Genomic DNA, 56700 nt, shown 5'->3' on the forward strand with positions numbered 1-56700 from the left:
TTCGGCCTGCCGATCTCCCGGGTCCAGGACGTGTTCATGCCCGAGCGCGTCACCCGCGTGCCCTTGTCCTCGCGCGAGATCGCGGGCGTGCTCAATCTGCGCGGCCGCATCGTCACCGTGGTCGACATGCGCGCCCGTCTCGGCCTGCCGCAGCCCGAGGACGGCAAGGTGCCGATGGCGGTCGGCGTCGATTTGCGCGGTGAATCCTATGGCCTCCTGATCGACCAGATCGGCGAGGTGCTGCGCCTGCCCGAAGCCGGCATGGAAGAAAATCCCGTCAACCTCGATCCCCGCATGGCCAAGCTCGCCGGCGGCGTCCACCGCCTCGACGGCCAGCTCATGGTCGTCCTCGACGTCGATCGCGTCCTCGAGCTCGAAACCAAAGTGCAAATGGCTGCGTGAGCCAACCGAAACATCGAAGCCGGAGAACCAAAATGAAAACGTGTTTGGTGGTCGATGATTCCAGCGTGGTGCGCAAGATCGCGCGCCGGATTCTGGAGGGCCTGGAATTCGAAGTCACTGAAGCCGAGGACGGCTCGAAGGCACTCGAAATCTGCCAGCGGCAGCTGCCCGATGCCGTGCTGCTCGACTGGAACATGCCCGTGATGGACGGCTTCGAGTTCATGGGCCACATGCGCCGCCTGCCCGGCGGTGAGCAGCCCAAGGTGGTGTTCTGCACCACCGAGAACAACGTGGCGCACATTGCTCAGGCGCTCAGCGGCGGCGCCAACGAGTACATCATGAAGCCATTCGACAAAGACATCATCGCCGACAAGTTCGCTGAAGTTGGTTTGATCCCGGTCGGACAAGCCATGGTCTGAGTGTGTCTGGCCTGAATATTCCGGCCAGAGTGTTCCAGTACAGCTTCGAAGAGGCTATCCGTGACCCCGACCGAGTATGAGTATCTGCGTAAGTTCCTAAAGGACAATTCCGGTCTCGATCTTTCCGCAGACAAGCAATATCTGATCGAAAGCCGCCTGCTGCCGCTGGCCCGCAAGGCCGGGCTCTCCGGCATCGGCGAGCTCGTGCAGAAGCTGCAAGGCGGCTCGCGCACGGTGATCACCGACGTGGTCGAAGCCATGACCACCAACGAGACCTTCTTTTTCCGCGACAAGGTCCCGTTCGATCATTTCCGCGACACCATCATGCCCGAGATCATCAAGGCGCGCGCCGGCCGCCGCAGCATCCGGATCTGGTGCGCCGCCGGCTCGACCGGGCAGGAGCCCTATTCGCTGGCGATGTGCCTGAAGGAGATGGGCGGGGCCCTCACCGGCTGGCGCATCGAGATCATCGCGACCGATCTGTCGCAGGAGGTGCTGGAGAAGGCCAAGGCCGGAATCTACAGCCAGTTCGAGGTGCAGCGCGGCCTGCCGATCCAGATGCTGATGAAATATTTCAAGCAGACCGGCGAGACCTGGCAGGTCAATCCCGAATTGCGGGCGATGATCCAGCATCGGCAGCTCAACCTGCTGCACGATTTCGCGCAGCTCGGCACCTTCGACGTCATCTTCTGCCGCAACGTGCTGATCTATTTCGACCAGGACACCAAGATCAACATCTTCAACCGGCTGGCGCGCCAGATCGAGCCCGACGGATTCCTGGTGCTGGGCGCGGCCGAAACCGTGGTTGGCCTGACCGATACGTTCCGGCCGATTCCGGAGCGGCGCGGCCTCTACAAGCCGAACGATCCGCGTGCCGCAGCCGCCAAGCCGGTTCTCGCCGGCGCGGCGCCGCGCCTCGCGGTCATGGCAGGACGGTAGACATGGCCGAGGATGGCAAGGGTACGGAACGCGTGACCTTCAGTCGCGGCTACGATGTCTGCATCATGGCCATCGACGGCACCTGGCGCCGCGACTGCAAGCTCAACGCGATCTCCGATACCGACGCCATCCTCACGGTGGAAGGCTCGATCCAGGGGTTGAACCTGAAAGAGTTCTTCCTGCTGTTGTCGTCCACGGGACTCGCCTATCGCCGCTGCGAGCTGGTCCGCGTCAACGGCGCCGAGATGGACATCCAGTTCCTGCGCGGCAAGAACCGGAAGAAGCGCGGCGCAGCCGGCGGTCGTGACGAAGCGGCGTGATCAAGCCCGCATCCGTCGCCGTCCTTTCCGGTCCGTTGCTTCAAATTTTCTGAAAACATCCGAATGAATTCGCGACAGGAACTTTACGTGGCCTAAGCGCGAGCCGTGTATCCATTGATGGTCCCAATCTCAGGATACTGAAATGCCCAGAAGTTCTCTTTCCCCCATCCCCTCAAACCTGCCCGACGGCACCGAGCGGCGTGCGCTTCAGCTCCTGGTGGTCGATGACGACGCCACGCAGCGCAGCCTGATCACGGTCGCCGCCAAACAGGCCGGCCACGAAGTCACAGTGGCGCCGTCAGTGGCGGATGCGATCGAGAAGCTCCGCGCCGCGCGCTTCGACTGCGTGACGCTCGATCTCGTGCTGGAGGATGGCGACGGCATCGACGTGCTGCGCGAGATGGCGGCGGCGAAGTTCGGTGGCGCCGTGATCGTCATCAGCGGCATGGACGGCAAGCGCCGCAGCGCCGCCCGCAGCTTCGCCCGGTCCGTCGGGATCGAGCTCCAGAGCCTGCCGAAGCCGCTCGACCTCGCGGCCCTGCGCATCAGCCTCGCCAATCTCGGCAAGACCGCGATGGGCCTTCCGGCGATCCATACCTGGGGTGGTGTCGCCACCGACGCGATCGTGGAACGGCACCGCGCCTAGGCTGCGGAGCTGCCATGCGATGGCATGCGGCCGTTGCGCCGCGCTGATCGCGATCTATGCCGGGCTGCCGGATTCCGACAGGCATTGCAGGGCGTGGCCAAGGCCCGCCCGGCAGGCGTTGAGGGCGGCGCTCGCCGTCGCATAGCGCGGCGTGACGTCGTCGAGCACGAAAATGTCGGTGGAACCGGCCGGATCGCCCTTATCGTCGTGCGCCAGGCCGATTTCCAACGGGCCAGCTTCCATCATGGCTGCGTCGATCAGGCGCATGCTGCTCTCGATCCGTGTAATCAGGGAGCGAAGATCGGCAGCGATCAACTGACGGCTGTCGGTTTCGGGCATCGCGACGAGCGGGGGTGTGCCAGCGAAATTTAGCATGGATATTCTCCGTACCCCGCAATTAGGCACCCTGCCGCTACTTGTGCGTTAAGTCCATGTCCCGTACAAATACGGGTGGGCCGAATCCGCGCCGAACGCCATAACGGTTGGCGCGGACGCGAGTCCTTCATGCCAACCGGATGTGGCACATGGCCGAACAAAGCTCTCGCGGTGAAATCTTCGTGGTCGACGACGACCCTGCCGTTCGCGACACCCTGTCGATGGTGTTGAAGGCGGCGGGCTATGAGGTGATCTGTTTTGCGGACGGCGCAGCACTGCTCTCCGTCGCGCGAAACCGCACACCGGCTGCGATCCTGCTCGACGTGCACATTCCCGGAAAGTCCGGCCTCGACATTCTGAAGGAGCTGCAGGGCGAGGACTATCCGGCACCGATCTTCATGATCTCCGGACAGGGCGACATCGCGATGGCGGTGGGCGCGATCAAGAGCGGCGCGCTCGACTTCATCGAGAAGCCGTTCCGCGGCAGCGAGATCGTCGGCCGGCTCGACGAGGCGATCGGCGCCTATGCGCGCAGGCAGGCGGAGAACGCTTCGCCGAAATTCGGCTCGCTGCATTTCCCTGGACGCGAGCCGCTGACGCGCAGGGAGCGCGAGGTGCTCGAGCAGTTCGCCTCCGGTGCGTCCAACAAGGAAGCCGGCCGCACCCTCGGCATCAGCCCGCGCACCATCGAGGATCACCGCGCCAACATCATGAAGAAGCTCGGCGCGCGCAACGCCGCCGATCTGATCCGCATCGTGATGACCGCGGCCCAGCGCGCATCGTAGGCGACTGGCTATCCTGTCTCGCGCCCCGGACGCAGCGCATCATGCAATGATGCGCTGCTGAGCCGGGGCCCATCTCTCAAATTTCACCGCTGACAGTTCTGGGTCCCGGCTCTGCGTCGCAGTGTTGCGCGCTGCGCCTTGTTCGGGACACGAGATCGCGTCTCAAGCGCTCAACGCCTTCCGGATGATCCGCGCGAGATCCGATTTGCGATAGGGCTTGGCCAGCAGCAGAACGCCGGAATCCAGCCGGCCGTGATGGATGATCGCATTCTCGGTATAGCCTGACGTATAGACCACCCTGAGATCGGGGCGTGTCTTCATCAGTTCGTCGGCGAGCTGCCGTCCATTCATCTTGCCGGGCATGATGACGTCGGTGAACAGCAGGTCGAACGGCTCGCCGGCGGCAACGATCGCGAGCGCCTCCGCGGCATTCGCGGCCTGCAGGGTGACGTAACCCAGCGCATGCAGCTGCGCCAGCACGTAGTCGCGCACCAGCCGGTCGTCCTCGACCACCAGGATCGTCTCGTGTCCGCCCTCGATCGTCGCAGGCGTCACGCCCTCGCCGATGGCTGTCGGCGTCTTGCCGGGCGGCAGGTACATCTTGATCGTGGTGCCGTGGCCTTCCTCGCTGTAGATCTTGATGTGGCCTGCGGACTGCTTGATGAAGCCGTAGACCATCGACAGCCCGAGCCCGGTGCCCTTGCCCGGTCCCTTCGAGGTGAAGAAGGGATCGAACACCCTCGTCAATATGTTCGCCGGGATCCCGGTGCCGGTGTCGCTGACGGCGATCAGCACGTAATGGCCGGGGCGGATGTCGTTGTCGCTGGCATAGACCTCGTCGAGATAGGCGGCGCCGGTCTCGACGATCAGCTTGCCGCCGCCGGGCATGGCGTCGCGGGCATTGAGCGCGAGATTGAGGATCGCGGTGGTGAGCTGGTTGGGATCGACGATCGCGACGCAATTCTCGTCCTCGAACACCGATTCGATCTGGATATGCTCGCCCAGCGTCGGTCGCAACAGCTTCGCGGTGTCGACGACCAGCGAGTTGATGTCGATCTCGCGCGGCTGGAGCGGCTGCTTGCGCGCGAAGGCGAGCAGGTGCTGGGTCAGATCAGCGCCGCGCGCGGCGGCCTCGTCGATCATCTTCGTGATGGCCGCAAGCTGCGGCTCCTTCTCGACGGCCTCCGCGAGGATCTCGATCGTGCCGGTGATGACGGTGAGGATGTTGTTGAAATCGTGCGCCACGCCGCCCGTGAGCTGGCCGATCGCCTCCATCTTCTCGACATGCCGGATGCGCTCCTCGGCCGCGATCTTGTCGGTGAGATCGCGGTAGAACACGTTGAACAGCAGGCCCTCGCGGCGGTTCAGCGCGGTCACGCTGACCTCGGCCCTGAATTCCTTGCCGTCGCGGCGGCGGCACATCAGCTCACGGCGGCGGTTCAGCGTCCTGCCGCCTTCGTTCTCGAGGAATTGCTTCAGGCCAGCCCTGACCCTCTCGCGCTCGCTCTCGGCGACGATCAGGTCGATCGTGCTCTTGCCGAGCACCTCGTCGCGGCGCCAGCCGAACAGCTGCTCGGCTTGCGAGTTCCAGTTCAGGATGCTGCTGGTCTCGTCGGTCTGGATGAAGGCGTCGAGCGAGGTCTCGACGATGTTGCGGGCGAGCCGCTCGCTCTCGCGCAGCGATTCCTGCGCGAGCCGCGCTTCCGTCATGTCGCGTCCGACGAAGAAGAAGCGCTGCGCCTGCTCGGACCAGTTGCCGAGCCAGGACAGCCAGACCTCGTGTCCGCTCTTGTGAAAGCAGCGGGTGTCGCCGAGTTTGGGGCGCTCGCCGCGCCGCAGCGCGCGCATGTCCTCGCGCGATTGCGCCAGATGGTCGGGGTGAATGAAGTCGGCGCCGCTGCGGCCGATCATCTCGTCCGGCCGGTAGCCGAGAATGGTCTCGCTGCTCGGGCTGATCTGCGCGACATGGCCCCGCGGGTCCATGACCATGATCAGATCCTGCGAGGTGTCGAAGATCTGCCGACGCTCCTCGAGCTGCTGCTGCAGCTGTCGCTCGGCCCGCCGCGCCTCGGTGAGGCTGTGCGCGGTGCCGGAGACGCCGATGATCTCACCGGACGGCCCCCTGATCGGCGAGAGGCTGAGAGAGATCTCGACCGGCGTGCCGTCCTTGCGCAGGCGCACCGTCTCGAACCGCTCGATCGACTCGCCCCGCGCGATCCGCGCCAGATAGCCCCTGCCATGCTCGCGGCGGTCGGGCGGCACGATGATCGCGGTGGATTTCCCGATCGCCTCACTCGCCGAATAGCCATAGAGCCGTTCGGCGGCCGGATTCCAGCCCGTGATGACGGCGTCGAGCGTTTGCATCACGATCGCATCGTCGGACGATTCGACGGCGGCACTGAACAACTGCTCGCGTGCCGCGTGATGGCTTCGTGCGGCCTCGGTGCGGCGATGCTCCCGGACCTCGCGCTCGAGAGCGGCTGTCTTCGCCCGCGTCTCCTCGACCATCTGGGCGAAAGCCCGCGCCAGCACGCCCGTCTCGCCGCTGGCATCGACTGGGATGTCCACTTGCCGTCCGCGGCCGATCGCCTCCACGGCCGCGGTCAGGCGGCCGATCGGGCGGGTCAATGAGCGCGCCAGCAGCACCGCGAGCGAAGCCGCGGCAAGGACGGCGAGCACGCCGACCAGCACGGACGTCTTTTGAATGGCGGCCGGCACCCGGCCGAAGACGGACGGGGGAATGGTCACGATGATTGCGGTCCATTCCTTGCCCGCCAGAAGCGCCGGCGCGATCGCCGCGCCGGTCGGCCGGCCCGACCCGTCGGTCATGAGCCGCGTGGATACGTCCGACGTGCTGGGCATGGCCGAGAAGAATGGAAAATCATCGCGCCAGTTGGTGGGGTGGCCGTGCAATGAGCCGAATTCTCGCGCGCGATCGGGATGAACGAGATAATCGCCGTGCGAATTCACGACGTAGATCTCGCCACCCGAGTTCGTCGTCGCGCGGATGCGGTCGAGGGCCGGACGCATGTCGACATTGGCGATGATGATGCCGAACGGCTTGCCATCCGGCGTGAACAGCGGCGTCGCGACCCGCAGCGTCGGAGTGTGCAAGACCGTGGTGCCCCCCTGGCGGGTCGCGAGATCGATCGGCGACACGTAAAGCTCGCCCGGCGCCAGCCTTATCGTGTCCTGAAAGTAGGCTCGGTCGCCCTTGCGCTCCAGCTCGCTGTTGGGGACGATCCGCGCCGCTCCATTCGGTCCGGAGCGGTCGACGCGGACCAGCTCGCGCTGGTCGTCGTCAAGTCCGATGATTCGAAACTGCGCGTAGCTGGGCTTGGCCTCGATCTCTGCTGCGAGCCGCGTCGCGATGCGCTCGCGCCAGGTCTGCTCTGTAACGCCGTCAAGGGGGTCAACTCCTCCACCGACATGGGCGCGGATCAGGCCGTTGATGGCCGCGGCAGAGCGATAGCCGATCAAATCGCCGCGGACTCCGGCAACATAGGATTCCAGATTGGCCGCGAGCAGGCGTGACTGGGCCTCGACCCGCTCCAGGACGCGCGGAATGACCGCTTGCGTGGTGTTGCGAAAGCCGAGCCATCCGACTGCGGCGACGGTGACCGCCACCAGCAGGATCATCGCGATCGCCAGCCGCGTTGCGAGGGTCAAGCGGATGTTCGCAGGGCTTCCCGGATGACCGCGCCTGGTCTGGCCTGGAGCAGCGGCGTCCCCGTCACCGGTGGCCGGAGCTGACATCGGACCCCTCCGGCTCGCCTGCTTTCAGGCAGCCATCGACCGCGGCGAGCAGGGCGTCGGGCCGGAACGGCTTTTGCAAGCTTGCCACCGCGCCGAGCTTGGTCGCCATCTTCAGGAAGTCCGGTTCCGCATAGGCATCCGGCGTGATCGAACGGCCGGAAATGACGATGATCGGAATGGCCGGAGCCAGCACCCGGATGTGACGCATTGTCTCCAGCCCGTCCATGCCGGGCATGAAGATGTCGAGAAACAGGAGGTCGAACCGGCTGGCCTCGAACAGCGCAAGTCCCTTGCGGCCATCGCCGGCGACGGTGACGTGATGACCGGCCCTCTCCAGGAGCAGCCGGATCGTGATCTGAACGGCCGGGTCGTCATCCACGATCAGGATGTTGGCCACGTCTGAATTCCTCCGGGCCGGATGGGACGTCCCCACCGGCCGCAAATCAAACCATCAAAGACGAAATTGTTGCGCGGATTCCGCCCGGCCTGCAAGCACTTCGCGAACGTCCGGTGAATGCTCGCCTAAGCCGAAAGCCTGCTTATGCACGGTTTCGTGCATAAGGGTTTCGTCGGGCTGGTGGTCGGTCTAATCGGTCAGATATTCCGGATAGTGGCTCCGGATCTTGTCGAGCTCACTCAGCGTGCCCGACAAATGCTTGCGCAGATGCTGTCGCGCGGCGTCGGCGTCGCCGGCCTCGATCGCGCGCGTGATCAGCCGGTGGTGACGGACGATGTTCTGGGCCTTGCCGGGCGAGGGCAAATGCAGCCGGCGCAGCCGGTCGATATGTCCGCTGCGGCTGCGCACCAGCGTCCAGAGCTCCTGCTTGCCGGCCGCGGCATAAAGCTGGGCGTGAAAATCATTGTCGGCGGCGATGAAGCTCTCGAAGTCTCCGGCTTTCGCGAATTGCTGCTGCAGCGCGATCACATGATCGAGGCGGAGGACCAGGGCCTGGTCATGTTGCTCCGCGAGCAGCCGGACGATTTCGAGCTCGAGCGCCTGACGCAGGAAATGCGCCTGCTCGGCGCGGCCGACATCGACCCGGCTGACCACGGTCGCGTGCTGCGGAAACACGTCCACGAGCCCTTCTTCCTCGAGCCGCATCAGCGCGTCGCGGATCGGCGTCGAGCTGACGCCGAATTGGGCGGCGAGATCGGTGCGTGACAGCGGCGATCCCGGCGGCAGCTCAAGCGCGAGAATGGCGTTGCGCAGCCGCTCGAACACCTGCGGCGCGGCCTGCCGGGCCCGGTCGAGCCGTGCGCCGGGGCGGGCCGCGCGGGGCGCGGGATGGGCGGTTTCCATGGAAAAGCTCCGGCGGACTTGCCTTTGATGCACTAATGCATTAGTGCATCAGCAGGGCCGCTCGTCAATGGCGGCCGGAGGAAACGAACAACAATGATCAAGCCATTCCAGCGTGGCGTTGCCGCCATCGCCCTGATCGCCGCAACCGTGCTGGCGGCTTCGCCGGCGCGTGCGCAGCAGAAATCCGAGATCGCGCTGTCGCGCCAGCCCGGCATCTTCTACATGCCGAGCCACATCATGGAAAAGCAGAAGCTGATCGAGAAGCACGCAGCTTCGCTCGGCGTCGCAGGCGTCACCACCAAATGGATCACCTTCTCCGGCGGCGGGGCGCAGACCGATGCGCTGCTCGCGGGCGGCGTCGACATCCTCAACACCGGCACCGGCAACCTGCTGCTGCTGTGGGACCGCACCCGCGGCGGCGTGAAGGGTATCGTCGCGACCTCGGCGCAGCCGATGACGCTGATCAGCCGCGATGCCAACATCAAGTCGATCAGGGATTTCGGCCCCTCCGACAAGATCGCGGTGCCGACCGTCAAGGTCTCGACCCAGGCGATCGTGCTTCAGATCGCGGCCGCCGAGGCGTTTGGCGCCGACCAATGGTCGAAGCTCGATGCCAACACCGTGCAGCTCGGCCATCCCGACGCCTATGCGGCGCTGTCCAATTCCAAGCACGAGGTGCACAACCACTTCTCGATTCCGCCGTTCACCTTCCTGGAGCTGAAGAACGTGCCGGGCGCGCACATCGTGCTGTCGTCGCCGGACGTGATGGGCGGGCCGCTCAGCCAGGCCCAGTTCTTCACCACCACCAAATTCGCCGACGCCAATCCAAAGATCATCCAGGCCGTGCGCGACGCGACCAAGGAAGCGCAGGACCTGATCCGCAGCGACACCAAACAGGCGGTCGAGATCTACAAGGAGATCACCGGCGACAAGACCTCGGTCGAGGAGCTGCTCGATCTTCTCAAGGAGCCCGGCATGATGGAGTGGAATCTCGAGCCGCAGGGCACGATGAAGTTCGCTGCGCACCTGTTCAAGACCGGCACGCTGAAGAGCCAGCCCAAGGCCTGGACGGATTATTATCTCCCCGTCGCGCACGATCTGAAGGGCAACTGATGGCGCTGCTCGACGTCAGCTCCGTGACGCTGCGCTACAAGACCTCCAGCGCAGTCGTCACCGCCACGGAGAGGGTGAGTTTCACAGTCGACAAGTCCGACCGCTTCGTGCTGCTCGGTCCGTCCGGCTGCGGCAAGTCGACCCTGCTCAAGGCCGTCGGCGGCTACATGACCCCGAGCGAGGGCCGCATGACCATCGGCGACCGCGAGATCCATGGTCCCGGCGCCGACCGCATGATGATCTTCCAGGAGTTCGACCAGCTGCTGCCCTGGAAGAGCGTGCTCGCCAACGTGATGTTTCCGCTGCTGACCGCGCGAAAACTGTCGCGCAGGGACGCCGAGGCCAAGGCGAGGGCCTATATCGAGAAGGTCGGCCTCACCCGCGTCGTCGACGCCTATCCGCACACGCTCTCCGGCGGCATGAAGCAGCGCGTTGCGATCGCACGCGGCATGGCGATGGAGCCTGACATCCTCTTGATGGACGAGCCGTTCGCCGCTCTGGACGCCCTGACGCGCCGGACCTGCCAGGACGAGCTGCTCCAGCTCTGGAGCGAGACCAAGTTCACCGTGCTGTTCGTGACCCATTCGATCGCGGAAGCGATCCGCATCGGCAACCGCATCCTGCTGCTGTCGCCGCATCCCGGCCGGGTCAAGGCCGAGGTGATCGACGTCGACAAGGTCTCGAACGAAGACGGCAGCGCCGGCCGGCTGGAAAAGGAGATCCACGATCTCCTGTTCGCCGGCGAAGCCACCGCGCATTGAGGAGCCTCTGATGGGCGAAGCCAGGATATTGCTGCGGGCCGAACCGGTTGCTGCCATCGGCGCAGGCGAGGTCGAGCGCAAGCTGAGCGTGCTTGAGCTGTTGTGGAACGACGGCTTCGTCCGCAAGTCGGTGATCATCCTGTTCCTGGCGGCGGTCTGGGAAGCCTACGGCGTCGCCCTCGACAATCCGCTGTTGTTCCCGACGCTGCATGATACCGCCATCACGCTGTTCGATCGGGTCAAGGACGGCACGATTCCGATGCGGGCCTGGGCGTCGCTGAAAGTCCTGTTCATGGGCTATTCGGCCGGCATCGCGCTCGCCGCGATCTTCACGGTGCTTGCCATCTCCACTCGCATCGGCACCGATTTCCTCGAGACTGTCACGGCGATGTTCAACCCGTTGCCGGCGATCGCGCTGCTGCCGCTCGCCTTGATCTGGTTCGGTCTCGGCAATGGCAGCCTCGTCTTCGTGCTGATCCATTCGGTGCTGTGGCCGGTCGCGCTCAACACCCATTCCGGCTTCAAGAGCGTGTCCAACACGCTGCGCATGGTCGGCCGCAATTACGGCCTGAGCGGCTTGCCCTACGTCGCCAAAATCCTGATCCCGGCCGCCTTCGGCTCGATCCTCACCGGCCTCAAGATCGGCTGGGCTTTTGCCTGGCGCACGCTGATCGCGGCCGAGCTGGTGTTCGGCGTGTCCTCGGGGCAGGGCGGGCTCGGCTGGTTCATCTTCGAGAACCGCAATTTGCTCGACATACCCGCCGTGTTCGCGGGCCTCTTGACGGTGATCATCATCGGGCTCTTTGTCGAGAACCTGATCTTCCGCGCCATCGAGCGGAACACCGTGCAGAAATGGGGCACCCAATCATGACCAAGAAGAAAATAACGCCCGACCAGCTCCGCAGCGCGCGCTGGTTCGCGCCCGACGATCTCCGCTCATTCGGCCACCGCTCCCGCACCATGCAGATGGGCTATGCGCCGGAGGAGTGGAAGGACCGCCCGATCATCGCGATCCTCAACACCTGGTCGGACGCGCAGCCCTGCCACATGCATTTCAAGTCGCGCGTCGACGACGTCAAGCGCGGCATCCTGATGGCCGGCGGCCTGCCGCTGGAATTGCCGGCGCTGTCGCTGTCGGAATCGCTGCTGAAGCCGACCACGATGCTCTATCGCAATCTGCTGGCGATGGACGCGGAAGAGCTGCTGCGCAGCCATCCGGTCGACGGCGTCGTGCTGATGGGCGGCTGCGACAAGACCACGCCGGCGCTGCTCTTGGGCGCGACCTCGATGAACATCCCGGCGATCTATCTGCCGGCCGGCCCGATGCTGCGCGGCAACTGGAAGGGCAAGACGCTCGGCTCCGGCTCCGACGGCTGGAAATATTGGGACGAGCGGCGTGCGGGGAAGATCTCCGACAAGGACTGGCTCGACATCGAGGCCGGCATTGCCCGTAGCTACGGCACCTGCATGACCATGGGCACGGCCTCGACCATGACGGCCATTGCCGAAGCGATCGGCATGACGCTGCCCGGCGCCTCCTCGATTCCCGCCGCCGACGCCAACCACATCCGCATGGCATCCGAATGCGGCCGCCGCATCGTCGAGATGGTGTGGGAGGATTTGACGCCGAAGGTGATCCAGACCCGAAAAGCCTTCGAGAACGCGATTGCGGTCGCGATGGCAATGGGCTGCTCGACCAATGCCATCATCCATCTGATCGCACAGGCCCGCCGCGCCGGCCAGGACATCGGCCTCGACGATTTCGAAATCGCCAGCCGCAAGGTGCCTGTGATCTCCAACGTGCGGCCAAGCGGCGATGCCTATCTCATGGAAGACTTCTTTTATGCCGGCGGCCTGCCGGCGCTGATGGGCCAGATCAAGCCGCATCTGCATCTCGACTGCATCACCGTTACCGGAAAGTCGCTAGGCGAGAATATCGAGGGTGCCGGAGTTCACAACGACGACGTGATCCGCGGAATCGACAATCCCATCTACAAGGAGGGCGCGCTTGCGGTGCTCAAGGGCAACCTCGCGCCGGACGGCTGCGTCATCAAGCCCTCCGCCTGCGCGCCGCGTTTCCTCAAGCATACGGGACCTGCGCTGGTGTTCGACGACTATCCCGCGATGAAGAAGGCGGTCGACGATCCCAATCTCGATGTTACCGAAGACCACATTCTCATCCTGCGTAATGCGGGGCCGCAAGGTGGCCCGGGCATGCCGGAATGGGGCATGCTGCCGATCCCGACAAAGCTCGTGAAGCAGGGCGTGCGCGACATGGTGCGCATCTCGGATGCGCGCATGAGCGGCACCAGCTATGGCGCCTGCATCCTGCACGTCTCGCCGGAATCCTACATCGGCGGCCCGCTGGCTTTAGTGCAGAACGGCGATCGCATCACGCTCGACGTTGCCGCCCGCACCATCAATCTCGATGTGAGCGAAGCCGAGTTGGAAAAGCGCCGCACCGCCTGGAAGCAGCCGGAGCGCCGCTTCGAGCGCGGCTATGGCTGGATGTTCACGAAACACATCAAGCAGGCCAATGACGGCTGCGACTTCGACTTCCTCGAGACCGATTTCGGCGCGCCGATCGGCGAGCCGTCGATTTATTGACTGTCGTTCCGGGGCGCGCGGAGCGCGAACCCGGAACCCATTTCACCGCGGTGTATGCGGCCCGATGGATTCCGGGCTCGCCGCTGCGCGGCGCCCCGGAATGACAAGAGGATAGACCATGCCCAAACTCAGCGAAGCCACCCGCAACAAGCTCAAATCCGTCTCCACGGCCACAGTGGCCACGGCCTTGTTCAAGCGCGGCCTGCGCATCCAGATGATCCAGGACGTGCATCCTCTCGGCGCGGATCAGCCAACCATGGTCGGCGAAGCCTTCACGCTGCGCTACATGCCGGCGCGCGAGGATCTCAACACCATCGACGTGTTCAAGGATCGCTCGCATCCGCAGCGCAAGGCGGTCGAGGACTGCCCGGCGGGGAGCGTTCTGGTGATGGACAGCCGCAAGGACGCGCGCGCGGCCTCGGCCGGCGCGATCCTGGTGACGCGCTTGATGAAGCGCGGTGTCGCCGGTGTCGTCACCGACGGCGGCTTTCGCGATTCCGCGGAGATCGCCAAGCTCGGCATCCCCGCCTATCACCACCGCCCGTCGGCACCGACCAATCTCACGCTGCACCAGGCGATCGAGATCAACGTGCCCATCGGCTGCGGCGACGCGCCGGTGTTTCCCGGCGACGTCATCCTCGGCGATGCCGACGGCGTCATCGTGATCCCCGCCCATCTCGCGGACGAGATCGCCAACGAAACCTTCGAGATGACCGCGTTCGAGGATTTCGTCACCGAGGAAGTCGGCAAGGGCCGCGGCATTTTCGGCCTCTATCCCGCCACCGATCCGCAGACGCTCACCGACTTCGCGGAGTGGCGGAAGAAGAACGGCCGCTAAGCCAAAGCGAACTCACGTCAAGAAACGAGCCGGCGCAGCAAGCGCCGGCCTTTTATCAAGCAGGGAGGATTTCAATGAATTTCACGCGACGTAACCTCATGGCCGCCGCCGGCGCAGCGGCAGCAACGACGCTTCTCGCCCGCGCCGCCGGCGCCCAGTCGTTTCCGTTCACGCCCAACCAGCGCTATCCCGACCCCGCTGTCCAGATCCTCGATCCCAGTTTTGCAAAATACCGGCTCTATTCCTCGACGCTCGAGCAGGTCGCATCAGGCATGCGCTGGGCCGAAGGCCCGGCCTATTTCCCCGAGGGCGGCTATCTCCTGTTCTCGGACATTCCCAACAATCGGATCATGAAGTTCGACGAGAAGACCGGGCAGACCAGCGTGTTCCGCGCCAACGCCAATTACGCCAATGGCAATGCGCGCGACCGCCAGGGCCGTCTCGTCACCTGCGAGCACTCCGTGACCCGCCGCATCACCCGCACCGAGACGGACGGCAAGATCACCGTGCTCGCCGACAAGTTCGAGGGCAAGCGGCTGAACGCGCCGAACGACATCGTGGTGAAATCGGACGACAGCATCTGGTTCACCGATCCGCTGTTCGGCATCAACGGCGAGTGGGAGGGCAAGAAGGAAAAGGCCGAGCAGGCCACCACCAACGTCTACCGCATCGCCAAGGACGGCAAGATCAGCGCCGTCCTCACCGACCTCGTCAATCCGAACGGCCTTGCCTTCTCGCCGGACGAGAAGAAGCTCTATGTCGTCGAATGGAAGGGCACGCCCAACCGCAGCATCTGGAGCTACAATGTCGGCGACGACGGCAGCCTCAGCGGCAAGACCAAGCTGATCGACGCCGCCGACCAGGGCTCGCTCGACGGTTTCCGCGTCGACCGCGACGGCAATCTCTGGTGCGGCTGGGGCTCCAACGGCGCGCTGCAGGGCGAGCCGACCGAAATCGGTGGCCGCAAGGTGTTTCAGCTCAAGGCCAAGCCGGAAGATCTCGACGGCGTCATGGTGTTCAACGCGGACGGCAAGCCGCTCGCCTTCATCAGGCTCCCCGAGCGCTGCGCCAATCTCTGCTTCGGCGGCCCGAAGAACAACCGGCTGTACATGGCCAGCAGCCATTCGGTCTACGCGCTGTATGTCGAGGCGCACGGGGCGGTGTGAGTCTTGCTTGTGGGGCGATAGCGCGCCCAGAATCTCAGCTGTCGTCCCTGCGAACGCAGGGACCCATAACCCCAGGGAGAAGTTTGACGAAGACTAGCAGTTAAGAAGTCTTCGCCGGTACCGCTCCTGCCTTTCACCGATAAATCACGCGGTATGGGTCCCCGCGTTCGCGGGGACGACAGCGGAAGGTGTTGTGCGGCGGACGCTATCGCTACACCCCCGCCTCCGCCATCCCCGCTGCCCACAGCGCGAACGCATAGACGATCGCGACCTCATCGAGCCGGTCGAACCGCCCCGACGCGCCGCCGTGGCCGGCGCCCATGTTGGTGCGGAGCAGGACCGGACCGCCGCCGCTCATGGTGGCGCGCAGGCGTGCGATCCATTTGGCGGGCTCCCAGTAGGTAACCCGGGGATCAGTAAGCCCGCCCATCGCCAGGATCGCCGGATAGTCCTTTGCCGCGACATTGTCGTAGGGCGAGTAGGACAGGATGGTGCGAAAATCCTTCTCGCTCTCGATCGGGTTGCCCCACTCGGGCCATTCCGGCGGCGTCAGCGGCAGGGTGTCGTCGAGCATGGTGTTGAGCACGTCGACGAACGGCACCTCGGCGACGATGCCGGCAAACAGCTCGCCGGCACGGTTGGCGACCGCGCCCATCAGCATGCCGCCGGCCGAGCCGCCATGGCCGACGATGCGTTTTGCGCTGGTGTACTTTGCGGCGATCAGCCCCTGCGCGCTTGCGGCGAAGTCGTCGAACGAATTCGTTTTCTTCTCGCGCTTGCCGTCGAGATACCAGCCCCAGCCCTTGTCCGCGCCGCCGCGAATATGCGCGATGGCGTACACAAAACCGCGATCGACCAGCGACAGACGGTTGGCGTTGAACGAGGCCGGCATCGCCATGCCGTAGGAGCCGTAGCCGTAAAGCAGCAGCGGCGCCGAGCCGTCGAGCTTCAGGCCGCGGCGGTAGAGGATCGACACCGGCACCTCGGCGCCGTCATGCGCCTTCGCCGTGATGCGCGTGGTGACGTAGTCGGCGGCGTTATGGCCGGACGGGATTTCCTGGCGCTTGCGCAAGGTGCGCGTGCGCTTGGCCATGTCGTAGTCGTAGACTTCCGACGGCGTCGTCATCGACGAATAGGCGAAGCGCAAATTCGTCGTCTCGAATTCGTAGGAGCCCATCGTGTCCAGCGAATAGGCGGCTTCGTCGAAGGCGATGGCGTGCTCCTCGTTCGAGGCGAGATCGCGGATCACGATCGCCGGCAGCGCATTGGCGCGCTCCAGCCGCACCAGGTGGCCGGCATAGAGATCGAGGTCGATGATGTAGATGCCCGGGCGATAGGGGATCAGATCGTGCCAGTTCTTGCGCTCGGGTTGGCCAAGCGGCGCCGTGACGATCTTGAAGTCGATGGCGTCGTCGGCATTGGTGAGGATGAAGAGCTGGTCGCCGCGATCGGCCAGCGAATATTGCACGCCTTCCTCGCGCGCCGCGACCAGGCGCGGCGGCGCTTCGGGGTTGGCGAGATCGATCAGCCTCTGCTCGCTTGTCTCGTGGTCGCCGCCGGCGATCACGCAGAAGCGGCCGCTGGTGCTCTCGTGCAGATGGGTGAACCAGCCGGAATCCTGCTCCTCATAGACCAGCGTATCGTCAGCCTGTTTAGTGCCGAGCCTGTGTCGCCACACCTGCATCGGGCGATGGTTGTCGTCGAGCTTCACATAGAAGAAGCTCTTGCAATCCGCGGCCCAGACCACGCCGCCGTCGGTCTCCTCGACGAGATCGTCGAGATCCTTGCCCGTCGCCCAGTCGCGCACGCGGATCGAAAAATATTCCGAGCCCTTGGTGTCGGCGCTCCAGGCCTGCAGCTTGTGATCATACGAGTGCCGGCTGCCGCCGAACCTGAAATATTTGTGGTCTTTGGCGAGCGCGTCGCCGTCGAGCACGATCTCGCCGTCGCCGCCGTCGCGCGGCATGCGGCCGAACAGCTCGTGCTGCCCGCCCTCGCGAAACCTGCGGAAATAGGCAAACGGGCCGTCCGGCGACGGTACGCTGGAATCGTCCTCCTTGATCCGTCCGCGCATCTCGCGCACCAGCGTCTTCTGCAGGCCGGCGGTGTGGCCAAGCAGGCTGTCGGTGTAGACGTTCTCCTCATCGAGATATTTGCGGATATCGGGATCCAGCACTTTGGGATCGCGCAGCACCTCCTGCCATTTCTCGTCCTTCAGCCAGGCATAGTCGTCGGTCACGGTGATCCCGTGCCGCGTGAAGGAATGCGGCCGGCGCGGGGCGACGGGGGGCTGGGAAGGGGTTTTGGCCTGGGTCACTCGGTCCTCATCTCAATACATCGTCGCGGTGTCGCCGTTCTTCACCTCTCCCCCGCTTGCCTGGAGGGGAGAAGGCGCGTTCCCCCTTATATCGTCCCGCTTCCACGAATTGCCAGCGCAGCCAAAGACAGGAACGTGCCAGGCCGCCGGGTTGTTGATGGGGCGCTTGTATGCTTTACGGACCAATATCCCCGCCGCCGGTCCAGCCTGATGCTGTTCAATTCCTACCCGTTCATCCTGTTGTTCCTGCCGGCCGTGCTGGCCGGATACTTCTGGCTCGGGCGGCGCAGCAATCTCACGCCGGTGATCTGGCTGGCGCTGGCCTCGCTCGCCTTCTACGCCATCGGCAACTGGCAGTTCGTGGCGCTGTTGCTGCTGTCGATCGCCTTCAATTACGGCGTCGGCCATCTCCTCATCGTGGCGGAGCTCACTCCGTCACAGCGAAAGGTGGCGCTCGCGCTTGGTATCACCGCCGATCTGCTCGTGCTCGGCATCTTCAAATATGCCGGCTTCCTCACCGAGAACCTCAACGCCCTGTTCGGCACGCATGCCGCGATTCACATCCTGCTGCCGGTCGGCATCTCCTTCTACACCTTCACCCAGATCGCGTTCCTGGTCGACGCCTATCGCGGCCAGGTCGCCGCTTACGCGCTGCCGCATTATGCGCTGTTTGTGACCTATTTCCCGCATCTGATCGCGGGGCCGATCCTCCACCACAAGGACATGATCCCGCAATTCGAGCGGGAGGAGACCAAGCGCCCGGACGGGCATCTCATGTTGTGCGGTGTCATCATCTTCGCCATCGGCCTGTTCAAGAAGACGTGCCTTGCCGACGGCATCCAGCCGCTGGTCGCGCTTGCCTTCGAGGCGCGCTCGCCGAGCTTCGATCAGGCCTGGCTTGGCGCGCTCGCCTACACGTTCCAGCTCTATTTCGATTTCTCCGGCTATTCCGACATGGCGATCGGGATATCGCTGATGTTCGGCATCTTCCTACCCGTCAACTTCAACTCGCCCTACAAGGCAACGAGCATCGTCGATTTCTGGCGCCGCTGGCACATGACCCTGTCGCAATTCCTGCGCGACTATCTCTACATCCCGCTCGGCGGCAACCGCCACGGCCGCGTGCTGCGCTATGTCAATCTCTTGATCACGATGCTGCTCGGCGGGCTCTGGCACGGCGCGGCCTGGACTTTTGTCATTTGGGGCGCACTGCACGGGGCCTATCTCTGCGTCAATCACGCCTTCAATGCGTTGGTGCCGAACATCCCATCTGTTCTCATGCGCCCGGCCCGCATCGCCGGCGCGGTGCTGACGTTCCTCGCCGTCGTCGTCGCCTGGGTGTTCTTCCGCGCCGAGAGCGTTGCATGGGCACTGCGTGTGCTCCACGCCATGGCCGATCCCTCGAATATCGTCTTCGGCCGTGAGGAGATCTCCGCGCTGGTGCTGGTTGCGATCTACGCCGCGCTGGTGTGGCTGGCGCCGAACACGCAAGGCATCTTGGGATACGATCACGCGAACCGCCGGGTCGGCGAGAACTTGCGGGCAGGGCGCATGCGGCCGCTGTTTCTCTATGCCGCATCGCTGGTGCTTGCGTTCGGCATCTTGGGCATCCAGAGCCACAGCGAATTCATCTATTTCCGGTTCTGATGCGCAGGCCGTTCACCAGTCTCAAGCGTCTTCTGCTCGCGAGCATCGCGTTCGTGCTCGGTGCTATCGTGCTCACCTACGTCGTCGATCCCCTGCAACTGTTTCGCCCCTCGCGCACCGCCTTCTATTCCGACGACACGCGCGTGCAGAATGCCGGGCTGATCCGCAGCCAGACGTTCGACACCGTTTTCATGGGCACCTCGCTCGCGATCCATTTCCGCCAGAGCGACATCGACCGGGTGCTCGGCGTGCATTCGCTCAAGCTGGCGATGACCGGCTCCAACTCGCGCCAGCAGGGTTTTGTGCTGGAGCAGGCGATCGACCGCGGCGCAAGGCGCGTGATCTGGGCGATGGACGATTTCATCTTCGTCGATGCGGCCGATATCGAGGCCGATCCCTATCTGTCCGTCGATCTCTATCGCGGGACGGCCAAGGGCATCGCGTCCTATCTGCTCAGCGCTGCGATGGCGAAAGAGTCGCTGTTCGCACTGCTGCGCTCGGTCCCGCCGCTGCAAGGGCCGCTGACCCGTGCGGCGCCGTTTCTTCCCGTCAAGTTCGCGCTGGCTGATGTCGACGACATCTACGCGCTGCCGCGGGATTTCGACGTCGCGCGCGAGTACAATGCGAAGAAGACGCTCGCCGCCTTCGCCTACATCACAAGCCCTGTGCGCAGCCGCTTTCTCGGCGAAGGCTACGGCTATCAGGCCATGGCCCGGCATTTCGAGCGCGATGCCGTCGGCCTGATCACGCGCCACCCCGACGTGACCTTCGACATCTACTTCCCGCCCTATTCGATCCTGCAATTCGTCGCGATGCGCGACGCCTCACCCGAGACGCTGAAGATCGTCACCGATCTGACGGCACTCATGGCGCAGCGCCTGACGCAGCTGCCCAACGTGCGCCTCTACGATTTCCGCGCGATCAAGGCGGTGACGCACGATCTCGGCAATTACGGCGACGTCATCCACCATTCGCCGGTGGTGGACGCGATGGTGCTGCAGTGGCTGGCGAGTGGGAAGCATCGGGTGGATCCGAAGCAGCCGACGGCGTCGCTGGATGAACTGAAGGCTCAGGTCGAAGCGTATCGCGTGCCGAAGTGATTGCCGCAAACTCACCTGTCGTCCCGGACAAGCGCGCCTCAAGCGCGCGCAGATCCGGGACCCAGAACCACAGGGAGAAGTTTGGCGAAGATTCGTGGTGAAGATGCCTTCGGTATTGCGACCGCGCCCCATCGGTAGATCACGCGGTATGGGTCCCTGCGTTCGCAGGGACGACATCTGCGCCTACACCGCCACCTCGTCGCCGAGATAGGCCACCGCGGCTTCCAGTCCGCCCTTGCCGTGCGGGATCTTCAGCGCGTTCAGGCCGATCTCGATCACCCCTAACGTGCCGAGCAGCATCGGCGCGTTGACGTGGCCCATATGGGCGATGCGGAAGGCCTGACCCGAGAGGTCGCCGATGCCGGTGCCGAGCACGACGCCGCACTTGTCCTTGCAATAGCGTTGCAGCACCGCGGGATCGTGGCCGTTGCTCATGGTCACCGTGGTCACGGTGTTGGAGCGCTCGCTGGCCTCTGCCACGTTGAAGCCGAGCACTTGGCCTTCCGACCATGCGCCAACGGCGCGACGCGCGGCCTCGCCGAGCAGGCTGTGGCGGCGGAAGGCGTTCTCCAGCCCTTCCTCGTGCAAGAGGTCGATCGCCTGGCGCAGCGCGAACAGCAGGTGCACCGGTGCGGTGCCGGCATATTTGCGATAATTCTCGGTGCCCTCGCGCTCGCTCCAGCTCCAATAGGGCGTCGACATATTCGCCTTCTTGTGCACCTCGAGCGCACGCGCATTGGCGGCGACGAAGCCGAGGCCGGGCGGCGTCATCAGGCCCTTCTGCGAGCCGGACATCGCAACGTCGATGCCCCATTTGTCCATCTCGAACGGCATGCAGCCGAGCGAAGCCACGGTGTCGACCATGTACAGCGCTGGATGGCCGCTGGCCTTGATCGCCTTGCCGATCGCCTCGATGTCGTTCTGCACGCCCGAGGCCGTGTCGACCTGGACCACGACGACGGCCTTGATGGTGTGCTCCTTGTCGCGGCGCAGGCGCTCCTCGACCTCGTGCGGCCGCACCGCGCGGCGCCAATCGCCCTTGAGCACCTCGACCTCGGCGCCCATCAGCGCCGCCGCATTGCCCCAGCCGATCGCGAAGCGGCCGCTCTCCAGCACCAGCACCTTGTCGCCGCGCGACAGCACGTTGCTCAGCGCCGCTTCCCAGGCGCCGTGGCCGTTGGCGATGTAGATGTAGGACTTGCCCTTGGTCGCAAACAGCTTCGAGATATCACGGAGCAGGCTCTCGGTCAGATCGAGCATCTCTTTGGAGTAGATGTCGATCGCCGGACGATGCATCGCCCGCAGCACCTCGTCGGGCATGGTGGTGGGCCCGGGGATGGCCAGAAATTCCCGGCCCGCGCGAACGGTCATTGCTGTTGGTCCTTGTTGCTTGAGAACGGACAGGTGGGTTGTTGAATCACGTTTTACGCGCCGTGACCCGCCAAGAAAAGCACGCAAAACGCAGGTCTGGGGCTCTCATCTCTTGGTCTCGCGGCAGCCGGCGGCTTCCGCCTCTTCGACCGAGCAGAACCAGCGGGTGCCCTTGCTGATCTTCATCTTGATCTGGGTGTACCAGCGGCTGGTCGGCTGGTGAAAGATGCATTCGCCGGCGCTGTTGACGTTGCCCTTGATGGTGCAATCCGGGGAGGGCGCCACCGGTCCCGAGGCCGAGGCGAGCAGCACCGCATGCGCCCCGTCGGGCGGCTTGGTGGCGCCGAGGATGACGGTCTTCTTGTTGCGCTCACGCCAGTCCCAGGGCGCGATGAAGGCGCCCTGCCACATTCCGGCTTTTGCCTCACGCGCGGCGGCCTCGTCGGGCTCGTAGTCCTTGGAGATGCGGGTGTAGGCCAGCGCCCAGCCGCTGCGCACCAGCCATTTCTGGATGTCCTCGCCGCCGACCTCGCAGCGCGCCACGGTGCGGCCGCGCCGGTCGATCGAGCGGGTATGGCAGACCCAGCTCTTGCCCTCGGCGTATTTGGCGAGCTCGTCGCGCGCCGCGACGCCGCAGGTCCAGCGCTCGCTTTTGGTGTTGAGGCAGAGCTGGTCGACCGCGGGCGCATCGATGCCACCGAGCCGGATCCGCGTGTTGCCGATCACCACGGCATCGCCGGCGCGCACCTTTGCCGTGCCGGTGATGTCAGCGGCTTGGGCGAGCGAGGGAAGAGCGAGCAAGGACAGCGCAATCAGGATCTTTCGCAACATGCCGGTCCGCGTGTGATGAAATGTCGACAGAGCGCGCGATTGTGGTCGGCTTTTGGCCATCGGGCCAGCTTATGCTCAACAGATAGGCTTTCAACTTCCCGTCATTGCGGGAGGCCTCTCGGCTCGTGTCCCGGACGCGGTGCGGCGTGTAACGCCGCTTCGCAGAGCCGGGACCCAGAAATTCACAGACACATCTCGCGGAGGCATGGGTCCCGGCTCTGCAGCGCACCGCACCGGACGATGCTTCGCATCGCCGGGGGCGCTGCGCTGCGTCCGGGGCACGGATACGGTGCGCCCTCACCCCCGCGCCATCGCCCGCTTGGCCACCGCGAGCCCCATCAGCACGAACGCCGACGTCACCTCCGGCCCGCCCACCAAAATCCGCGTCGGCGTCTTCATCTTGTTCCACTCATAGGCGCGGAACGGACCGCGGCGGCCGCCCTCGCCGAGACCGGCGATGATCACGTTCAGCGCCGGCGCGAAGGCGCGCGGGTCGGCGCCGAGATGGCCGAGCGCGATCAGCGCCAGCGCCGCGTCGAACACGTTCATCTCGGCGGCCATCAGCTCGCCCTTGACGTAGGACAGCACGCGATGCCGGATGAAGTCGAAATCGCCGGCGGGATCGATCGCGGCCTGCGCCGCCAGCGGCAGCGCCAGGAAGGCCGCATAGCAGCGGCCGAAATAGGCGCTGTAGAGTTCCGGCAAATAATAGATGTGCGAGCGTGGATTGGCGAAGGCGCCGCTCGCCGCCAGCCGCTTCTGGAAACCGATGATGCGGTGCACGGTCGCGAGCCGCGCCGGCGTCTCCAGAACCTTCCAGCGCGCGAGGTTGCGAAAGCTCACCTCGAGAATGTCGAGATTGAGCGTCGGATCGAGATCGTTGCCGTAGGGACGCTCGCCCTTGACGTTGTCGATCCAGGTCGCGACGCCGCCCTCATAGTCGATATTGTCGTTGAGCGGCACGGTCACGCGCGGTTCGTTGACGCCGGCGCGCACCTGGTAGCCGGCGTAGAAATCCAGCAGCGGCTGATCGATGATCTCGTCAAGGCAGCCGGCCTGCGTCGCGGCCGAGATCGAGCAGGCCGTGGTGTCGCAATCCGGCACGTAAACGCCGAAGCCGAGATCCTGCTTGATCTGCGCGAAGTAGCGCGAGAAGCGCGGATGCGGCGCGGGCGCCAGCGCGGTGACGACGTCAAAGCGCGCGCCGCCCGTGCCTTCGACCTCCTCGCGGCTGATGTTGACGCAGAAATCCACCATGTCGGCGATGGCGCGCTCGGCCGCAATCTTGTCGGCCGGCGAGGCGAGCCCGGTTTCGCCATAGCTCAGCAGCGCCTCGATGAAGAACGCATCGTAATAGGCCGAGCGGTGACGGATCTGCACCGGTTCCCACATCGGCTCCGCGATCCCTCGCCAGGGCGGATTGACGACGGCCCGGGTCGGCGAGCGCGCGATGAAGACGCGGGCGAGGTTGAACAGCAGCGAGGAGTTCTTGTAGCCGCGGGCGTTGAGGCCCGTGAGCGCCATGATCAGCTCGCGTCCACGAAAGTCAGGGTCGCCGATCAAATTGAAGGCGGCATAGGTCGGCAGAAAGCCGTTCTTGCGGTACGAGCCGAGCAGATGCTGCGCGCAGTCGCGGATCACGCCGTCGATCTGCGCCTCTGGCGGCGCGGAGCCGGTGAACATCGCCGGCGGCGGCTTGGGATGGTCGAGCGCGATGCTGTCGACGAGATCGGCGACCGGCTGGCCGACCGCGGCCCAGTCGGGCTCGGCCTCGTCGCGGGCGCGCGCCAGCGCCGCGCGCAGCGCCGCCAGCCGGGCCTCATCGCGCAGCTCGGGCAGTCCGGCCCGCCGCAGCAGCACCCGCAGCGCGGGGTTGCCGAGCGCGGTCTTGTAGAATTTGGCCAGATGCGGATCGCCCCTGGCCGCAGCAGACAAGACGGGATCGCACACGTCGTAAAGCGAGGGCCCATCCTTCCGCGCGGTCAGCGCCCGGCAGGCGGCGCCGGCAAAATAATGAAAGCTCATGAAATACCTGGTCGCGGGGCCTTTGGCGGGGTTTTGGCCGGGGGCCGGCCAGCGCGCTTCCAGCCACGCGCCACCCCCTGCAAGTCGTTGAAAAGGCTATCCGGATTCGCAGGAAATACAAATGTGATGAAAGTCACGGAAAAAGCCGGCACGAAGGCTGCATGATCGAGGCTCGGAAAGGCTGTCGGGGAGCAAGGACCAACAAATCTGCGTAGGAGAATTAACGAACGTCGTCAGTGGTTTAGCTCAAATTTTGGGCAATCTATTGCCGGGCACCCTATATCCGGTTAAAGGTTTGTTTGGTGCGGCGCCGCAAATTGCGCGCAATTCGGGGGCACATCCCCGGCCAATCCCTCAAACCTAAAGACGCTATCGCGCTACTCAAACAGTGTGCGCGCGCTTGGCTGGTCTTTGGCACAGGAAACGAACCGAGATGAATGTAAAGCAGCTCGACCTTTCCCGACGCACCATCGCGTTGGCTGCTGCCGTCATCGGCACGGTCTCGCTGGTGATCGGCGCCCATGCTGCTCTCAACATGCGCGCGATCGATGCTGCCAAGGCCGTCTCCACCGACCAGATCACCGGCTCGATCGGCCAGACCTCGCGCCTCGCGCTGGTCATCGGCAATGGACATTATCCCGACGCCAGCGCGCCGCTGACGCAGTCGATCAACGACGCCCGCGCGCTGTCCTCGTCGCTGCGCAAGAACGGTTTTGACGTCGACATGGTGGAAGACGCGACCAAGGACGACATGGTCCGCGCCGTGGGCCGCCTGAAGTCCCGGATCAAGCGCGACACCGTCGTCATGCTGTTCTTCGGCGGCTACGGCGTGCAGGCGGGACGCGAGAGCTACATGCTGCCGGTCGATGCCGTGATCTGGAAGGAAAGCGACGTCCGCCGCCAGGGCGTCTCGATCGACGGCGTGATCGACATGATGAAGGAGCAGGGCGCCAAGGCCAAGCTCGTCGTCGTCGACGCCTCCCGCCGTAACCCTTACGAGCGCCGCTTCCGCTCCTACAGCCACGGTCTCGCGCCGATCAGCGCGTCCGACAACGCGCTGATCCTGTCCTCGGCTTCGCCCGGCAAGGTCGTCGACGACGGCAAGGGCGAGCACAGCGTGCTGGTCAGCGAGTTCCTCAACAACCTCAGTGCGAAGGGCAGCGCCGAAAGCGTCTTCAACAAGACCCGCGTCGCCATCTCCCGCGCCAGCGAAGGCGATCAGGTCCCGACCGTCTCCTCCTCGCTGCTCGAAGACGTCCATTTCGGCGAAGCCGGCGGCTAGTTTTTATCAAATTTACGATCTCTCGTGCCCCGGACGCGGCGCATCATGCAATGATGCGACGCAGAGCCGGGGCCCAGTTTTTTTGACCGTCGCTGTGTGACGAGATGGGTCCCGGCTCTGCGCAGCAGCGTTACAGGCTGCAGCGCGTCCGGGACACGAGGAAGCCTACTTCGCCGCTTCCGCGGCCATCACCGGGCGCACCGGATCGCCTTCACGCAGCAGCGCACCGGCGCGGGCGACGACGACATCGCCGTCGTTGAGGCCGTCGCGGACCTCGATATTGCCGCCCGACATCAATCCGACCTCGACACGCTTGGTCTCGACGCGGTTGCGGCGGATCACCTGCACCACGGTGCCGGCGGATGAATATTGCACTGCTGTCAGCGGCACCGCGACATTGCAGCTCTGCCCGGTCTTGATCAGCGCGCGTCCGCTCGCCTTCAGCAGCAGCCGCTTCTGCGAGGAGATGCCGATATAGACCATGCCCTGCTGGATGTTCGGCTCGACGGTCGGGCCGATGCGGCGCACCTTGCCGTCGATGTCGCCGGCGCCCGCGATCCGCACGGTTGCCGGCTGGTTGACTGCGAGCTTGCGCATATCGGTGGTCGCCACCAGACCGACGAGATCATATTCGCTGCGCGCCACGATCGTGAACAGGGCCTCGCCCTTGGCCGAGGCGAAATTGCCGATCTGGGCGGTCGACGTCGCGATCACGCCTGCCACGGGCGCGGTGACCTGCAGCGTGCCGCCCTCGGGGAGCGCCAGCCGCGCCAGCACCTGGCCGGCGGTGGTGGTGTCGCCGGCTTCCGCCAGCACGTCCGTGACCTTCAGGCCCGGACGTTCGGGCCGCACCGAGGTTTCCTCCCGCGCGATGATCGTGCCGGTGGCCTCGACGATGTCGGAGAAGCAGGATTTTGCGACCTTCAGCACCGTGACCGCCGGCCCCCTGGGCGCGTCGTCGTCGGCGGCTCCGGCCGGATAGGGACCGAGGAAGAGCATACCGGCGACGGCTGCGGGACACAGGCTTCGAACGACGGCACGGGGCAAATGACGCATCGGAAATTCCACGGGGGCTATGCCTCCAATCGATAGCAGATGGCAGGGCTGCGGACTACGGCAGCGTTGTCCCAAAAAGGGAGGCCACGCCGCCGCGGGCCGTCGCAGCAAGTCTTTGATTAGTCGCAGGATTGGAGAACAGGTTCGCTTTTCCCGGGCGGGGCGCCGGGGTCGGCCCTACTCCCAAAGTGCCGCCGGTCACGGTCTTCTCATCTGCCGGGGGCGCCTGTAAGGAACTAGAATCAGGATGACGCGGCAGGGCGGCCGCACAGCTCATGGTCGAGGCGGGATGCAACGGTTCGTTTGCGAGCAGAATATCGTTCATTTCGAGCGGCTGCTCAATGAAACGGCCGACCCGACGGTCCAGAACACCGTGCGCGCGCTGCTGGCATCGGCGAAGCGTCAGTTGGCGCTGCTGAACTCGGCGGTATCAGGGGCCGATACGACGCCGTTCGAACAGCGCCGGCGGCAGCACGGCGAGACCGACACGATCCGGCAGCAATTCCAGCCCGAATTCGATGCCTCACCGCATCCCTATATGCTGCTGGACCCGGGGCCGGGCCTGCTGATCGTCGACATCAACGATGCCTATGCAGCTGCGACTTTGACCGGCCGGGCCGAAATCGTCGGCCGCTCGCTGTTCGAGATATTTCCCGATAATCCCAACGATCCGCTCGCCGACGGCGTCAGCAATCTCTACGGCAGCTTGAGGATCGTCGGTGAAACCGGGCGGGCGCATGCCATGGCGGTCCAGCGCTACGACATCCGGGATCCGGACGGAGTCTTCGTCGAGCGTCATTGGCAGCCGATCAACTCGCCGATCCACGACACGGCGGGCCATCTGGTCTACCTGCTGCACCACGTCGAAGACGTCACGGCGCAGGTCACCGGGCAGCCATAAACGGCCTGTCAGCCGCGGCGGTCGCCCAGCAGCTTGCCGCTGGCCCGATCGATCAAATGCAGGCGCGTGCAGGCCGGACAGGACACCGACACATGCGTTCGGTCGGCCGGCTCGTCGCCGAGCCGATGCTGCACGTTCATGCCGGTCTGCGGGCATTTGAAGACGATATGACGGTCCATGACCCTGATATGACGGCAAGGCGCGCCTTCCGAAATTACGGATGATTACGTAGGTCGGTGGTGGCGCCCCCCTTATGGCAGGGTCAGGAACTCCACCCAGTTCGGCTTCTTGCCGGTGGGATAGGATTTCAGCTTGGCCAGTGCGCCGCTGCCCTGGTCGATCGCATAGACCGTCATGCTGTCGGAGAGCTCGCCGACCGCGGCGAGGTAGCGGCTGGAGGGATCGATGTGGAAGCCGCGCGGCTGCTTCTCGGTCGGCACGCTGCCGATCGTGGTCAGCTTGCCGCTGGTGGCGTCGACCTTGTAGGCGGTGAGCGTGTTGGTGGTGCGCTCGGAGGCGTAGAGGAAGCGGCCGTCCGAGGTGATGTGGATGTCGGCGGCCCAAGGTTTCTTGCCAGACTCTTTGCCATTGAAGCCTTCCGGCAGCGCGGTGGTGCGCTGGATTTCGTCCCAGGCGCCGCTCCTGGCCTCATAGGTGAACGCCGCGACGTCGCCGTTCAGCTCATGGACGAGATAGACGAACTTGCCGTTGGGGTGGAATACGAAGTGCCGCGGTCCGGATTTCTCCGGCACCTTGTGGGCCGGCGGATCGTTCGGCGTCAGCGTGCCGGCCGTGGCATCGAACGCGAAGCCCAGCACCTGGTCGGAGCCGAGATTGGTCGCGAACACGAAGCGGTTGTCGGGCGAGGGCAGGAAGGCGTGCGCGTTCAGCCCGGTCGGGATCACCTGCTTCGGCTCGCCGGCGACGCCGTTTGCAAGAAGCGGATTCAGCGCGACCTTGTTGCCGCCATAGGAGGCGCTGAACAGGAACTTGCCGCTGCGGTCGACGGCGATATTCGCCATGCTGTCGGCGAGCGGTCCGTTGCCGATAGGACTGAGCTGGCCCGTCTTGGGATCGATCGCAAAGCTGATCGTCTGGAATGGCTGCGAGCGGATGCCGGCAATCAGCACGCGGTGGTCGGGCGTGATCGCGAGCGGCGTCGAAGAGCCGGGCTTGTCGACGCCCTTGAAGGCGGCCGTCTGCACCGGAATCATCTCGCCGCTCTCGGTCATCTTGAATACGCTGATGTCGTTGCTGTCGGCGTTGCCGACATAGGCGAAGGTCTCGGCCATGCCGGCGCGGACTCCAGAAACGAGGGCGAGGAAGGTGAGGGTGGTGGCGATCGCAGCGCGTGGCGCTTTGGATGTGATGCGTCGGGTCGGTCTCAACATTGGGCTCCTCCTCGCGGGCCGGTCGCGGCCTTGTCGTTTTGCCAGCGAGGATAGCGGGCGGCGCGCCGCCGCACCAAATTCCAATTGGGATCGATCGATGCCGAAATTGTATCGGTCGCCGGAGAGGCTACCGCACCGCCGCCGTGCGCGAGGGCAGCTGCGCCCGGGAGGAGTGGCCGGGCGGCCCGAGCACGGTCCACACGCCGACCGCAACCAGCGCGGATGTCAGGATGGTCCAGGTGATGAGCCGTTTTCGCATCAGGTCGAATTCGTCATGAAGGTCCCGGGCGCTCGATCGTGCACCGCAAACCGCGGCAATCCTATGAACTCGTTCACAGCCGAAATCGGCCGGCGCCGTGCGAACCAAAGCCGCGCGAGCGCATTGAACCCGCATGCCCCGCGCAAACGATCTTGAAGGCAAGCCCGACATGGGTGGCAAGCATGGTGGTCAGGCCGGCCTCCCGAAGTCGCCGCCACGACCGCACCAAGGCGAACACGATGAGGACGTCGTGGCAAAGCGCCACACCGGCCAAACCGATCACACCTCGCCGCCGACCAAATCAAAATAGCGCCGTGCCGCGCGGTCCTGCCGCGCCTCGTGTTGGGAACCGCGGCATCGCTTTGCCGTTACCTGTTCCCGCAGGCGTGAGAGATGGAAAACGGAGGCTGGCTCGTGTTTTGGATTTATTGGAACACCGCCTGGTCGCTGATCATCAGCGGCATCATGGTCGCCACCATCGTCAGCCACCCCGATTCCGAGTTTGTCGAAGTGCAGGCTGCCAGACGGCAGATGTGAGCCATCGCATCTGTTGAAGCCCGCTCGATCGTGGCTTCGCCTCAACGGGGAAGTCCGCCGGCCGAGGTCGGTCCGGATTCGCCTCCGTAGCCGGGCCTCGTCCGGCTCGACCGCACCGCATCACGGGTTTGACCTAGATCATGTAGAGCCGGCCCGTTTCATGGAGACTTCGCGCAATCTGTGAGGTTGAAGTGTCCATCGATCATTCGCGAATCTCGGCGCCGGCGTTCCGTTCGAAAATCATGTCCGCTGACGAGGCCGCGACGCTGGTGCCACACGGCGCGAATGTCGGCATGAGCGGCTTCACCGGATCCGGACATCCGAAGGCCGTTCCGATGGCGCTGGCGCGCCGGATCGAACAGGCGCATGCGCGCGGCGACCAGCTTCGGATCGGCGTGTGGACCGGCGCCTCGACCGCGCCCGAGCTGGATGGCGCGCTCGCCAAGGTCGACGGCATCGAGTTGCGCTTGCCCTATCAGTCCGATCCCGTCACGCGTGAGCGCATCAATGCCGGTGCGATGGACTACATCGACCTCCATCTCAGCCATGTCGCGCAGTTCGCCTGGTTCGGCTTTCTCGGGCATCTGGACGTCGCGCTGATCGAGGTCACCGCCATCCTGCCGGACGGCAGTCTGGTGCCCTCGGCCTCCGTCGGCAACAACAAGACCTGGCTGGACCAGGCCGACCACATCATCCTCGAGGTCAATTCCGGCGTCAGCACAGCCCTGCACGGCATGCACGACATCTACTATGGCACGAGGCTGCCGCCGCATCGCAAGCCCATCCCGATCGTCTCGCCCGGCGACAGGATCGGAGAGACCGCGTTTCGCTGCGATCCGAACAAAGTCATTGCCGTGGTCGAGACCAATGCTCCGGACCGCGACACGACCTTCACCGCGCCCGACGCCACATCAAAGGCGATCGCCGGCCATATTCTCGATTTTCTCGGCCATGAGGTTCGCCGCGGCCGGCTGCCGCCGGAATTGCTGCCGATCCAGTCCGGGGTCGGCAATGTCGCCAATGCCGTGATGGCGGGCCTCGATGCCGGTCCTTTCGGCCGGCTGACGGCTTACACCGAGGTGCTGCAGGACGGCATGCTGAACCTGCTGCGCTCGGACCGCATGATGCTCGCGTCCGCCACCGCGCTGTCGCTCAGCGCAGAAGCGACCAGGCAATTCAACAGCGAGATCGACAGGCTGAAGAACAAGATCGTGCTGCGCACGCAAGAGATATCAAACCATCCGGAGGTCATCCGGCGGCTCGGCGTCATTGCCATGAACGGGATGATCGAGGCCGACATCTACGGCAACGTCAACTCGACCCATATTCGTGGCAGCGCCATCATGAACGGCATCGGCGGCTCCGGCGATTTCTCCCGCAACGCCTATCTCTCGATCTTCATGACGCCGTCGACCGCGAAGGGCGGATCGATCTCGGCCATCGTGCCGATGGTCACCCACGTCGATCACACCGAGCATGACGTGCAGATCATCGTGACCGAGCAGGGCCTCGCCGATCTGCGCGGCCTGTCGCCCAAGCAGCGCGCGGCAAGCATCATCGGCAATGCGGCGCATCCGTCATTCCGGCCGGCGCTCCAGGACTATTTCGATCGCGCCTGCATTCTGTCGTCCGGAAAGCACACGCCGCATCTGCTCGACGAAGCCTTCCGCATGATCAAGGCGACGGGCTGAAGAGCGCACGTCAAGCCGCCGCCTGCACCGACAAGAGCTGTCTCAGCTTCGCCGCCGGCACGGCGGGGCTGAACAGCCAGCCCTGCATCTGGCTGCATCCGAGCTGGCGCAGCACCTCGCGCTGGGCTTCGGTCTCGACGCCTTCGGCGGTCGTCGCCATGTGGCGCGCGGCCGCCATGTGCACCACGGCCTGCACGATCGGGGAGGAATCCTCGGATTGACCGATGTCGCTGATGAAGCTGCGGTCGATCTTGATCTTGTCGAACGGGAAGCGGTGCAGATAGCTCAGCGACGAATAGCCGGTGCCGAAATCGTCGAGCGCGATGCGCACGCCGAGCTCGCGCAGCTGCTGCAGGATCGTCAGCGCCTCCTCGTCGTCGCGGATCAGCACGGTCTCGGTGATCTCGAGCTCGAGCCGGCCGGGCGCAAGTCCTGATTCCGCGAGCGCCGCTGCGACCTTCAGCGCCAGCGTCCGCGAGCGGAACTGCACTGGCGAGACGTTGACGGCAATGTGAATCTGGCCGGGCCAGGACGCGGCCTCATGGCAGGCCTGCTTCAGCACCCATTCGCCGATCTCGCCGATCAGTCCGGTGTCTTCGGCGACGGGAATGAAGTCCGCCGGCGAGACCATGCCGCGCTCGGGATGGCGCCAGCGCAGCAGCGCTTCGCAGCCGGTCACGACGTCGGCCGCGAGGTCGACCAGCGGCTGGTAGTGCACCTCGAACTCGCCGCGAGCCAGCGCCTGGCGCAGGTCGAGCTCGAGCTGACGGCGCAGCCTCGCCTTGGCGTCGTATTCCGGCGTGAAGACGCGGTAGGTGCGGCGTCCCTCCGACTTCGCCGCGTACATCGCAAGATCGGCGCGCTTGAGCAGATCGTCGAGATTGTCGCCGTGGTCGGGCGCGATCGCGATGCCGATGCTGGCATCGGTCGGAATGTCCTGGCCCTTGCAATCCACCGGAGCACGCAACGCCTTGAGGATATCCTCCGCCAGCGCCGACAGCTCGGCCGGATCGCAGGTCGCGGCCTTGACGATGGCAAACTCGTCGCCGCCCAGCCGCGCGACGAGGTCGTTGCCGCTGACGCAGGCGCGCAGGCGCACCGCCACCTGCCGCAGCAATTCGTCGCCGACCTCGTGTCCCAGCGAATCGTTGACGCCCTTGAACTCGTCGACGTCGATATAGAGGATGGCGAACGGCTTGCCTTGGGCAAGCTCCGCCACGCGCCGCTCCAGATGACCGCGCAGCAGCACGCGGTTGGGCAAGTCGGTCAGCGCGTCGTAATGCGCCATATGCGCGATGCGCTCGTCGGCACGGATGCGCGCGGTGACGTCGTCAAGGGTCGCGAGCCAGCCGCCGGCAGCGCCGGGCTGGTTCTTGATCTCGATCAGGCGGCCGTCCGCGGTCTCCACGATGGTGCTCTGGGTGCGCCCGACATGGCTCAAAATGTCGTCGCAATAGGCCCCGACGTCGCCGTGGAACGAGCCGGTGTCATGGCGGTGCCGGATCACGTCGCGGAAAGTGGCGCCGGGCTTCACCACGTCGGCGGACAGGCCGTACATCTCGATGTAGCGCCGGTTGCAGACGATCAGCCGCTCGTCCTGATCAAACATCAGGAGCCCTTGCGTCATCGTGTTCATCGCGGTGTCGAGCCGCTGCTTTTCGAGCGAGAGCCGGTTCGTCACCTGGCGGAAGATCAGGAACAGCGTGAGCACCAGCAGGCCGATCGACAGCACGGCGACGGTGACGAAGAATTTCGTCTGCGTGCGCCAGGTCGCAAGCGTCGCATCCAGCGATTTGGTCGCGACCACGACCAGCGGCTCGCCGGCGAGGAGGCGCGAGGCGACGATGCGGTCCTTGCCGTCGATCGGGCTGGCGAGCTGCATGGTGACGAAGGTGCGGTCGAACACTGCCACCTGCTCCGGCGTGCCCTTGCGAAAGTTCTGCCCGATCATCGCATCGACACGCGGAACGCGCGCCAGCAATTGGCCGTTCTGGTGGTGCATCGCGATCGAGGAGTCCTCGCCGAGCCCGGTCGAGGCGAAGAAGGATTCGAGCTGCTCGGGCACGATCGCGCGCGAGACCAGCCCGAGGAATTCTCCATGCGGGCCGGACACGCGCCGCGCGAACACGATCGCCGGCCCGCTGCCGAGCCGGCCGTTCACCACCTCCACGTCTTCCTGCGCGGTCGGATCGTTCTTGAGGCGGTTGAAGTAGCCGCGGTCCGCGACCGAGACGTCGGCGACCGGCCAGCGCCGCGACGAGTTGATCAGCATGCCCCTGGAATCGAACAGATTGGCGCCGGCGACGTCGGTCCAGCCGCTGGCTTTCGCACGCAGCACCTCGTGCATGGCCAGCGTGCCCATCTCGCTGCGGAAGATGTCGGCGGATTCGATGCCGCGGCTCTCGAGCTCGGTGATGATGCTCTTCTGGAGCACCGCGAAATCCTCGAACTCGCGGTCGAAATGCCGGGCCAGCAGGCGCACGGAATTTTCAAGGCTGTCGCGGCCGCTCTCGATCGCATTCTGCCGGAAGCGGTCGACGGTGAGCGCGGTGCCGATTGCGGTCGCGGCCATCAGCACGAAGCCGCCGACGATCAGCCATGTCAGTGGCGCTCCCCGCCAGCGACGCAGCAGCGCGCGCATGCGCGCGGTCCATCGGATCGATCTGCCCATCCAGCCCTCCCGTGGGATGCAAGATGCAGCAAAACCGACAAGACCCCGTTACCAGCGAGGGTTAGGAAACTATGAATCGGAACGAAATCAGAGGGTTGGTTCCAGCGCTCGCGGCGATTGCGTTGCACTCACCGCTTGATCTCCCATTCAAGCGCTTCCGCATTGCCCTTGGCGAACATCGCCGGGACATCGAACTTGCCGGTCTTGAGGTCATAGCGGCATTTCCAGTCGGCGAGCCCCTTCACGGCGACGTTCTTCGGATGCTTGTCCATTTCGCCTGACAGCGAGATCAGCAGGTAGCGGTTGTTGGGCCAGTCGACGCCGAGCCAGCGATACCCATCCTCCGTGCCTTTCATGAGATTGGCCGAGATGTGGTAGTCGAGCTTCATCTTCTTCGTGTCGGACCGGCTGTGGAAATAGTCCCAAGCGAGATCGCCGAGCGACTTCTTCGTTGCGCTTACGAACTTCCCGTTCTCGACATGGTAGAGAAAGAGGTCCTGCGAGCCCGAGCCAGTCTTCTGCATGCGCACCAGCCATTGCGAGTCGCTGGTGAAGCGGAAGCCGGCGCCATAGCCCTGCTCGGGCTTCAGCTCCGTCATCTGATCCCCGCGCCGCGCCCAGACCTGCCATTTGACGCCGAAAAGGTCTTCACTGTCCTTCATGTACTGCTCGAGCTTGGTGGCGCCGTCGGGCGAGGTGAAGGCGAACTCGGGCCTCTCGGAGAGGACGAAGCCTGGCGGCGGGCCGGAGGCCGCGAGTGCGGGGGCGGCAGCGAGCATCAGGGCAAGCGCCAGCCCGAGGGCCAGACTTGGGGCGGAACGGCGAAATGCGGTCACGGGAAAATTCCTCAAAAAATGCCGCGATGCGGCCTCGCGTGGTTTGACGCCGGCGGGGTGGCGCCGGTTCATCCCTGGGCGCCGGGACGGAGTCTCATCCCATCGAACGTCTTGCTGCCGCAGCCAATTCGGCGCACCCTGCCTCCCTCGGTTGATTTGCCACCCAAGGTTCTTTTCCGATGATGACCGCATCCAAGGCCTTCATTGCTCTTTGCCTGCTTGCACTGGTCGGCACGGTGCTGGTGATCGGCCCGACCGAGCTGCGCCGCCTGCTGCCGGACGGGACCAAGACCGCCGTCGCCGCCAAACCCGAGTCCAAGGTCGAACCAAAGGTCGAGGCCAAGGTCGACCTCAAGCCCGAGCCGAAACCGGAACAGCCCAAACCGGAACAGCCCAAACCGGACCAGCCAAAGCTTGCCGCCATCGCGCCGCCTGCGCCCGCGGCGGCCCCGGCTCCCGAGCCGAAGGTGGCCGCGCTGGGCGAGACCCAGAAGCAGGTCACGGCACTGCCCGATCTCGCACCGGTCAAGCCGCCGCCGGCGGTCGCCGACACCGGCCCCCGTTTCGACGTCGCCCGCGTCGACGATCACGGCGAGGCGGCGGTGATTGCGGGCCAGGCCGCGCCGGGTGCCAAGGTCGAGCTGCTGCGCGACGGCAAGCCGCTCGATACGGTGGTCGCCGACGCCTCCGGCCAGTTCGTGATGACCCCGCCGCAGCTTCCCGCCGGCTCCTATGAACTGACGCTCCGCGCCAGGGCGCCGGACGGCACGGTCACGCAGTCCGGCCGGACCATGCCGGTGACCATCACCGAGACGGCGCCGCCGCCCGCGCGTCCGGCGCCGGTCGCGAGGCAAGACGTGCGGCAAGACGCCAAGCAGGCCGAGAAGCCGGACGACAAATCGGATGTCGTGGCGTCCCTGCCGTCGACCTCGCCGCATCTGGCCTCGGCATCCGACAGGCAGGCGGCCCGGCCGAGGCTGGTCGGTGCGCCGAAACCCCGGGTCATGGCGCGGGCGCCGGCGGCGACGACCGTTGCATCGGCCTCGCCGGCGGACGTCCTCAGCGCCGCGCCGGCAGAGACAGGCAGCCGGGTGATCTCCCGCGGCGACAGCCTGTGGGCGCTCAGCCGGCTCGCCTATGGCGACGGCGCCCGCTACGCCGTGATCTTCAAGGCCAACCGCGACAAGATCCACAATCCCAATCTGATCTATCCCGGCCAGACGTTTGTGATGCCGCAAAAGGCGGAGTGAGGGCGCTGTCTTTCTCCTCCTTCTCCCGCGAGCGGAATGACGTCAGCCGCCGCCCGCGACGCTTTGCCCTGTATCCCCCCGGGGAACAATTGGTTCCCTCGCGCGTCATCTCGATGCGCCGCAGTGCGCGCGGGCAGCCGGGAGGAGGCCGAATTGGTCAAGCCAGCGGTCGTGTCAGGACGCATGGGACTGGCGCTGGCGGGCGCGACCATCCTGATTGCGGCAGTGCTGCTGCCTGGTAAGGCCGAAGCGCAGTTCGGATTGCGCGGCGGTCCGCTTGGCGTCGCACGCTTCGCCGTCGGCCACGTGATCGGCATGTCGCGCTTGCGTCATTCCCGCATGGCGGTACGGGGTGGCCGATATCGCTCCGCCGCGTTGAGATCGCAGGATCCTCGTCAAGATTCGCGCGGGGCCGAGCGCGGCCAACCTTCCAATCCTTACGTCCTGCGTGCCGCGCTCACGGCGCAAGCGGCGTTGTCGGGCTGGCAGGGCGGTCGCCGCCCACAAGGCTGGTGGCGCCATCCCGACGGCAGTTACGGCTGGGTCGGCCCGGTGTTCTGGCCGTTCGCGCATGACGACCTCACCAATGCCGTCATCTTCGGCGATGCAACCAGCCTCTCGCTCTACGGCTATGGCGATATCTATGCCGCGATCTTCGCGCCCTATGCGGCGACCGAGCTCGCGGCCTACACCGCATCGCAAGGCCGGCGCGGACGACGAGTCCCGACCGCGGAGACCCTGTGCGAGGCCAGCGACACCGGCGGCCTGCCGGTCGACCGCATCGCCAGCGCCCTGCAGCCGAACGAATTGCAGCGCGTGGCGCTCGACGAGCTCGCGACCGCCTGGACCAATGCGCGCGACACCATCCGCGCCGCCTGCCTGGCGCAGGCGCCCGCCAGCGCATTGGAGCGGCTGGGGCTGATGCAGGCGCGCCTCGAGGCCATGATCAAGGCAACCGACGCCATCGAGGCGCCGCTGTCGAAGTTCACAGGTTTGCTCGACGACGGCCAGAAGGCAAAGCTCGAGGCGCTCTCCAAGGACCGTCGTGCCGCGCTTGCGGCCATGCAGCGCAAAGATACGAGCAAGGATGCGCAGGCCTCGAGCGCCTGCGACCCCAACAGCGATCCCCGCTATGACGAAAAGCTGCAGCGTCAGTACGAGCAGCTCGTGCAGCAGCAATGGCCGGCAGGCGACATCGCATCGACGCTCCGCCTCGACGACACCGCCCGCGCCCGCCTCGAGGTGCTCCAGGACACCACCTTGCGCACCATGGAAACGCTCAGCGCCTGCCCGTCACAGACGCCGGAGACACCACAGGCCCGCCTCACCGCCGTGAAAGCGCGGCTGCAGACGATGTTGCAAGCGGTGAACGGCGTCACCGATGCGCTCGACGATTTCGAGGCCGATCTGAGCGACGAGCAGAAGGCCGGCTTCGAGGCGATCGGGCCGAAGCGCGGCGCGTGAGGCCGACGGCGAGACGCCTCCCCGTGAAATCGGTTAGCTAATCTCCCGCCTGACCTTCGCGGCCGCATCGCACATGGCCTTCAGCTTCCCGAACGCGGTCGCGCGCGGCATGTATTTCATGCCGCAATCGGGCGCGGGGATCAGACGATCGGGCGACACGTGCTTGAGCCCGTTGCGGATGCGATCGGCGACGGTATCGACGCTCTCGATCGCGGGATCCGCAAGGTCGAGCACGCCGAGCATGATCTTCTTCGACGACAAATCCTTGAGCACGCCGAGGTCGAGCTTCGGCTGCGCCGCCTCGATCGAGATCTGGTCGGCGATGGTGTCGTCGAGCTCGGCCAGGAAGGAATAGCCGGCCGGCTTGTTCGAGCCGGGCACGACGGCCGCATAGCCGAAGCAGAGATGCACCACGGTCGGCACCGTGATCCCTTGCAGGGCGCGGTTGATCGCCTTGACGGCATAGCGCTTGGCGAGGTCTGGATTGTTGCGCACCCAGGGCTCGTCGAGCTGGATCACGTCGGCGCCGGCCTTTTGCAGATCGAGCGCCTCGGCATTGACGGCTTCGGCGAGCGCCATCGCCAGCTCTTCCTCGTCCTTGTAGAACTCGTTCTTGGCCTGCTGGCTCATCGTGAACGGGCCGGGAAGGGTGATCTTCGCCGCACGCTCGGTGTTTTTGCGCAGGAACTGCATGTCATGCAGCTCGACCGGGCCTTCGCGCCTGATCGGGCCGACGACGCGCGGCACCGGCGTCTTTGTGTTGCCGGTGCGCGCCACGATCATCGCGGGGTTGTCCCCGTCGATGCCGTCGAGCGCGGTGGCGAAACGATTGGAGTAGCTCTCGCGGCGGATCTCGCCGTCGGTCACGATATCGATGCCGGCACGCTCCATGTCGCGGATCGCGACGATGGTGGCATCGTCCTGCGCTTCCTCCAGATGCTCCGCCGGCAGCCGCCACATGTCGTGCAGGCGGGTGCGCGGCACCACCTTCGACAGCATGGCGCGATTCACCAGCCATTCCGGCTGCGGATAGGAGCCGACCACGGTGGTCGGCAGGATGTGCGTCGGCATGGGCATGGGGTTCTCCTTCTTGTTGTTATTGAACGCGATTGGTCAGGCCGCGCGCGTTGCCGCGGCCGCACCCTCGTCCTTGACGGGATTGCGCAGGATGCCGATGCCCGAGATTTCGATCTCGACGACGTCGCCGCCCTTCATCCACAGCGGCGGCGTGCGATAGGCCCCGACGCCGCCGGTCGTGCCTGTCACGATCACGTCGCCGGGCACCAGCTCGGTGAAGGTCGAGCAATAGGCGATCAGGGCCGGCACGTCGAAGACGAGGTCGGAGATCGGTGCCTTCTGCACCTCGACGCCGTTGAGCCGTGTGATCAGCGTCTGCGCGGCGACATCGGTCAGCTCGTCGGTCGTGACCATCCACGGCCCGAAGCCGCCGGTGCCGGCAAAATTCTTGCCCGGCGCGAATTGCGAGGTGTGGCGCTGCCAATCGCGGATGCTGCCGTCATTGTAGCAGGCATAACCGGCGACATGGCCGAGCGCAGCTTCACGCGCGATGCGGCGGCCGGCCTTGCCGATGATGACGGCCATTTCGCCCTCATAGTCGAACCGCTCGGATTCCAGCGGCCGGATCATCGGCTGGCCATGGCCGACCTGGCTGTTGGCGAAGCGGGTGAAGATCATCGGATGCGCCGGCGTCGGGTGGCCGCTCTCGGCCAAATGCGTGGCGTAGTTGACGCCGATGCAGAAGATCTTGTCGGGATCGGGGACCGTCGGCAGCAGCGCGACGTCCTGCAATGCGTAGTCGGGCTTCTCGGCGATGAGCTTCTTCAACTCGTCGAGCGAGCCCTTCGCCAGCAGCGCCTTCAGCGTCGGATAGGCCTTGAGGCGCTTGCCGGCATCGATGACACCCTTGTCGGTGACGATGCCATAGCTCGCGGTGCCCGCGATGGTGAAGCTTGCGACTTTCATGGGTCAAACACTCTCTTCGATGGAGGAAACATAGTCGTTGATCGGAAGCGCGATCTCGCCGCCCCGGATCGGAACGCATGTCGGCGTGAAATCCTGGCGGAAGCGGGCGCCGGCCGCATCGGCGCGGTCGAGAAAGCGTTCCAGATGCGCCATCGCGCCGGTCGGCAGATCGTGCAGCACCATGAGCGTCCAGGGCTGCCGGCTGCATTGCTCGAGCGCGCGCTCGGTCCAGCCATCGGGGTCGTCCCAGTCGCGCGGGATGGCATTCCAGAGCACGCAGCTGTGCTTCTTGTGCGTGAGATAGTCGACGACGGACGGCTTGAGCAGCCGCGTGTCCAGATTGCCACCACCGCCGAACGGCCGGAACCAGCGCTGCGGATGCGCGAGATCGCCAATCGCGTCTTGCGTGCGGCCGATCTCGTTCTCCGCAGTATCGCGCCCGGATTGCTCGCCAAGCGGAATGCTGTGCGTGAAGGTGTGGTTGCCGATCCAGTGCCCCTCGCGGTGCGCGCGCTCCGCAAGGCCGCGCCGCTCGGGGTCGGCGAGCTTCTCGCCAATGACGAAGAAGGTGGTCTTGATCCCGCGCGCGGCCAGAATGTCGAGCACGCGCGGCGTCACATCGGGATCGGGGCCGTTGTCGAATGTCAGGGTCAGGTCGTACACGCAGCTACCTCAGGTCGCCGGCTGCATCGCGCCCGTCGCGATGTCGTCGTTGGCCTGGCCGGCGCGGGTGCCGGTCTGCCAGATCGCCGCCTTGCGCTCGATCCACCGGATCACGGCGTTGAAGCCGATCGCGAGGAACAGCACGAGCAGCACGCCCGCGAACACGTGCGGGCTGTCGAGGATGGTGCGGTAGCGCGAGATCAAATAGCCGATGCCAGCCGAGGAGATCAGCATCTCCGAGACCACCACGCCGACGATCACCAGCGCGCCGCCGACACGCAGGCCGGACAGCACGGTCGGGATCGCCGCAGGGATGATGACGCGGACCAGCCGCTGGCTCAGCGTCGCGCCCATGCTGCGCGCCGCGAGCAGGAGCTGCGGATCGATGGTCTGGATGCCGGCGGCGGTCGCGAGCATGGTCGGCAGGAAGCCGTAGATCGAGGCGAACGCGATCTTGGATTCCGAGCCGATGCCCAGCCACACGGTGAAGACGGGATAGAGGATCACCAGCGGCACCGCGTAGAGGCTCGACACCATCGGCATGATCAGCACGCGCGGGCGCGGCAGGCTGCCGACGACGGCGCCGAGCACGATGCCGCCGCCGCAGGCGAACGCCATGGAGACCACGACCTCGTAGAGCGTGACCGCGAGCGCATGACCGTATTCACCCGCGTCGGTCCATCCGGCGATCAGCGTGGACGACAGCGAGGGCAGGAACAGCTCGGGAATGAGCCCCGTGCGCGGCAGCAGCTCCCACAAGCCGATCAGGCCGATCACGATCAGATATCGCAACGTCTTTGCACTTACTCTCGCACTGATCCTGGCGCTCATGATCGTCTCACGCCGATTTGCGGATGTGCCGCCAGATGCGGTCGCGCAGGCTGCCGAACGCATCGCCGCTGAGCATCTCGTAGGTGCGGGGCCGCGGCAGCTGGACCTGAAGATGGTCCACGATCCGGCCGGGCCGCGCCGACATCACGATCACCTCGTCGGCGAGATAGACGGCTTCGGTGAGGCTGTGCGTGACGAACACGACCGTCTTGCCGGTCGCAGCCCAGATGCGCAGCAGCTCGTCGCCCATGGTCATGCGCGTCTGCTCGTCGAGCGCCGCGAACGGCTCGTCCATCAGCAGCACCGGCGGATCCTGCACCAGCCCGCGCGCGATCGAGACGCGCTGCTTCATGCCGCCCGAGAGCTCGTGCGGATGGCGCCTGCCGAAACCGTCGAGCCCGACCAGCTTGAGCGCATCCTGCGCCTTGGCGCGGCGCTCGGCCTTGGGCACGCCGCGCAGCGCCAGCGGAAACTCGACATTGTCCTCGGCCGTCAGCCAGGGAAACAGGCTCGCCTCCTGGAACACCACGCCGACCCTGTCGGGGTCTGGCTGCAGGATCGGCGCGCCGTTGATGGTGATGGTGCCCGCGGTCTGCTGGCGCAGCCCCGCCATCATCATCAGAAGAGTCGACTTGCCGCAGCCGCTGGGGCCGACCAGCACGACGAAGCGGCCGGGCTTGATGTCGAGCGAGACGTCCTCCAGCGCGACGACGTCCTGCGACCTTGTCTTGAACACCTGGCCGACATTCTTCACCTCGATCGCGCCGGCGCGCGCGGCGGGCTTCAATTGGGTCACGTTCGCCAATGGCTGCATCGCGTTTCCACCCATCTGACAAGTTCATTGAAGGTCATGGCGATCGCGGCGACCATCACGACGCCGGCGAGGAGCTGCTTCATCTGGAAGTTCTCGCCCCAGGTCGCGATCTGGTGGCCGATGCCGTCGCGCGAGGCGTACATCTCGGCGAGGATCACGCCGGTGAGGTTGAAGATCATGGAGATCCGCAACGCCTCCAGCAGCACCGGCAGCATGCTCGGCAGATAGACGCGGAACGCGGTCTGAATCCGCGTGGCGCCATAGGAGCGCGCCACCGTCAGATGCTCGACCTTGACCGACTCGACCGCCGTCGTGGTCGACATGATCACGATGAAGATCGTCGAGAAGAAGCCGAAGCCGACCTTCTGGGCAAAGCCGACGCCGAACACCAGGATGAACATCGGCAGGAAGATCGATTTCGGGATGCTGAAGGCGAAGAACAGCAGCGGCTTGGCGACATCGGCAAAGTAGCGGTTCTCCGCGACGAGGAAGCCGATCAACGCGCCGAAGGGCACCGCCAGCGCGAACGCCGTCAACACCTCGGTCGCGGTGACCATCAAATCCTTCTGCACCGCCGCGCGGCGCAGAAGATCACCGAGCGTCACGAACGTGTCGGACGCCGACGGCAGCAGCCGCGGATTGACGATGCCGGTGCGCGACAGCACCTCCCACAGCGCCAGGACCGCGACGATGATCGCGATCCGCGCGAGGTTGATGACGAGCGTGCCCTGCATCGCTGCTACTTGGTCGGGACGGGCTTGAACTTGGTCGAGATCACGTCCTCGACCGGCACGATGTCCTTGAGCCCGCCGAGCTTGGCGAGATCGAGCGAGAGCTGCACGGCGGCGCTGACATTGGCCGCGCCCATGTCGCCGCTGGTCTCCAGCTTCATGATGGTGTTGTCGTATTCGAGGCCGGCGATCTCCGGCGGCATTTCGTAGAGCTCGGCGATCAGCTTGACGGTGACGTCGCGGTTGGCCCGCATGAACGCGACCGCGCCATAGAGGGCGTTCACCGCTTTCTGCACCAGCTGAGGCTTGGCCTCGGCGAGCTTGTCGAGCACGATCCAGCCCGCGGTGAGGTTCGGCGGAACCGCGGTCGCGTAGTCGAGAATGGTCTTGGCTTCGCCGGATTTCGAGATCTGGAAGCTCAGCGGCGAATAGACCACGGCGGCCTCGACATTGCCGGCCAGGAGGTTCGGCACCAGGCCGCCGCCGCCGACGGGCACGCGCGTGAAATCGATCTTCTTGTCCTGGATGGTCCACAGCGCCAGCAGGTCGGAGCCCGAGCCGGCCGCGGTGATCGCCACCTTCTTGCCGTTGAGGTCCTTGACCTCGAGCGTCGATTTGGTCGGCACCATCAACTGCCAGCCGAAATTGCCCATCGCGGCGTTGGCGACGATGCGCGACATCACGCCCTTCTTGCGCCCGGCGGAGACCAGCGACGGCGGATCGAGGATGATGTCGGCCGCGCCTGCGGCCATGCCCTCGAAGGTCTCGGCGCCGCTGCGGTAGATGGTCAGCTCGGCCTGGATGCCTTCCTTCTCGAACAGCTTTTGCCGCACCGCCGTCTCGGCGATCGTCGTCGGCCAGTAGGTTTTCGTGGGCAGGCCGACGCGGATGGTGTCGGCGGCGCTCGCAGGGCCGGCGAGGATTGCGGCGGCGGCGAGCGATAGGAGCGCATGACGGCGATTGATCTTCATTGTTTCCTCCCGGTCTGTCTTTTTTTGTGCCGAATTTTTGGGGATCGTCAGGTCGTGCGGCTCACCTCCGCGATGCGCGAGGCGGCGAGCTCGACGAACTCCTTGGTGGTGCCGAAATGCTTCGACAAGGCGCGAACTGCCGCATCCGCGTCGCGCTTCGTCACGGCAGCGACGATCGCCGCGTGCTCGGCCGCGACGTCGCGCGGCTTGACGCCGGGCTCGCGACGGATCGACAGACGCCGATAGCGCTCGCTTTGCTCGTGCAACACGTCGCGGAAGCCGAGCAGCCATGGCGAGCCGCAGGCGTTGACCAGCGCACGGTGGAAAATGCGGTGACGGATCACCCATTCCTCGTAATGCACCGTGGGATCATCGGGATAGTGATAGGGGACGGCTTTCAGATCCGCCCAGGTCGACTTCACCGATGCGAGCCAGGCATCGTCGCCCCGCTCGATCGAGCGTCGCAGCGCAAGCCCCTCGATGTCGATCCGGGTCTGCGTCACGTCGGCGAGATCGGCGAGCGACACCGGGCTGACGCGGAAGCCGCGCTGGTCCGAGGCCTGCACCAGGCCGTCGGCGACGAGGCGCGACAGTGCCTCGCGGACGGCGGCAAGGCTCACCGAAAACTGCTTGGCGAGGCCGGCGATGTGCAGCTTCTGGGCCGGCAGCAGCCGCGCTGCCAGGATATCGGCGCGCAACCGCTCGTGCAGCGCCGACGTCAGGCTGCGCGGACCATCCCCGGGGTTTCCGGACATATCGAATTGAAGCGGACCCATCGGGGCGATGATTGCAAGGCGGCGCCCCGCGGTCAACAGAAAATCGAAAATCGATTTTTTCGCTGGTTGAGCGTCGGCGGCAGCCGCACGCTCGCCGCCATCACCCGCACGCCCAGTCGAACTTCATCTCCTTGAAGTCGAGCTGCGCGTTGCCGCCGCCGAAATTGGTGCCGCCGAAATATTCCTCGAACTCGATGTAGAACGGGCTCATCTCGGGCACCGCCTGGCACGGCCGCATGGTGCCGCCGAGATGGTTGTGGGCGTAGTCCTTGCTCCACTCGTGCAGGCGGAAATTGTCGCGGCCCGGTTTGCCGCCGACATAGTAGTAATAGGGCTGGTAGCCGGTCGGCGGGTTGCTGCGAACGTGCTCGTCCTGCGGGCCCTTGCCGGCGTTGGGATCATCGGCGCGCGCCGTCATGCCAATCGCGCGGGTCTCGCCGAGATCGGTGCGTGGCGGGGTGGCAAACATCTTCTTGGCGAAAGTCGGAGCAGCCTCGAAGAACGCGCTGGCGCCGCCGACATCGAGCCATCGCGGCCGCTCGGCCGTCGCCAGCGCCAGCGGCGCGGGCGGCGTCGCGAACGGGCCTTCGTATTCGGCGCGCGTCAGCAGCAGCGCGGCATATTCGTAATCGAGGATATCGGTCATGCGCGAAAGCCGCGGATGCGATGGCCGCGCCATCACCGCGTTGCGCACTTCGGGATCATCGGGCGCGCCGCCGTCATTGTGATCGGGCGCGGTGGCAAAGAACGACAATGCGACGATGTCCTCGCCATGCACGCGATAATCCTCAGGCAGCAGCAGCGTGAAACCGTGCATCAGCGGATAGCCGGTGACGGGATCGAGCGGCCATTGCGCGCTCGCAATGCCCGGCGGCAGGCCGTAGACCCAGCCCTGGTCGCGCGCACGGTCGACCGGACGGTCCAGCATCTGCAGATCATAAGCACGCGAAGGCAAGGCAAACGCCACGGGCCGCTCCCAACAAAGTCGCCTCGCCGTTGAGGCGAGGGTTAGTCGCAGGGAGGAGGGATGTGGTTCGGGGGCAGGGGATTGTTGGCAACGGCGTCGCCTCATTCTCCCCTGTCGTCCCCGGGAACGCCGGGACCCATAACCACAGGAAGAAGTTTGGCGAAGATGAGGTGTTCGATCTCAGGCATCCCGCAGCCGGTAGATCGCGCGGTAGGGGTGTGACGACCGGTGAGGGCACGCTGAGGCGGTTCTACCCCTATCTGATCTGTCCGCTTGGAAGCTCTTACGGAAAGGCTTATTCCTACGCTCTGCGAGAAGGAAACGATTGATGTCCTCTTCGCCGCCCTCCAGCACGGCGTCTTCTCCGGGCAGCTTTGACCATGCAGTTCGAGTTTGATTGGGACCCGATCAAGGCGGAGAGCAATCGGCGCAAGCATGGGGGCGCCTTCGAGGCGGCGAGGGGCGTTTTCAGCGATCCGCTGGCCCTGTCGTTACTCGACAATGAGTCTGGCGAAAGGGGAGGAGCGATGGGTTACCATGGGCCGGAGCCCGGCTGGTAACCTGCTTCTGGTCGTTCATACCTATGTCGAGCTGACAGCGGACCGGGCCGCGATCCGCATCATCTCGGGGCGCTACCCGAGCCGCCGCGAGATCGGGTCTTATGAAGGTTGATCGGTGATCCGATGAAGGACGAATACGATTTCTCGACCGCCGCGCGCGGCAAGTTCTTCCGCAAAGGCGCTCGCCTCGTGCCGCCGGTCCACCTGGAGCCCGAGGTTCTAACCTACCTCTCGGACCTCGCAGAGACCCAGGGCACTTCGCTGAACGACCTCGTGAACACCCTCCTCAGGGAAGACATCGAGCGCCTCGACGCAGAGAAGCAGCACTCGCCCCGACCATAGGTCTGCTCCCAGCGGAGGCCGCGATGAAGGTTTCAAATGGGATGACGATCTGGCTGTGGCTCTTCCCCCGAAGCTGATCGACCAGCTTGCGCTCAGGGAGGGTGACGAAATCGTCGTCACCGGTGGAAGCGCGACCACTGTCGAGACTCTGGACCAGGGGCGGGCTGCGCGAAAACCCGCCGCGTTGAATTGTCGCTTCCGACCGCCTCCGTAACCCATTGATCTGTCAGCCACCGTCCACTGTGCATGGGGTTGTTTTCATATTTCAAGCAGGGTTTGATGCCCGCGTTTGTATTCGGACAATCAAAAATTCACTTTACCCGAACCGCGACACACCCTATGATCCCTCCCAACTCATCCCCCGGTAAGGGACGGATCGCGATCGTCAGGGTTCGTGGGGTGAGGGGCGGTGGACGCGGGCGGTGTTGGTGCCAGATGCGGTCGCAGGGCGGGTAGTCCCCGTGAGCGATCAGCGGGCGCGTGTACGACGGTGCTGCCTCGCGTACGGCAAAATCGTGTGGTCGCGACGCCCGAATATCCGGCGTCAAGTCTTGCAGCGGTGCGTGGGTCCGACCGGACCTGCGCATCCCTCGAAAGCTGCAAGGCGACGGTGGCAAAGGGATCGTCTCACCGGCGAGAGCGCGACATAAGCCGTTTCAACCACTGCGCAGGGAAGGCCGGGCATCCGGTCGCACCTGTTTCTCCCCTGTGAGCGACTATCACGCACTCATGCACAGGGGTCTTGCGGGTGCCAGCCGGTGCCCGGTCTTCCCTGCGCCCTTCCATTTCGAAGGGTGCCGTGGCCTACGCAAAACCCGGGCGCTATGTGCCGCGGGATCGCGATAGGCTGTCTGTGAGGGATAGAAGGGCCCGTAGCCCGGATGGAGCGGAGCGCAATCCGGGACCGCCATCGCTTGTGGCACGACCCCGGATTGCGCTTCGCTCCATCCGGGCTACGGCACCGTCGAGGAGCCTAGCCCCTTCGACGCGCGACTGACGCATCCACCACGTTCTCCACTTCCTCGCGCCAGTTCAGAATCTCCATCGCCAGCACGGGATGATTGAAACCCTTGAGCTGGAGGTCGTCGAGCGCGCGGGCTTCAACCCAGGGCTCGACGATGCCGTAGACGCGGCGGCTCACCACGATCTGGTTGGGCTTGGCCTCGCCGCACAGGCGGGAGGCGAGGTTGGTGACGCTGCCGATCGCGGCATATTCCAGTCGCTGCTCGAAGCCGACCTGGCCGAGCGTGGCATAGCCGACCGCGATGCCGATGCCGAAGCCGAGGCTGTGGCCGCGGTTGCGCCAGCGCTCGGTCAGCGGGCCGATCGTGTCGCGCATCTCCACCGCCATCTTCACGGCGCGCTTGGTGTGGTCCTCGAACTGGATCGGCGCGTTGAACAGGATCATCACGCCGTCGCCGGCGTATTTGTCGAGCGTGCCCTCGTATTTGAAGATCAGCTTGCCGAGCGCGGCGTGATATTCGCGCAGCACGTTCATCGCCTCTTCCGGCTCGGTCGCTTCCGTGAACGCGGTGAAGCCGCGCAGATCGCAGAACACCACGGTCACCTCGCGGCGCTGGCTGGTGAGCAAGCCTTCGGGGCTGTCGGAGGAGGCGATCAGCTGCGCCACCTGCGGCGCCAGGAAGCGCTCGAGCTTGCGGATGCGCTCGATCTCGCCGAGCTGGGTCTTGACGCGCTCCTCCAGCGACTTGTTCCAGTTCTTCAATTGCTCGGTCTGCTCGCGCAGCTTGTCGGCCTGGGCGCGCACGGTCTCGTTCGCCGTCTCCAAAGCGTGGCTCTTGTGGTCGACCTCGGTGAACAGCCGCGCATTGCGCATCGCCAGCACGGCCTGGTTGGCGAAGGTGCGCATCAGGCCGATGATGCTGGCGGCGAACTCGCCGCTCGCGCGGCGCAGCACCACCAGCGAGCCGAGCGTGCCCTGCTGGTCGACCAGCGGCACCACCAGCACCGAATGGAAGCCGGCCGCGATGGCGACCTCGCGCAGCGGCTGCTCGGCGGCGGCGCCGAGCTCGGCAATCGCGATCGGCTCGCCGCTTTCGGCGGCATCGCTCAGGATGTTCTCGCCTTCGTCGATGGTGACATGGGCGCCGTCAGCGGATTTGTCGATGCCGTTGGCCTCGACCAGATTGAAGCGGCGCGTCTCGGCATCGAAGCCGTAGATCAGCACCGCATCGGCATGCGTGATCTCGATCGCGCGCGCGGCGATCGTCGGCAGCACGGCGTTGAGATCGAGCGAGGCGGCGACGGCGCGGCCGACCTCTTCCAGCACCTTCAGCTCGTTGATCGACTGCGCCAGATCGCGCGTGCGCTCCTCGACCTTGGTCTCCAGGTCCGAATAGGTCTCCTGGATCTGGCCGGCCATGCGGTTGAACTGACCGGCGAGATCTTCCAGCTCGTCCGAGGTACGTACTTCGATGCGGTGACTGAAATCGCCCTCGCCGAGCCTGTAGGCGCCGTCGCGCAGCGCCGTGATCGGAATGATCATGCGGCGGGCGAGCAGCGTGCCGGCGAGGATCGCGACCATCAGGCCCATGCCGATCAGAAGCGCGATGCGCACCAGCTGGTCGCGGATCGGCATCAGGGCCTGCGTGGTCGGCTGCTCGAACAGCACGCTCCAGCCGAGCTTCGGCACCGTGCTCGCGGCGCTCATCACCGCATGGCCGTTGAAGTCGGTGCCCGAACTGTCGCCCTCGTGGCCGGGTGCGATCGCAGCCGCCACCTGCGGCAGCTTCGACAAATCCTTGCCGACATCGGGCCCCTTCGACGACGTCGCCAGCACGCGGCCTCGGGGATCGACGACATAGGCAAAGGCGGCCTTGCCGACTTGCGCGTCGGACAGGAAGTCGGAGAGAAAGCCGAGATCGATCTCGGCCACGGTGACGCCGGCATTGAAGCCGGAATGCGCCACCGAGATCGACATCAACGGCGTCCGGTCGGCGAACCAGGCCGGCGCATAGCTGACGCCGCGGGCCACGGTGTCGGTGAAGCGCATGTCGCGGGAGAGGTCGGCGTTGCTGCCGGTCGTGGTCGACTGGCGGGAGACGCGCAGCACCTCGCGGCCTTCGCCGTTGAGCTGGAACAGCTGGTTGACGACCGAGACCTGGTGCAGCAGCTGGGCGTAGTCGGCGCGGCGCTTTTCGAGGGTGTCCTGGCTCGCCCGCGTCACCCAGCTGATCTGGCGATCGAGCTCCGAGATCGACTGCTCGATCCGCCGGGCGGCGGCCTGTGCCTTGTCCTCCAGCCCGTCGGTCAGCTGTGTCTTGGTGGCGCGGTAGGAGATCCAGGTCTCCATCGCGCCGTTGACGGCGAGGACGAACACGACGAGGCCGACGAGGGAGACGACGTATTTGGCGAACAGGCCCTCGCGCAGAAACCGTGTCTTGTCGTTCGCTCCTGCCATCCCGATCCTCTCGCGCCGCCATCGACGCCGGCGCTGCGGGGTCCTTCTATCACAATTCGGGCCAAAGGGCCGCCGAGCAGCCGGCGTGGTTACTCGCCGTGGGACGCCGTCGCAGGTAAAAAGGGACGGATTGCCGAGGCCTCCTCCGTTCGGAGGAAGCCGGAAGCGGGGCGGCTGGTGTAAGCGGATGACCTTGGAGCCAAGCCCGCGAATCCGCCCATCACCGGTTGAAAAGTTGCCGCAGCACGTCGTTCATTGGCTGACTGTCCTGCTGCGCGACCGGCGGGTCCTCCAGGGCCGGAGCCGCGGGCGAGGCCTGTGGCGCCGGCGTAGAGGGCGTTGCCGGCAGGCTGCGGCTGCGGCCACTGCCTGGCGCGGCGCCGGTGCTGCTTCCCGCGCCATTGGACAGCCCTTGCTGAATCAAATTGCCGATCGCCTCGCCCAAGGGACCGCCGAGCAGATTGTTCTGGCCCGGCTGCTGGGCTTGCGGATTGGCATTTCCGGCCGCATTGCCGCCGGGTGCGGTGGCTCCGCCGAGACCGAGGCTGCCCAGGATGTTGCCGAGCCCGGCGCCATCAGGGCCGAACAGGCCCTTGCCCATCTCGCGCAGCTTGGCATAGGCGGCATCCGGATTGTCCAGCATGCCGGCCATGTCGGGGTAGATCTTGGGCTGCGACCAGCTGCCCTGGATCATCACGGGAATGCCGAAGCCGACCGGCTCATTGGCGCGGCCCTGGCCTTCGGTCGTCATCACCAGCTTGGGCTCGACGCGAAAACCCATCATTTTGGTGTCGAGCGCGATGGTGCCGGCGCCGGTGACGCGCACCAGCGGCCCGATCAGGTTGAGATCGGTCGTCACCGCCTGGCCCTTGTCGATGCGGAAGGAGGCGGAGAGCTGCGACAAATCCGTGCTCTGCTCCTGGCCGGCATTCTGGTTGTCCTGCCAGCCGGACAGCGTGCCCGACGTCAGCGAGCGGATCATCTGCGCGACATTGATGCCGCGGATGGCGCCGTCCTGGAAATTGACGAAGGCCGTGCCCTGCATGTTCGCCATCAGTGCGCGCTGGCTGGTGCCGGCGCTGCGAAGAGCGAGCTTGGCCTGCAGCTTGCCGTCGATGCGGTCGAATTCGGCAAGGCCCTGCAGCAGCGGCAGTGCGCGCACGCCGACGAGATCGGAATGCATGGCAAAGCTCGGCGCGCCGCTGGTCGCATCCAGGATCACCTCGCCCGAGACCTGGCCGCCATAGGCGCCGAGATTGGCGGTGCCGGCCTTCAGCACGCCGCCGGCGAGCTTTGCATCGAGCGCCAGCGGCGCGATGCGGGCATCGCCGATCACGGCCTCGCTCGCGGAGATCCGCACTTGCGCATCGACATAATTGAGCCCGGACACGTCGATCGGCGCATTGCTCCAGGGCTGCCCGGCCGTGCCCTCCGGCGATTTCGCCAGCGGAATCGCGAGCCGCTGGAAGTCGAGGTCGAGCTTGACCAGCGGCTTGCTCGCGATGTCGACGGAAGCCCAGCCGTTGAAGGCGCCGTCGCCGAGCCGGCCATTCACGCCGTTGATCATCACGACATCGCCGTTCATTCGCATCTCGGCGTGACCGTTGAGCTGAGACTTCAGCACATCGGGCATGTCGATGGCGAAATCCACCGGGATCGTCGGCCGGTCGGCCGGCGGCGCCGGCGTGGTCGCCTTGATGTCGAACTTGGTCGGGTGGTCGCCGACGCGCGCGGTGCCGGTGATGCCGACCTTGCGGTCGCGGCCGATGGTGGCGTCGGCGTTGATGGCGCTGATGCGGCCCTCGACACGATCGCGCACGCGCGCGAATGCGACTTCGCCGTCGGTGACCCTGACGCGGTCGATGGATGCGCCGCCGACATCGAGCGCGAGCGGTTTCGACGAGCCTGCCGCATTCGGCAGGCGTTCACGCAGCAGCGGCTGGTAGAGCACGGGATGGGTGACGATCAGCTCGCTGATCTGAGGGCGGCCCGACCACACGCTGGAGAGCGACATGTCGGCCTGCACGCTGTCGACCGTCAGGCGCGTGATGCCGCTGCGATCCCGGGGATCGGCAAGCGAGAGGTCGTTCAGGGTGACGTTCAGCGTCGGCCACAGGCTGATTTTGGTGGTGCCGTCGATCGACAGCCGATAGCCGGTCGCGCTCTCGACGCGCGAGGCGATCGTCGAGGTCAGGAAGCCCGAGGGGATTCCGACCACCAGCAGGAGTGCGATCACGATGATGACGGCGGCCAGTGCCGCGCCGGCGAATTTTACTGCTCTCATCTCGACTTTCCACTGACGGACGATCGGCGTCGAATCCCGCCGGCTATCCATCCTTCACGGCCGAGCTTATCCCCGGACGGGAAGCGGCTCCAAGCGCGTAAAAATAGTCAGGGGGTGCTGCAAAGTTATGTGACTTATGACACACTTCCTCGACGCGGTTTTACGCGATCCTGATCGTGATGATTTCAAGCGATTTGCCAAGACGACTGAAAATACGTCTGACGAGACAACTGACCAGGACTTCACAAGGACATTGAAATGAGCAAGCAGGCCGAATTTGCGGTCATCCTGAAGATGAACGCAATGTTCGCGGATCTCGGTACAGACGAGCTCCAGCGGTTGTCCAATCTCTGTCACACCCAGCATCTGGGGAACGGCGAGGTGCTGTTCCAGAAGGGCGATGCCGGCGACGCCCTGTTCGGCGTGCGCCGCGGCCAGGTCCGCATCGAGACCGGCGCTTCCGACGGCAGCCGGCTGACACTCAATTTCATGGGGCCGGGTGACCTGTTCGGCGAGGTCGCGGTGCTGGACGGCCAGAATCGCACCGCGGATGCGACCGCGGGCGAGGCCAGCGAATTGTTCGTGCTGCGGCGCGAAGATTTTCTCAGCTTCCTCGAACGCGAGCCGAAGGTCGCGATCAAGATCATCGCATTGCTGTGCCAGCGCATCCGCTGGCAGAGCGAGCGCATGGAGGAATCCATGCTGCAGCCGCTGCCGGTGCGCCTCGCGCGGCGGCTTTGCGCACTCGCCGCCGATTTCGGTTCCGAGGTGCACATCTCGCAGGAACAGCTCGGCGTCTTCGTCGGCGCCGCCCGCGAGAGCGTCAACCGCCAGCTGCAGGCCTGGCGCAAGGAAGCGATTTTGGATCTCCAGCGCGGGCGTATTCTGCTGCGGAACATGACCAAGCTGACTGCGATCGCGCGGAACGAGTAGCAGCTAGGCTGCCTCCGGCACATAGTGCAAGAGCAGCAGCTCGGATCGCAAACAGGGCGCAACGGCGTAGGGCCGCCCATCGTCGTCGCTGAATTCGACAAGTACTGTCTCGTCGTCGAACTCTTCGACGATCGTGCCAACGTTTCCCCTCGCCAACCGGTGCTCAGGCAGGTTTGCGAGCAATGCGACGACGTCCAGCGCTCGCGGTGCCCGATCTTCCTTCTTGTTCGTTGCGCTCATCATAGCGCCCAACAGGTGACAAAGGTCGGCCGGTCGTCGCCGACCCGTATGATCCGGCTCCAGCCGCTCGAACCCTACTCCGCCGCGGGGTGGATGATATTCTTCGGCGCTGGCCCTGCTTCCGCCGGTGCGGCGTCGTGATGACCACCCGTCTCGGCATCCTCACTGTGCACGATCAGCCGCTTGGCGAAGCGCCAGATCAGGGCGCCGAGATCGTCCATCACCATGAACATCGCGGGCACGAACACCAGCGACAGGATGGTCGAGAAGATCAGGCCGCCGATCACCGCGAGCGCCATCGGCGAGCGGAACTCGCCGCCGGCACCGACCGCGAGCGCGCTCGGCATCATGCCCGCGGCCATCGCGATCGTGGTCATCACGATCGGGCGGGCGCGCTTCATGCCGGCGTCGATCATCGCCTCTTCGCGCGGCTTGCCGGCGTGAATGGCTTCGATCGCGAACTCCACCAGCATGATCGCGTTCTTGGTGACGATGCCCATCAGCATCAGAATGCCGATCCACACCGGCGTGGTCAGCTGCTTGCCGGTGATGAGCAGGGCCGCGATGGCGCCGCCGATCGAGAGCGGCAGCGAGAACAGGATAGTGATCGGCTGCAGGAAGGTGCCGAACAGCAGCACCAGCACGGCGTAGACCATCATCAGGCCCGCCGTGATCGCGGTGGCGAAGCCGTCGGACAGCTCGTTGAGGCTTTCAGCGTCGCCGGACGGAGAGACCTTCACGCCCTTCGGCCGGCTCTTCATCACCGGCAGGTCGTAGATCTTCTTGGTGGCGTCGCCGAGTGCGGCGGAGCCGACGAGGTCGGCGGCGACGGTCGCCTGCCGCTCGCGATCGTAGCGGTTGATGCTGGTCGGACCCTGGTCGAGCTTGACGTCGGCGATGACCGAGAGCGGCACGCCGCCCTTCTCGCCGTGCTCGCCGAGCGGCACGCGCAACTGCTCCAGCGTCTTCAGATTGCCGCGCGCGGCATCCTCGAGCTGCACGCGGATCGGCACCAGGCGGTCGCCGACGTCGAATTTGGCGAGCGCGGGTCCGACATCGCCGATGGTGGCGACGCGGATGGTCTGCGACAGGCTTTCGGTCGAGACCCCGAGCCGCGCGGCGAGATCGGCGCGCGGTTCGACGCGCAGCTCCGGCCGCTCCAGCGTGGTTTCCGAGATCACGTTGGAGATGGTGGGAATCCGCTTCATCTGCGTCGCGAGCTCGCTCGCGAAATTGTTGACGATGTTGGCGTCGACACCGGTCACGACCAGCGAGATGGCGCGCAGGCCGTTCTCGTCGAGGAACCAGAAGCGGATGTCGGGAATGTTCTCCAATTCCTGGCTGATCGAGAATTCGAGCTCGCGCTGGGTGATGTCGCGGGCATCCTTGGGCGTGTAATTGATGATCAGTGCGGCGCGCCGGACTTCCTGGGTGCCCGGCGGAACGCGCCCGCCGTCGACGAAGATGCTCTTTACCTCGGGCCGTTTGCGCAGGCGCGCGACGATGTCCTCGGTGACCTTCTCGGTGTAGGCGAGCTGGGTGCCCGGCGGCAGCTCGAGGGCAAGCAGCGAGCGCGAACTGTCCTGCGCCGGCAGAAAACCCTGCGGCAACAGCGTAATGCTCCAGATCGAGGCGGCGAAGACGCCGAAGCCGACCAGCACCGTGATGAAATAGTGTTTTACCGACCAGGCCACGATCCTGTGATAGGACCGCAGCACGCGGCCGGGCGGCGGTTCTTCGTGAGTGCCGGGCTTGAGGAAGTAGGCGGCGAGCACCGGCGTGACGAAGCGCGCCGCGAGCAGGGAGAAGAACACCTGCACCGAGACGGTGATGCCGAACTGCTTGAAGAACTGTCCGGCGATACCCGACATGAAGCTCGCCGGTGCGAAGATCGCGATGATGGTGAGCGAGATCGCGATCACCGCGAGGCCGATCTCGTCGGCGGCTTCGAGGGCGGCACGATAGGGCGACTTGCCCATGTTCATGTGCCTGACGATGTTCTCGATCTCGACGATGGCGTCGTCGACCAGAATACCCGTCGACAGCGTAATGGCGAGGAAGCTGACGAGGTTCAGCGAGAAGCCGAGCAGGTCCATCGCCCAGAACGCCGGGAAGATCGACAACGGCAGCGAGATCGCGGCGATGATGGTGGCGCGCAGGTCGCGCAGGAACAAGAGCACGATGACGACGGCGAGGATGGCGCCTTCGAACAGGGTCGAGATCGCCGCGTGGTAATTGCCGTTGGTATATTCGACCGAGGTGTCGATCACCTTCAGGTCGACGTCGGGATAGGCGGCCTTGAGTACGTCGATGCGCTTCTGCACGGCCTCGGCCACCTTGACGTCGCTGGCGCCCTTGGAGCGCTTGATGCCGAGCGCGACGATCGGCTCGCCGTTGAAGCGGGCGAAGGTGCGGCGGTCTGCGATGGTGTCGGTGACGGTGCCGAGATCGTCGAGCCGGACCTCGCCGCCGCCGAACAGCGGGATCATGGTGCCGGCAAGATCGCTCAGCGTCTTTGCGCCGGCGAGCGTGCGGATCGCCTGGTCGTTCTTGCCGATCTCGGCGCGGCCGCCGGCGACGTCGACATTGGTGCCGCGCAGGCTCTGGCTGACATTGACCGCGGTCAGCCCCATCGCCTGCAGGCGGTCGGGATCGAGCGAGACCAGAATTTCGCGCTCGACACCGCCGATGCGCTCGACCTGGGCGACGCCGCGCACGCCTTGCAGCGCGCGCTTGACCACGTCGTCGACGAAGTAGGAGAGCTGCTCGGGCGTCTTGCCGGGCGAGATCGCGGCGTAGGTGACGATCGGCAGGCCGATGACGTCGACGCGCTGGATCAGCGGCTCGGTGACATTCTGCGGCAGGTTCGACCGTACGCGCGTCACCGCGTCCTTGACGTCGTTGAGCGCGCGGTCGGTGTTGGTTTCAAGCGCGAACTGGATGGTGGTCACCGACAGGCCGTCGGTGATCTGCGAGGTGATGTGCCGCACGCCCTCGACGCCGGAGACCGCGTCTTCGACCGTCTTGGTCACCTGGGATTCGAGCTCGGCGGGCGCCGCGCCGAATTGCGACACCGCGACCGAGATCACGGGAATGTCGGCCGAAGGCAGCCGCGTCACCGCGAGCTT

At 65.4% G+C, this 56700-nt stretch carries 51 protein-coding genes (1 of these 51 only partly in view); 23 read left to right on the top strand and 28 right to left on the bottom strand.

Features of this window, described 5'->3' with window-relative positions; genetic code table 11:
• The 5 genes from AABA86_RS26430 to AABA86_RS26450 all read left to right on the top strand — a co-directional run.
• Positions 1–402: chemotaxis protein CheW (locus AABA86_RS26430; protein ID WP_338308943.1), on the top strand; the 402-nt coding region annotated here is incomplete at its 5' end.
• A 32-nt stretch (positions 403–434) separates the two neighbouring features.
• Positions 435–821 (top strand): response regulator, encoded by a 387-nt coding sequence (locus AABA86_RS26435; protein ID WP_212252976.1) that lies wholly within the window; start codon positions 435–437, stop codon positions 819–821.
• Positions 822–881: 60 nt separating this feature from the next.
• Complete coding sequence (locus AABA86_RS26440; RefSeq protein ID WP_338308944.1) at positions 882–1760, top strand: CheR family methyltransferase; 879 nt, start codon at positions 882–884, stop codon at positions 1758–1760.
• 2 nt (positions 1761–1762) lie between these two features.
• Positions 1763–2080 carry a hypothetical protein gene (locus AABA86_RS26445; protein WP_018321617.1) on the top strand — a complete coding sequence of 106 codons (318 nt, stop codon included), beginning with the start codon at positions 1763–1765 and terminating at the stop codon, positions 2078–2080.
• A 142-nt stretch (positions 2081–2222) separates the two neighbouring features.
• Complete coding sequence (locus AABA86_RS26450; protein ID WP_212252980.1) at positions 2223–2726, top strand: response regulator; 504 nt, start codon at positions 2223–2225, stop codon at positions 2724–2726.
• A gap of 54 nt (positions 2727–2780) precedes the next feature.
• Here AABA86_RS26450 and AABA86_RS26455 read toward each other — a convergent pair whose 3' ends face one another.
• The gene (locus AABA86_RS26455) at positions 2781–3101 is read right to left on the bottom strand and encodes a hypothetical protein (protein ID WP_212252982.1); all 321 of its coding nucleotides are present in this window, start codon (positions 3099–3101) and stop codon (positions 2781–2783) included.
• 149 nt (positions 3102–3250) lie between these two features.
• Between AABA86_RS26455 and AABA86_RS26460 the strand changes: the two genes are divergently transcribed.
• Positions 3251–3886 (top strand): response regulator transcription factor, encoded by a 636-nt coding sequence (locus tag AABA86_RS26460; RefSeq protein WP_027577504.1) that lies wholly within the window; start codon positions 3251–3253, stop codon positions 3884–3886.
• Positions 3887–4048: 162 nt separating this feature from the next.
• Here the strand turns inward: AABA86_RS26460 and AABA86_RS26465 are convergent, their stop codons facing one another.
• The 3 genes from AABA86_RS26465 to AABA86_RS26475 all read right to left on the bottom strand — a co-directional run bounded on the left by AABA86_RS26465 (position 4049) and on the right by AABA86_RS26475 (position 8942).
• Complete coding sequence (locus AABA86_RS26465; protein ID WP_212252984.1) at positions 4049–7642, bottom strand: PAS domain S-box protein; 3594 nt, start codon at positions 7640–7642, stop codon at positions 4049–4051.
• Positions 7620–8039, bottom strand: coding sequence for a response regulator (locus AABA86_RS26470; protein ID WP_338308945.1), 420 nt, complete (start codon positions 8037–8039; stop codon positions 7620–7622). Before AABA86_RS26470 ends, AABA86_RS26465 begins: the two co-directional genes overlap by 23 nt.
• Before the next feature lie 189 nt (positions 8040–8228).
• Positions 8229–8942 (bottom strand): GntR family transcriptional regulator, encoded by a 714-nt coding sequence (locus tag AABA86_RS26475; protein ID WP_338308946.1) that lies wholly within the window; start codon positions 8940–8942, stop codon positions 8229–8231.
• Between the two features lie 93 nt (positions 8943–9035).
• Here AABA86_RS26475 and AABA86_RS26480 point away from each other — a divergent pair, with 93 nt between their 5' ends.
• The 6 genes from AABA86_RS26480 to AABA86_RS26505 all read left to right on the top strand — a co-directional run bounded on the left by AABA86_RS26480 (position 9036) and on the right by AABA86_RS26505 (position 15427).
• Positions 9036–10055 carry an ABC transporter substrate-binding protein gene (locus AABA86_RS26480; protein ID WP_212252990.1) on the top strand — a complete coding sequence of 340 codons (1020 nt, stop codon included), beginning with the start codon at positions 9036–9038 and terminating at the stop codon, positions 10053–10055.
• A complete protein-coding gene (locus tag AABA86_RS26485; protein WP_018321609.1) occupies positions 10055–10816 on the top strand; it encodes an ABC transporter ATP-binding protein in 762 nt (253 codons plus the stop codon). The genes AABA86_RS26480 and AABA86_RS26485 overlap by 1 nt, the downstream gene beginning before the upstream one ends.
• Positions 10817–10826: 10 nt before the next feature.
• A complete protein-coding gene (locus AABA86_RS26490) occupies positions 10827–11687 on the top strand; it encodes an ABC transporter permease (protein ID WP_212252993.1) in 861 nt (286 codons plus the stop codon).
• Positions 11684–13423 (top strand): L-arabinonate dehydratase, encoded by a 1740-nt coding sequence (gene araD, locus AABA86_RS26495; protein WP_338308947.1) that lies wholly within the window; start codon positions 11684–11686, stop codon positions 13421–13423. The genes AABA86_RS26490 and araD overlap by 4 nt, the downstream gene beginning before the upstream one ends.
• Before the next feature lie 118 nt (positions 13424–13541).
• Positions 13542–14261, top strand: a complete 720-nt coding sequence (locus tag AABA86_RS26500; RefSeq protein WP_338308948.1) for a ribonuclease activity regulator RraA — start codon at positions 13542–13544, stop codon at positions 14259–14261.
• A 74-nt stretch (positions 14262–14335) separates the two neighbouring features.
• On the top strand, positions 14336–15427 hold the full coding sequence (locus AABA86_RS26505; protein WP_338308949.1) for an SMP-30/gluconolactonase/LRE family protein: 1092 nt from the start codon (positions 14336–14338) through the stop codon (positions 15425–15427).
• 211 nt (positions 15428–15638) lie between these two features.
• Here AABA86_RS26505 and AABA86_RS26510 read toward each other — a convergent pair whose 3' ends face one another.
• The gene (locus AABA86_RS26510; protein WP_338308950.1) at positions 15639–17744 is read right to left on the bottom strand and encodes a S9 family peptidase; all 2106 of its coding nucleotides are present in this window, start codon (positions 17742–17744) and stop codon (positions 15639–15641) included.
• A 210-nt stretch (positions 17745–17954) separates the two neighbouring features.
• Here AABA86_RS26510 and AABA86_RS26515 point away from each other — a divergent pair, with 210 nt between their 5' ends.
• Both AABA86_RS26515 and AABA86_RS26520 read left to right on the top strand, forming a co-directional pair.
• Positions 17955–19391, top strand: a complete 1437-nt coding sequence (locus AABA86_RS26515) for an MBOAT family O-acyltransferase (RefSeq protein WP_338308951.1) — start codon at positions 17955–17957, stop codon at positions 19389–19391.
• Positions 19391–20491, top strand: coding sequence for a hypothetical protein (locus AABA86_RS26520; RefSeq protein ID WP_338308952.1), 1101 nt, complete (start codon positions 19391–19393; stop codon positions 20489–20491). The genes AABA86_RS26515 and AABA86_RS26520 overlap by 1 nt, the downstream gene beginning before the upstream one ends.
• A gap of 183 nt (positions 20492–20674) precedes the next feature.
• On the opposite strand, the gene AABA86_RS26525 is transcribed toward AABA86_RS26520, so the two are convergent.
• The 3 genes from AABA86_RS26525 to AABA86_RS26535 all read right to left on the bottom strand — a co-directional run bounded on the left by AABA86_RS26525 (position 20675) and on the right by AABA86_RS26535 (position 24718).
• Positions 20675–21862: a pyridoxal-phosphate-dependent aminotransferase family protein gene (locus AABA86_RS26525; RefSeq protein ID WP_212253007.1), complete on the bottom strand. Its 1188-nt coding sequence runs from the start codon at positions 21860–21862 to the stop codon at positions 20675–20677.
• A 105-nt stretch (positions 21863–21967) separates the two neighbouring features.
• Positions 21968–22693 carry a thermonuclease family protein gene (locus AABA86_RS26530; protein WP_212253009.1) on the bottom strand — a complete coding sequence of 242 codons (726 nt, stop codon included), beginning with the start codon at positions 22691–22693 and terminating at the stop codon, positions 21968–21970.
• A gap of 297 nt (positions 22694–22990) precedes the next feature.
• The gene (locus AABA86_RS26535) at positions 22991–24718 is read right to left on the bottom strand and encodes a hypothetical protein (RefSeq protein WP_212253011.1); all 1728 of its coding nucleotides are present in this window, start codon (positions 24716–24718) and stop codon (positions 22991–22993) included.
• 433 nt (positions 24719–25151) lie between these two features.
• Here AABA86_RS26535 and AABA86_RS26540 point away from each other — a divergent pair, with 433 nt between their 5' ends.
• The gene (locus AABA86_RS26540; protein ID WP_212253013.1) at positions 25152–26000 is read left to right on the top strand and encodes a caspase family protein; all 849 of its coding nucleotides are present in this window, start codon (positions 25152–25154) and stop codon (positions 25998–26000) included.
• Between the two features lie 165 nt (positions 26001–26165).
• Here AABA86_RS26540 and AABA86_RS26545 read toward each other — a convergent pair whose 3' ends face one another.
• Positions 26166–27056: an efflux RND transporter periplasmic adaptor subunit gene (locus AABA86_RS26545; protein ID WP_212253015.1), complete on the bottom strand. Its 891-nt coding sequence runs from the start codon at positions 27054–27056 to the stop codon at positions 26166–26168.
• Between the two features lie 247 nt (positions 27057–27303).
• Between AABA86_RS26545 and AABA86_RS26550 the strand changes: the two genes are divergently transcribed.
• A complete protein-coding gene (locus tag AABA86_RS26550) occupies positions 27304–27957 on the top strand; it encodes a PAS domain-containing protein (protein WP_338308953.1) in 654 nt (217 codons plus the stop codon).
• Between the two features lie 8 nt (positions 27958–27965).
• On the opposite strand, the gene AABA86_RS26555 is transcribed toward AABA86_RS26550, so the two are convergent.
• From AABA86_RS26555 to AABA86_RS26570, 4 genes are all read right to left on the bottom strand, one after another.
• A complete protein-coding gene (locus AABA86_RS26555) occupies positions 27966–28136 on the bottom strand; it encodes a hypothetical protein (protein ID WP_212253017.1) in 171 nt (56 codons plus the stop codon).
• Positions 28137–28208: 72 nt separating this feature from the next.
• Positions 28209–29348, bottom strand: coding sequence for a lactonase family protein (locus tag AABA86_RS26560; RefSeq protein WP_338308954.1), 1140 nt, complete (start codon positions 29346–29348; stop codon positions 28209–28211).
• A 127-nt stretch (positions 29349–29475) separates the two neighbouring features.
• Positions 29476–29607, bottom strand: a complete 132-nt coding sequence (locus AABA86_RS26565) for a hypothetical protein (RefSeq protein WP_338308955.1) — start codon at positions 29605–29607, stop codon at positions 29476–29478.
• A gap of 73 nt (positions 29608–29680) precedes the next feature.
• Positions 29681–29890: a hypothetical protein gene (locus tag AABA86_RS26570; RefSeq protein ID WP_338308956.1), complete on the bottom strand. Its 210-nt coding sequence runs from the start codon at positions 29888–29890 to the stop codon at positions 29681–29683.
• Positions 29891–30021: 131 nt separating this feature from the next.
• Between AABA86_RS26570 and AABA86_RS26575 the strand changes: the two genes are divergently transcribed.
• The gene (locus AABA86_RS26575; RefSeq protein ID WP_283814295.1) at positions 30022–30144 is read left to right on the top strand and encodes a hypothetical protein; all 123 of its coding nucleotides are present in this window, start codon (positions 30022–30024) and stop codon (positions 30142–30144) included.
• A 242-nt stretch (positions 30145–30386) separates the two neighbouring features.
• Positions 30387–31835, top strand: a complete 1449-nt coding sequence (locus AABA86_RS26580; protein WP_246551033.1) for an acetyl-CoA hydrolase/transferase family protein — start codon at positions 30387–30389, stop codon at positions 31833–31835.
• A gap of 10 nt (positions 31836–31845) precedes the next feature.
• Here AABA86_RS26580 and AABA86_RS26585 read toward each other — a convergent pair whose 3' ends face one another.
• Together AABA86_RS26585 and AABA86_RS26590 are read right to left on the bottom strand one after the other, a co-directional pair.
• Complete coding sequence (locus AABA86_RS26585; RefSeq protein WP_338308957.1) at positions 31846–34506, bottom strand: bifunctional diguanylate cyclase/phosphodiesterase; 2661 nt, start codon at positions 34504–34506, stop codon at positions 31846–31848.
• A 128-nt stretch (positions 34507–34634) separates the two neighbouring features.
• Positions 34635–35342 carry a hypothetical protein gene (locus AABA86_RS26590; protein ID WP_445083491.1) on the bottom strand — a complete coding sequence of 236 codons (708 nt, stop codon included), beginning with the start codon at positions 35340–35342 and terminating at the stop codon, positions 34635–34637.
• A gap of 179 nt (positions 35343–35521) precedes the next feature.
• On the opposite strand from AABA86_RS26590, the gene AABA86_RS26595 reads away from it, so the two are divergent.
• Both AABA86_RS26595 and AABA86_RS26600 read left to right on the top strand, forming a co-directional pair.
• The gene (locus AABA86_RS26595) at positions 35522–36592 is read left to right on the top strand and encodes a LysM peptidoglycan-binding domain-containing protein (RefSeq protein WP_338308958.1); all 1071 of its coding nucleotides are present in this window, start codon (positions 35522–35524) and stop codon (positions 36590–36592) included.
• Between the two features lie 183 nt (positions 36593–36775).
• Positions 36776–38056, top strand: coding sequence for a Spy/CpxP family protein refolding chaperone (locus AABA86_RS26600; protein ID WP_338309068.1), 1281 nt, complete (start codon positions 36776–36778; stop codon positions 38054–38056).
• A gap of 33 nt (positions 38057–38089) precedes the next feature.
• Here AABA86_RS26600 and AABA86_RS26605 read toward each other — a convergent pair whose 3' ends face one another.
• The 9 genes from AABA86_RS26605 to AABA86_RS26645 all read right to left on the bottom strand — a co-directional run bounded on the left by AABA86_RS26605 (position 38090) and on the right by AABA86_RS26645 (position 45792).
• Positions 38090–39133 (bottom strand): cobalamin-independent methionine synthase II family protein, encoded by a 1044-nt coding sequence (locus AABA86_RS26605; protein ID WP_338308959.1) that lies wholly within the window; start codon positions 39131–39133, stop codon positions 38090–38092.
• A 36-nt stretch (positions 39134–39169) separates the two neighbouring features.
• Complete coding sequence (locus AABA86_RS26610; protein WP_338308960.1) at positions 39170–40039, bottom strand: fumarylacetoacetate hydrolase family protein; 870 nt, start codon at positions 40037–40039, stop codon at positions 39170–39172.
• A 3-nt stretch (positions 40040–40042) separates the two neighbouring features.
• On the bottom strand, positions 40043–40702 hold the full coding sequence (locus AABA86_RS26615) for a polysaccharide deacetylase family protein (RefSeq protein WP_338308961.1): 660 nt from the start codon (positions 40700–40702) through the stop codon (positions 40043–40045).
• A gap of 9 nt (positions 40703–40711) precedes the next feature.
• Entirely contained in the window at positions 40712–41533 is an 822-nt protein-coding gene (locus tag AABA86_RS26620) for an ABC transporter permease (protein WP_338308962.1), read from the bottom strand.
• 7 nt (positions 41534–41540) lie between these two features.
• Positions 41541–42347, bottom strand: coding sequence for an ABC transporter ATP-binding protein (locus AABA86_RS26625; RefSeq protein WP_246551021.1), 807 nt, complete (start codon positions 42345–42347; stop codon positions 41541–41543).
• Positions 42326–43081, bottom strand: coding sequence for an ABC transporter permease (locus tag AABA86_RS26630; RefSeq protein WP_338308963.1), 756 nt, complete (start codon positions 43079–43081; stop codon positions 42326–42328). The genes AABA86_RS26625 and AABA86_RS26630 overlap by 22 nt, the downstream gene beginning before the upstream one ends.
• 5 nt (positions 43082–43086) lie before the next feature.
• Positions 43087–44049 (bottom strand): ABC transporter substrate-binding protein, encoded by a 963-nt coding sequence (locus tag AABA86_RS26635; protein WP_212253038.1) that lies wholly within the window; start codon positions 44047–44049, stop codon positions 43087–43089.
• A 47-nt stretch (positions 44050–44096) separates the two neighbouring features.
• Positions 44097–44804, bottom strand: coding sequence for a GntR family transcriptional regulator (locus AABA86_RS26640; RefSeq protein ID WP_338308964.1), 708 nt, complete (start codon positions 44802–44804; stop codon positions 44097–44099).
• 121 nt (positions 44805–44925) lie between these two features.
• The gene (locus AABA86_RS26645) at positions 44926–45792 is read right to left on the bottom strand and encodes a hypothetical protein (RefSeq protein WP_338308965.1); all 867 of its coding nucleotides are present in this window, start codon (positions 45790–45792) and stop codon (positions 44926–44928) included.
• Between the two features lie 435 nt (positions 45793–46227).
• Here AABA86_RS26645 and AABA86_RS34660 point away from each other — a divergent pair, with 435 nt between their 5' ends.
• Entirely contained in the window at positions 46228–46464 is a 237-nt protein-coding gene (locus AABA86_RS34660; RefSeq protein WP_445083492.1) for a BrnT family toxin, read from the top strand.
• Between the two features lie 11 nt (positions 46465–46475).
• Entirely contained in the window at positions 46476–46694 is a 219-nt protein-coding gene (locus AABA86_RS26655; protein ID WP_338308967.1) for a hypothetical protein, read from the top strand.
• 973 nt (positions 46695–47667) lie between these two features.
• Here the strand turns inward: AABA86_RS26655 and AABA86_RS26660 are convergent.
• Both AABA86_RS26660 and AABA86_RS26665 read right to left on the bottom strand, forming a co-directional pair.
• Positions 47668–50115 (bottom strand): adenylate/guanylate cyclase domain-containing protein, encoded by a 2448-nt coding sequence (locus AABA86_RS26660; protein ID WP_338308968.1) that lies wholly within the window; start codon positions 50113–50115, stop codon positions 47668–47670.
• A gap of 220 nt (positions 50116–50335) precedes the next feature.
• Entirely contained in the window at positions 50336–52399 is a 2064-nt protein-coding gene (locus AABA86_RS26665; protein ID WP_338308969.1) for an AsmA family protein, read from the bottom strand.
• A 258-nt stretch (positions 52400–52657) separates the two neighbouring features.
• Between AABA86_RS26665 and AABA86_RS26670 the strand changes: the two genes are divergently transcribed.
• The gene (locus AABA86_RS26670; protein WP_212253073.1) at positions 52658–53332 is read left to right on the top strand and encodes a Crp/Fnr family transcriptional regulator; all 675 of its coding nucleotides are present in this window, start codon (positions 52658–52660) and stop codon (positions 53330–53332) included.
• Between the two features lie 3 nt (positions 53333–53335).
• Here AABA86_RS26670 and AABA86_RS26675 read toward each other — a convergent pair whose 3' ends face one another.
• The gene (locus tag AABA86_RS26675) at positions 53336–53572 is read right to left on the bottom strand and encodes a DUF4926 domain-containing protein (protein WP_095425535.1); all 237 of its coding nucleotides are present in this window, start codon (positions 53570–53572) and stop codon (positions 53336–53338) included.
• 74 nt (positions 53573–53646) lie between these two features.
• Positions 53647–56700, bottom strand: the 3' portion of a protein-coding gene (locus AABA86_RS26680) for an efflux RND transporter permease subunit (RefSeq protein ID WP_212253076.1). 96 nt of this gene lie beyond the right edge of the window; the window shows 3054 of its 3150 coding nt (coding positions 97–3150); its start codon lies beyond the right edge, outside the window — the gene reads right to left on this strand; its stop codon occupies positions 53647–53649.

The sequence above is a fragment of the Bradyrhizobium sp. TM233 genome (assembly GCF_036247965.1).
Taxonomy (GTDB): Bacteria; Pseudomonadota; Alphaproteobacteria; order Rhizobiales; family Xanthobacteraceae; genus Bradyrhizobium; species Bradyrhizobium ottawaense.

Excerpts from the sequence above, each read along its gene's own strand:
- AABA86_RS26500 (WP_338308948.1), top strand. The coding sequence starts at position 13,542 with ATGCCCAAACTCAGCGAAGCCACCCGCAACAAGCTCAAATCCGTCTCC.
- AABA86_RS26445 (WP_018321617.1), top strand. The coding sequence starts at position 1,763 with ATGGCCGAGGATGGCAAGGGTACGGAACGCGTGACCTTCAGTCGCGGC.
- AABA86_RS26580 (WP_246551033.1), top strand. The coding sequence starts at position 30,387 with ATGTCCGCTGACGAGGCCGCGACGCTGGTGCCACACGGCGCGAATGTC.
- AABA86_RS26505 (WP_338308949.1), top strand. The coding sequence starts at position 14,336 with ATGAATTTCACGCGACGTAACCTCATGGCCGCCGCCGGCGCAGCGGCA.
- AABA86_RS26630 (WP_338308963.1), bottom strand. The coding sequence starts at position 43,081 with ATGCAGGGCACGCTCGTCATCAACCTCGCGCGGATCGCGATCATCGTC.
- AABA86_RS26450 (WP_212252980.1), top strand. The coding sequence starts at position 2,223 with ATGCCCAGAAGTTCTCTTTCCCCCATCCCCTCAAACCTGCCCGACGGC.
- AABA86_RS26625 (WP_246551021.1), bottom strand. The coding sequence starts at position 42,347 with ATGCAGCCATTGGCGAACGTGACCCAATTGAAGCCCGCCGCGCGCGCC.
- AABA86_RS26610 (WP_338308960.1), bottom strand. The coding sequence starts at position 40,039 with ATGAAAGTCGCAAGCTTCACCATCGCGGGCACCGCGAGCTATGGCATC.
- AABA86_RS26515 (WP_338308951.1), top strand. The coding sequence starts at position 17,955 with ATGCTGTTCAATTCCTACCCGTTCATCCTGTTGTTCCTGCCGGCCGTG.
- AABA86_RS26460 (WP_027577504.1), top strand. The coding sequence starts at position 3,251 with ATGGCCGAACAAAGCTCTCGCGGTGAAATCTTCGTGGTCGACGACGAC.
- AABA86_RS26465 (WP_212252984.1), bottom strand. The coding sequence starts at position 7,642 with ATGTCAGCTCCGGCCACCGGTGACGGGGACGCCGCTGCTCCAGGCCAG.
- AABA86_RS26600 (WP_338309068.1), top strand. The coding sequence starts at position 36,776 with ATGGGACTGGCGCTGGCGGGCGCGACCATCCTGATTGCGGCAGTGCTG.
- AABA86_RS26555 (WP_212253017.1), bottom strand. The coding sequence starts at position 28,136 with ATGGACCGTCATATCGTCTTCAAATGCCCGCAGACCGGCATGAACGTG.
- AABA86_RS26535 (WP_212253011.1), bottom strand. The coding sequence starts at position 24,718 with ATGAGCTTTCATTATTTTGCCGGCGCCGCCTGCCGGGCGCTGACCGCG.
- AABA86_RS26620 (WP_338308962.1), bottom strand. The coding sequence starts at position 41,533 with ATGAGCGCCAGGATCAGTGCGAGAGTAAGTGCAAAGACGTTGCGATAT.
- AABA86_RS26485 (WP_018321609.1), top strand. The coding sequence starts at position 10,055 with ATGGCGCTGCTCGACGTCAGCTCCGTGACGCTGCGCTACAAGACCTCC.
- AABA86_RS26525 (WP_212253007.1), bottom strand. The coding sequence starts at position 21,862 with ATGACCGTTCGCGCGGGCCGGGAATTTCTGGCCATCCCCGGGCCCACC.
- AABA86_RS26530 (WP_212253009.1), bottom strand. The coding sequence starts at position 22,693 with ATGTTGCGAAAGATCCTGATTGCGCTGTCCTTGCTCGCTCTTCCCTCG.
- AABA86_RS26550 (WP_338308953.1), top strand. The coding sequence starts at position 27,304 with ATGACGCGGCAGGGCGGCCGCACAGCTCATGGTCGAGGCGGGATGCAA.
- AABA86_RS26540 (WP_212253013.1), top strand. The coding sequence starts at position 25,152 with ATGAATGTAAAGCAGCTCGACCTTTCCCGACGCACCATCGCGTTGGCT.
- AABA86_RS26520 (WP_338308952.1), top strand. The coding sequence starts at position 19,391 with ATGCGCAGGCCGTTCACCAGTCTCAAGCGTCTTCTGCTCGCGAGCATC.
- AABA86_RS26435 (WP_212252976.1), top strand. The coding sequence starts at position 435 with ATGAAAACGTGTTTGGTGGTCGATGATTCCAGCGTGGTGCGCAAGATC.
- AABA86_RS26660 (WP_338308968.1), bottom strand. The coding sequence starts at position 50,115 with ATGGCAGGAGCGAACGACAAGACACGGTTTCTGCGCGAGGGCCTGTTC.
- AABA86_RS34660 (WP_445083492.1), top strand. The coding sequence starts at position 46,228 with ATGGGGGCGCCTTCGAGGCGGCGAGGGGCGTTTTCAGCGATCCGCTGG.
- AABA86_RS26480 (WP_212252990.1), top strand. The coding sequence starts at position 9,036 with ATGATCAAGCCATTCCAGCGTGGCGTTGCCGCCATCGCCCTGATCGCC.
- AABA86_RS26675 (WP_095425535.1), bottom strand. The coding sequence starts at position 53,572 with ATGAGCGCAACGAACAAGAAGGAAGATCGGGCACCGCGAGCGCTGGAC.
- AABA86_RS26605 (WP_338308959.1), bottom strand. The coding sequence starts at position 39,133 with ATGCCCATGCCGACGCACATCCTGCCGACCACCGTGGTCGGCTCCTAT.
- AABA86_RS26560 (WP_338308954.1), bottom strand. The coding sequence starts at position 29,348 with ATGTTGAGACCGACCCGACGCATCACATCCAAAGCGCCACGCGCTGCG.
- AABA86_RS26455 (WP_212252982.1), bottom strand. The coding sequence starts at position 3,101 with ATGCTAAATTTCGCTGGCACACCCCCGCTCGTCGCGATGCCCGAAACC.
- AABA86_RS26545 (WP_212253015.1), bottom strand. The coding sequence starts at position 27,056 with ATGCGTCATTTGCCCCGTGCCGTCGTTCGAAGCCTGTGTCCCGCAGCC.
- araD (WP_338308947.1), top strand. The coding sequence starts at position 11,684 with ATGACCAAGAAGAAAATAACGCCCGACCAGCTCCGCAGCGCGCGCTGG.
- AABA86_RS26595 (WP_338308958.1), top strand. The coding sequence starts at position 35,522 with ATGATGACCGCATCCAAGGCCTTCATTGCTCTTTGCCTGCTTGCACTG.
- AABA86_RS26640 (WP_338308964.1), bottom strand. The coding sequence starts at position 44,804 with ATGTCCGGAAACCCCGGGGATGGTCCGCGCAGCCTGACGTCGGCGCTG.
- AABA86_RS26585 (WP_338308957.1), bottom strand. The coding sequence starts at position 34,506 with ATGGGCAGATCGATCCGATGGACCGCGCGCATGCGCGCGCTGCTGCGT.
- AABA86_RS26670 (WP_212253073.1), top strand. The coding sequence starts at position 52,658 with ATGAGCAAGCAGGCCGAATTTGCGGTCATCCTGAAGATGAACGCAATG.
- AABA86_RS26635 (WP_212253038.1), bottom strand. The coding sequence starts at position 44,049 with ATGAAGATCAATCGCCGTCATGCGCTCCTATCGCTCGCCGCCGCCGCA.
- AABA86_RS26565 (WP_338308955.1), bottom strand. The coding sequence starts at position 29,607 with ATGCGAAAACGGCTCATCACCTGGACCATCCTGACATCCGCGCTGGTT.
- AABA86_RS26490 (WP_212252993.1), top strand. The coding sequence starts at position 10,827 with ATGGGCGAAGCCAGGATATTGCTGCGGGCCGAACCGGTTGCTGCCATC.
- AABA86_RS26665 (WP_338308969.1), bottom strand. The coding sequence starts at position 52,399 with ATGAGAGCAGTAAAATTCGCCGGCGCGGCACTGGCCGCCGTCATCATC.
- AABA86_RS26475 (WP_338308946.1), bottom strand. The coding sequence starts at position 8,942 with ATGGAAACCGCCCATCCCGCGCCCCGCGCGGCCCGCCCCGGCGCACGG.
- AABA86_RS26655 (WP_338308967.1), top strand. The coding sequence starts at position 46,476 with ATGAAGGACGAATACGATTTCTCGACCGCCGCGCGCGGCAAGTTCTTC.